Annotated in this window: 45 protein-coding genes and 2 pseudogenes (2 of these 47 running past the window's edge); 20 read left to right on the top strand and 27 right to left on the bottom strand. The window is 70.3% G+C overall.

Features of this window, described 5'->3' with window-relative positions; genetic code table 11:
- A protein-coding gene (gene ddaH, locus OH735_RS10245; protein WP_406381071.1) for a dimethylargininase crosses the window boundary here: on the bottom strand, positions 1-599 show its 5' portion. The gene continues 217 nt to the left of window position 1, outside the view; the window shows 599 of its 816 coding nt (coding positions 1-599); it begins with the start codon at positions 597-599; the stop codon falls past the left edge of the window.
- A 275-nt stretch (positions 600-874) separates the two neighbouring features.
- Between ddaH and OH735_RS10240 the strand changes: the two genes are divergently transcribed.
- Positions 875-1621 (top strand): bifunctional DNA primase/polymerase, encoded by a 747-nt coding sequence (locus OH735_RS10240; RefSeq protein WP_406381070.1) that lies wholly within the window; start codon positions 875-877, stop codon positions 1619-1621.
- Between the two features lie 52 nt (positions 1622-1673).
- On the opposite strand, the gene OH735_RS10235 is transcribed toward OH735_RS10240, so the two are convergent.
- The 6 genes from OH735_RS10235 to map all read right to left on the bottom strand — a co-directional run bounded on the left by OH735_RS10235 (position 1674) and on the right by map (position 8112).
- Complete coding sequence (locus tag OH735_RS10235) at positions 1674-2606, bottom strand: hypothetical protein (RefSeq protein WP_406381069.1); 933 nt, start codon at positions 2604-2606, stop codon at positions 1674-1676.
- Positions 2539-3513 (bottom strand): iron uptake transporter permease EfeU, encoded by a 975-nt coding sequence (gene efeU, locus OH735_RS10230; RefSeq protein ID WP_406381068.1) that lies wholly within the window; start codon positions 3511-3513, stop codon positions 2539-2541. The genes OH735_RS10235 and efeU overlap by 68 nt, the downstream gene beginning before the upstream one ends.
- Positions 3514-3543: 30 nt before the next feature.
- The gene (efeB, locus tag OH735_RS10225; protein WP_406381067.1) at positions 3544-4818 is read right to left on the bottom strand and encodes an iron uptake transporter deferrochelatase/peroxidase subunit; all 1275 of its coding nucleotides are present in this window, start codon (positions 4816-4818) and stop codon (positions 3544-3546) included.
- 20 nt (positions 4819-4838) lie between these two features.
- Positions 4839-5975, bottom strand: a complete 1137-nt coding sequence (gene efeO, locus OH735_RS10220) for an iron uptake system protein EfeO (protein ID WP_406381066.1) — start codon at positions 5973-5975, stop codon at positions 4839-4841.
- A 361-nt stretch (positions 5976-6336) separates the two neighbouring features.
- On the bottom strand, positions 6337-7002 hold the full coding sequence (locus OH735_RS10215) for a heme oxygenase (biliverdin-producing) (RefSeq protein WP_406381065.1): 666 nt from the start codon (positions 7000-7002) through the stop codon (positions 6337-6339).
- A gap of 252 nt (positions 7003-7254) precedes the next feature.
- Entirely contained in the window at positions 7255-8112 is an 858-nt protein-coding gene (gene map, locus OH735_RS10210) for a type I methionyl aminopeptidase (protein WP_406381064.1), read from the bottom strand.
- A gap of 58 nt (positions 8113-8170) precedes the next feature.
- Here map and OH735_RS10205 point away from each other — a divergent pair, with 58 nt between their 5' ends.
- Positions 8171-8401: a hypothetical protein gene (locus OH735_RS10205; RefSeq protein ID WP_266745821.1), complete on the top strand. Its 231-nt coding sequence runs from the start codon at positions 8171-8173 to the stop codon at positions 8399-8401.
- 43 nt (positions 8402-8444) lie between these two features.
- On the opposite strand, the gene OH735_RS10200 is transcribed toward OH735_RS10205, so the two are convergent.
- Positions 8445-9767: an MFS transporter gene (locus OH735_RS10200; RefSeq protein ID WP_406381063.1), complete on the bottom strand. Its 1323-nt coding sequence runs from the start codon at positions 9765-9767 to the stop codon at positions 8445-8447.
- A 120-nt stretch (positions 9768-9887) separates the two neighbouring features.
- A complete protein-coding gene (locus tag OH735_RS10195; protein ID WP_406381062.1) occupies positions 9888-10490 on the bottom strand; it encodes a hypothetical protein in 603 nt (200 codons plus the stop codon).
- A 141-nt stretch (positions 10491-10631) separates the two neighbouring features.
- Between OH735_RS10195 and npdG the strand changes: the two genes are divergently transcribed.
- Together npdG and OH735_RS10185 are read left to right on the top strand one after the other, a co-directional pair.
- Positions 10632-11342: an NADPH-dependent F420 reductase gene (gene npdG, locus OH735_RS10190; RefSeq protein ID WP_406381061.1), complete on the top strand. Its 711-nt coding sequence runs from the start codon at positions 10632-10634 to the stop codon at positions 11340-11342.
- 110 nt (positions 11343-11452) lie between these two features.
- The gene (locus tag OH735_RS10185; protein ID WP_406381060.1) at positions 11453-11629 is read left to right on the top strand and encodes a hypothetical protein; all 177 of its coding nucleotides are present in this window, start codon (positions 11453-11455) and stop codon (positions 11627-11629) included.
- 8 nt (positions 11630-11637) lie between these two features.
- On the opposite strand, the gene OH735_RS10180 is transcribed toward OH735_RS10185, so the two are convergent.
- Positions 11638-12435, bottom strand: a complete 798-nt coding sequence (locus tag OH735_RS10180) for a site-2 protease family protein (protein WP_406381059.1) — start codon at positions 12433-12435, stop codon at positions 11638-11640.
- A gap of 367 nt (positions 12436-12802) precedes the next feature.
- On the opposite strand from OH735_RS10180, the gene OH735_RS10175 reads away from it, so the two are divergent.
- Complete coding sequence (locus OH735_RS10175; RefSeq protein WP_406381058.1) at positions 12803-16198, top strand: AfsR/SARP family transcriptional regulator; 3396 nt, start codon at positions 12803-12805, stop codon at positions 16196-16198.
- A 128-nt stretch (positions 16199-16326) separates the two neighbouring features.
- On the opposite strand, the gene OH735_RS10170 is transcribed toward OH735_RS10175, so the two are convergent.
- The 3 genes from OH735_RS10170 to panB all read right to left on the bottom strand — a co-directional run bounded on the left by OH735_RS10170 (position 16327) and on the right by panB (position 19236).
- Positions 16327-17175: an ABC transporter permease gene (locus tag OH735_RS10170; RefSeq protein WP_406381057.1), complete on the bottom strand. Its 849-nt coding sequence runs from the start codon at positions 17173-17175 to the stop codon at positions 16327-16329.
- Positions 17172-18194, bottom strand: a complete 1023-nt coding sequence (locus OH735_RS10165) for an ATP-binding cassette domain-containing protein (RefSeq protein ID WP_406386497.1) — start codon at positions 18192-18194, stop codon at positions 17172-17174. Before OH735_RS10165 ends, OH735_RS10170 begins: the two co-directional genes overlap by 4 nt.
- 154 nt (positions 18195-18348) lie before the next feature.
- Entirely contained in the window at positions 18349-19236 is an 888-nt protein-coding gene (panB, locus tag OH735_RS10160) for a 3-methyl-2-oxobutanoate hydroxymethyltransferase (RefSeq protein ID WP_406381056.1), read from the bottom strand.
- A gap of 433 nt (positions 19237-19669) precedes the next feature.
- On the opposite strand from panB, the gene OH735_RS10155 reads away from it, so the two are divergent.
- The gene (locus OH735_RS10155; RefSeq protein ID WP_406381055.1) at positions 19670-20701 is read left to right on the top strand and encodes an endonuclease/exonuclease/phosphatase family protein; all 1032 of its coding nucleotides are present in this window, start codon (positions 19670-19672) and stop codon (positions 20699-20701) included.
- Positions 20702-21017: 316 nt separating this feature from the next.
- Here the strand turns inward: OH735_RS10155 and OH735_RS10150 are convergent, their stop codons facing one another.
- The 6 genes from OH735_RS10150 to OH735_RS10125 form a co-directional block, all read right to left on the bottom strand.
- Positions 21018-22772: an NAD+ synthase gene (locus OH735_RS10150; RefSeq protein ID WP_406381054.1), complete on the bottom strand. Its 1755-nt coding sequence runs from the start codon at positions 22770-22772 to the stop codon at positions 21018-21020.
- Between the two features lie 76 nt (positions 22773-22848).
- Entirely contained in the window at positions 22849-24546 is a 1698-nt protein-coding gene (locus OH735_RS10145; protein ID WP_406381053.1) for a multicopper oxidase family protein, read from the bottom strand.
- A gap of 64 nt (positions 24547-24610) precedes the next feature.
- Complete coding sequence (locus tag OH735_RS10140; protein WP_406381052.1) at positions 24611-24781, bottom strand: hypothetical protein; 171 nt, start codon at positions 24779-24781, stop codon at positions 24611-24613.
- Positions 24782-24928: 147 nt separating this feature from the next.
- Positions 24929-25357, bottom strand: coding sequence for a CBS domain-containing protein (locus OH735_RS10135; RefSeq protein ID WP_406381051.1), 429 nt, complete (start codon positions 25355-25357; stop codon positions 24929-24931).
- Between the two features lie 127 nt (positions 25358-25484).
- On the bottom strand, positions 25485-26201 hold the full coding sequence (locus OH735_RS10130) for a DUF305 domain-containing protein (RefSeq protein WP_406381050.1): 717 nt from the start codon (positions 26199-26201) through the stop codon (positions 25485-25487).
- A 5-nt stretch (positions 26202-26206) separates the two neighbouring features.
- A complete protein-coding gene (locus OH735_RS10125; RefSeq protein ID WP_406381049.1) occupies positions 26207-26884 on the bottom strand; it encodes a DUF3105 domain-containing protein in 678 nt (225 codons plus the stop codon).
- 244 nt (positions 26885-27128) lie between these two features.
- On the opposite strand from OH735_RS10125, the gene glnA reads away from it, so the two are divergent.
- On the top strand, positions 27129-28490 hold the full coding sequence (gene glnA / locus OH735_RS10120; protein WP_406381048.1) for a type I glutamate--ammonia ligase: 1362 nt from the start codon (positions 27129-27131) through the stop codon (positions 28488-28490).
- A 142-nt stretch (positions 28491-28632) separates the two neighbouring features.
- Here glnA and OH735_RS10115 read toward each other — a convergent pair whose 3' ends face one another.
- On the bottom strand, positions 28633-29223 hold the full coding sequence (locus OH735_RS10115; RefSeq protein ID WP_406381047.1) for a TetR/AcrR family transcriptional regulator: 591 nt from the start codon (positions 29221-29223) through the stop codon (positions 28633-28635).
- A 164-nt stretch (positions 29224-29387) separates the two neighbouring features.
- Here OH735_RS10115 and OH735_RS10110 point away from each other — a divergent pair, with 164 nt between their 5' ends.
- From OH735_RS10110 to OH735_RS10100, 3 genes are all read left to right on the top strand, one after another.
- Positions 29388-30887: an MDR family MFS transporter gene (locus OH735_RS10110; RefSeq protein ID WP_406386496.1), complete on the top strand. Its 1500-nt coding sequence runs from the start codon at positions 29388-29390 to the stop codon at positions 30885-30887.
- A 205-nt stretch (positions 30888-31092) separates the two neighbouring features.
- Positions 31093-31893 carry a putative protein N(5)-glutamine methyltransferase gene (locus OH735_RS10105; RefSeq protein WP_406381046.1) on the top strand — a complete coding sequence of 267 codons (801 nt, stop codon included), beginning with the start codon at positions 31093-31095 and terminating at the stop codon, positions 31891-31893.
- Between the two features lie 769 nt (positions 31894-32662).
- Positions 32663-35653, top strand: a complete 2991-nt coding sequence (locus OH735_RS10100) for a bifunctional [glutamine synthetase] adenylyltransferase/[glutamine synthetase]-adenylyl-L-tyrosine phosphorylase (RefSeq protein WP_406381045.1) — start codon at positions 32663-32665, stop codon at positions 35651-35653.
- 18 nt (positions 35654-35671) lie between these two features.
- Here the strand turns inward: OH735_RS10100 and OH735_RS10095 are convergent, their stop codons facing one another.
- Together OH735_RS10095 and OH735_RS10090 are read right to left on the bottom strand one after the other, a co-directional pair.
- Positions 35672-36613, bottom strand: a complete 942-nt coding sequence (locus tag OH735_RS10095) for a phosphatase PAP2 family protein (protein WP_406381044.1) — start codon at positions 36611-36613, stop codon at positions 35672-35674.
- A 95-nt stretch (positions 36614-36708) separates the two neighbouring features.
- Positions 36709-37776, bottom strand: a complete 1068-nt coding sequence (locus tag OH735_RS10090; protein WP_406381043.1) for a LacI family DNA-binding transcriptional regulator — start codon at positions 37774-37776, stop codon at positions 36709-36711.
- Positions 37777-38133: 357 nt separating this feature from the next.
- On the opposite strand from OH735_RS10090, the gene OH735_RS10085 reads away from it, so the two are divergent.
- The 8 genes from OH735_RS10085 to OH735_RS10050 all read left to right on the top strand — a co-directional run bounded on the left by OH735_RS10085 (position 38134) and on the right by OH735_RS10050 (position 52288).
- Positions 38134-39408: an extracellular solute-binding protein gene (locus OH735_RS10085; RefSeq protein ID WP_406381042.1), complete on the top strand. Its 1275-nt coding sequence runs from the start codon at positions 38134-38136 to the stop codon at positions 39406-39408.
- A gap of 19 nt (positions 39409-39427) precedes the next feature.
- The gene (locus OH735_RS10080; protein WP_406381041.1) at positions 39428-40444 is read left to right on the top strand and encodes a carbohydrate ABC transporter permease; all 1017 of its coding nucleotides are present in this window, start codon (positions 39428-39430) and stop codon (positions 40442-40444) included.
- Positions 40441-41334: a sugar ABC transporter permease gene (locus OH735_RS10075; protein ID WP_406381040.1), complete on the top strand. Its 894-nt coding sequence runs from the start codon at positions 40441-40443 to the stop codon at positions 41332-41334. Before OH735_RS10080 ends, OH735_RS10075 begins: the two co-directional genes overlap by 4 nt.
- A 101-nt stretch (positions 41335-41435) precedes the next feature.
- Positions 41436-43112 (top strand): glycoside hydrolase family 13 protein, encoded by a 1677-nt coding sequence (locus OH735_RS10070; RefSeq protein WP_406381039.1) that lies wholly within the window; start codon positions 41436-41438, stop codon positions 43110-43112.
- Positions 43097-44155, top strand: coding sequence for a LacI family DNA-binding transcriptional regulator (locus OH735_RS10065; protein WP_406381038.1), 1059 nt, complete (start codon positions 43097-43099; stop codon positions 44153-44155). Before OH735_RS10070 ends, OH735_RS10065 begins: the two co-directional genes overlap by 16 nt.
- 423 nt (positions 44156-44578) lie before the next feature.
- Positions 44579-46279 (top strand): carbohydrate-binding module family 20 domain-containing protein, encoded by a 1701-nt coding sequence (locus OH735_RS10060; RefSeq protein WP_406381037.1) that lies wholly within the window; start codon positions 44579-44581, stop codon positions 46277-46279.
- Positions 46280-46680: 401 nt separating this feature from the next.
- Positions 46681-51993 (top strand): pullulanase-type alpha-1,6-glucosidase, encoded by a 5313-nt coding sequence (gene pulA / locus OH735_RS10055; protein ID WP_406381036.1) that lies wholly within the window; start codon positions 46681-46683, stop codon positions 51991-51993.
- A gap of 94 nt (positions 51994-52087) precedes the next feature.
- Positions 52088-52288 carry a hypothetical protein gene (locus OH735_RS10050; protein ID WP_406381035.1) on the top strand — a complete coding sequence of 67 codons (201 nt, stop codon included), beginning with the start codon at positions 52088-52090 and terminating at the stop codon, positions 52286-52288.
- 13 nt (positions 52289-52301) lie between these two features.
- On the opposite strand, the pseudogene OH735_RS10045 reads toward OH735_RS10050, so the two are convergent.
- From OH735_RS10045 to OH735_RS10035, 3 genes and pseudogenes are all read right to left on the bottom strand, one after another.
- Positions 52302-52595, bottom strand: a pseudogene (locus tag OH735_RS10045) (TetR family transcriptional regulator); the annotation flags it as partial.
- A gap of 121 nt (positions 52596-52716) precedes the next feature.
- Positions 52717-54582, bottom strand: a complete 1866-nt coding sequence (locus OH735_RS10040) for a hypothetical protein (protein ID WP_406381034.1) — start codon at positions 54580-54582, stop codon at positions 52717-52719.
- A gap of 330 nt (positions 54583-54912) precedes the next feature.
- Complete coding sequence (locus OH735_RS10035) at positions 54913-55458, bottom strand: carboxymuconolactone decarboxylase family protein (RefSeq protein ID WP_406381033.1); 546 nt, start codon at positions 55456-55458, stop codon at positions 54913-54915.
- A gap of 83 nt (positions 55459-55541) precedes the next feature.
- On the opposite strand from OH735_RS10035, the gene OH735_RS10030 reads away from it, so the two are divergent.
- Together OH735_RS10030 and OH735_RS10025 are read left to right on the top strand one after the other, a co-directional pair.
- Positions 55542-56033 (top strand): MarR family winged helix-turn-helix transcriptional regulator, encoded by a 492-nt coding sequence (locus OH735_RS10030; RefSeq protein ID WP_406381032.1) that lies wholly within the window; start codon positions 55542-55544, stop codon positions 56031-56033.
- Positions 56034-56115: 82 nt separating this feature from the next.
- A pseudogene (locus OH735_RS10025) lies at positions 56116-56289 on the top strand (alpha-L-fucosidase); the annotation flags it as partial.
- Between the two features lie 173 nt (positions 56290-56462).
- Here the strand turns inward: OH735_RS10025 and OH735_RS10020 are convergent.
- Together OH735_RS10020 and OH735_RS10015 are read right to left on the bottom strand one after the other, a co-directional pair.
- A complete protein-coding gene (locus tag OH735_RS10020) occupies positions 56463-57110 on the bottom strand; it encodes a LuxR C-terminal-related transcriptional regulator (RefSeq protein ID WP_384454024.1) in 648 nt (215 codons plus the stop codon).
- Positions 57095-57671, bottom strand: partial view of a sensor histidine kinase gene (locus tag OH735_RS10015; RefSeq protein WP_406381031.1) — the 3' portion only. 692 nt of this gene lie beyond the right edge of the window; the window shows 577 of its 1269 coding nt (coding positions 693-1269); its start codon lies beyond the right edge, outside the window; it ends in the stop codon at positions 57095-57097. Before OH735_RS10015 ends, OH735_RS10020 begins: the two co-directional genes overlap by 16 nt.

Genomic DNA, 57671 nt, shown 5'->3' with positions numbered 1-57671 from the left:
CGCGCCAGCACCGACCGGCTCCCCGGCGAGAACGCCCCCGGGTAGTACATGATCTCGTCGCCCGCCTCGTCGAGCACGGCCAGGGCCGTGTCCAGGTGGTAGTAGCGCGGGTCGACCAGATCGAGCCCGATCACCGGGCGCCCGAAGAACTCCTGCGCCTCGGCGTGGGAGAGCGGGCTGGACCGGAAGCCCCGCCCGGCCAGGAGGTACGACGCGGTGACCGCGAAGTCGCCCTCTCCCTCGTTGACGTGGTCCGGTTCATGGATCTCGGTGAAGCCGTTGGCCCGGAACCACTCGAGATGGGCCCCGGCCTCCGCGTGCCGCTCCCGGTACGCGAACCGGGCACCCAGCACCCGGCCGTCGACGACGGTGGCGCCGTTGGCGGCGAAGACCATGTCGGGCAGCTCGGGCCGGGGCGTGAGCAGCTCCACGGTGTGCCCGAGGCCGCGGTAGCGGTCCCGCAGGTCCTCCCACTGGGTCTGGGCCAGGGGGAGATCCACGGGCTTGCTGGGGTCCATCCAGGGATTGATGGAGTACGTCACCCTGAAGTGGGCAGGAGCACACATCAGGTAACGGCGGGGTCTGGCTTCACGAGGCAATTAAGGCTCCTCACGAATGACGGGCAGGGGTGGCCTGCCGGGGACTTCGCACGGGTGTGTGCGTGAGCCCATGGTCCGCTCTCCGGGACCGGTTGCGCAGTGATCCGATCGGGTGGTTCCGAAGGGTGATGAGACGCACCCGTCATTTCATGACAGGACGAGGCATAGTGGCGAGCTCATGGCGCTGTCTCGCCCACCCCGCTTCGGGACTCCGGCCACCCGAGGCGCAGGATGGTGGGACGATGGGCAGGGGCAACGTAGAGGTAAGGGGATAGATGGGCGCCGATTTCGGCCGTTATCGCGGCTCAGAGAGCAAATTTTCCCAATGGCTTCGCCGCCGACCCAAACCGCAGCAGAGCGAGGTCGACGACACCGCCCGGGAGGCGCTGCTCCTGGCTGTCGCCGAAGCCGGAATGCCGATCGCGCCCGCCGCCCATCCGGTCGGCTACCGATGTTCGTGCGAACGCATCGGCTGTCCCACCCCCGCCCGGCACCCCATCTCCTTCGCCTGGCAGACGCAGTCCACCACCGACCGCGCCCAGATCGAGCGCTGGGCCCGCAGCCAGCCGCAGGCCAACTTCATCACCGCGACCGGCATGATCCACGACGTTCTCGACGTGCCGCTGTCCGCGGGCGACCAGGCACTGGAGCGGCTCCTCGCCGCGGGCATCGACGTCGGTCCCGTCGCCCGGTCCGGCGACGACCGGATGCTCTTCTTCACCGCCACCCGCGGTACGCCCGAGGACGAGGACGAGTGGTGGCCGTGCGAGCTGGACTGCCACCCCGAGACCATGGACGAGCATCCAGGGCTGCGGTGGCACTGCCGCGGCAGCTACGTACTCCTGCCGCCGGCCAGGCTTCCCGGTGAGCTGGACGTGCGGTGGCTGCGGGGGCCGGAGAACCCGCTGCCCGATCCGCTGACACTGCTGGAGACGCTCACCGACGCGTGCGCGCAGTATGCGGACGCGGCGGACCAGAGCGATCTCGACCACGACTCGGTGGCGTGGCCGTTGAGCCGGTGACGGGAGACGTGTGACGTGTGACGGGGCAGCTCGGTGAGGCCGGCCGCCCCGGTCACGAGCCCTTGGCCGCCGTCAGGCCCGGCAGCCGGTTCAGCATGACCACCTTGTCGTTCTTCGCGCCCTTCTTCGGGACGTACACCAGCTGGCTGGAGATCCGCTCCTTGGTGAGGGTGGACTTCATCTCACCGGTCATCAGCGCCTCCACATCCGGGTTGAGCGGCGGACGCAGCCCCGCCGCCGCCGTCTGCCGTTCGAAGTGCTTGCTGCTGAAGAAGACCAGCGCCCCGCCGTCCTCCGTCGCCAGGCCGAGCGGCGCGAACGTACCGCTGTCCAGCGGCCGGTCGATGTACTGGTACGAGAACCCCACCCGCCGGGTCGTACGCCGCGCCTCCCGCCAGCCCGATGTGGCGCTGCTGGGAGCGAAGACGTCCGGGGCGCCCTTCTCCAGGTAGTCCGTGTACTGAGTGCTCAAGTCCTGCGGTGCCACGGCCAGTTCCGCGCTGTCCGCGGCGATTGGTTCGGCGCTGCCGTCGCCGTCCTTCGCGAGGGCGGGCAGCCTGGACGGCGCGACGACCGACAGATAGGCGGTCTGCCACCCCGCGCCGGGCCCGGACTTGACGAAGACGAGCAGCCAGCGGGTGTCCAGCTTCCCGCCGTCCTCGTCGCGGTTGGAGTCGGTGTCCGCGAGGAACCAGCGCGGCCAGCCGGCCTTCTTCGGGATGACGTACTGGGCGTCGGTCAGCTCCAGCGGCAGGTGATTCGCGTTGCCGTCCGGATTGTTCTTCTGCCGTGCCTTCAGCCCGGCCTGGTTGATCGCGCCGAGCGGGCCGGTGACCCGGTCCGCGTCCAGAGCCGGGTCGTAGGCCTTGTCCGCCGCGTTGTACGCGGTGGTGAAGTCCTTCAGGGCCTGTGCGGCCTCAGACCTGGTTGCCGCCGGCACCACTTCCAGCTCGCCGTGCACCGTCACGCACCCGCTCGCCGTCATGGCCAGCACCGTCGCCGTCGCGAGCACCGTCGCCGGCCGAATCGGCCTCAGACTTCTCATCCGCTGCTTTCCGCGCCTTCTGATCCGTCGTCTTCCCCTCTGACCGTCCGAACCCTACCGGGGCGAGGAACAGCGCGAGAGTGGGGATCAGGTACAGCGCCCACACCGTGATCTGGAGAACGGTCGGGTCGGGCTGGAAGTTGAACGTGCCCTTCAGCAGCGTGCCGTACCAGCTGTCCGGCGGAATCGTGGCGCTGATGTCGAACGCCTGGTTGTGGATGCCGCCCAGGAACTCGGCCTCCTGCAGGTCGTGGACGCCGTACGCGAGCACACCCGCGGCGACGATCACCAGCATCCCGCCGGTCCAGGTGAAGAACTTCGACAGGTTGATCTTCAGCGCACCCCGGTAGAACAGCCAGCCCAGGACGATGGCGGTCGCGATCCCGAGGAACGCGCCGATCATCGGGTGCCAGCCGTCGTCCGCCGCGTGCACCGCACGCCATACGAACAGTGAGGTCTCCAGGCCCTCCCGGCCCACCGCGAGGAGGGCCGTGGCGACCAGCGCGCCGGTCCCCATCGCGAGTGCCGCGTCGAGCTTCCCGTGCAGCTCCGTCTTCAGATGCCGCGCGGTGCGCCGCATCCAGAACACCATCCAGGTGACCAGGCCGACCGAGACGATCGACAGCGAACCGCCGAGCGCCTCCTGGGCCTTGAACGTCATCTCCTGCGAACCGAATTCGAGGCCGGCGCCGAACGCCAGGCTGACGACGATCGCGATACCGACACCGATCCAGATCGGCACCAGTTTGTTCTTGTTGCCCGTCTTCACCAGATAGGCGATGAGGATACAGACGACCAGGCTGGCCTCAAGGCCCTCGCGCAGGCCGATCAGGAAGTTGCTGAACACGTTTCGGTTCTCCTTTTCTGCTTCGGCCCGTTACGAGAACAGCGCCCGGCCCCACCAGTCGTCCTTGTCGCGGACGCCCGGCGGGACGGCGAAGTGCGCCGAACCCACGTGCTGGATGTACTCGTTGAGCGCGTCGTGCGCCGCGAGGCGCCGCTGCAGAGGAATGAACCCCTTGCGGGCGTCGCGCTGGTAGGCGAGGAAGAACAGCCCGGCGTCGAGCCGGCCGAGACCGTCCGTACCGTCGGTGAAGGAGTAGCCGCGGCGCAGGATCGTCGCACCGTCGTTGCTGTCCGGGTGGGCGAGCCGCACATGGGCGGTCGGCAGCATCGCCTTCAGGAACGGCTCGTCGTGCTCCTTGGACTTGCCGACCGCAGCTCCCTCGCCCTTGTCGCGGCCGAAGATGTCCTCCTGCTCCTGGAGCGGGGCGCGGTCCCAGGTCTCGATGTGCATCCGGATGCGCCGGGCCACCAGGTACGAACCCCCGGTCATCCAGCCGTCGTCCTTCTCGCCCACCCACACGTGCTTGTCCAGGGCGGCGGTGTCGGTGCCGGAGATGTTCCGGGTGCCGTCCTTGAAGCCGAACATGTTGCGCGGGGTCTGGGCGTCGGGCGTCGTCGAGGACGTCTTGCCGAAGCCCAGCTGGGACCAGCGGATCGCGGTGCGGCCCATGCCGATCCTGGCCAGGTTACGGATGGCGTGCACCGCGACCTGCGGGTCGTCCGCGCACGCCTGGACGCAGAGGTCGCCGCCGCTGCGGGCCGCGTCGAGGTTGTCGCCGGGGAACTTCGGCAGATCGACGAGCGCCTCGGGACGCTTGTCCTCCAGGCCGAAGCGGCCCTTGGCGAAGAGCGAGGGGCCGAAGCCGATGGTGAGCGTGAGCCGGGACGGTTTGAGCCCCAGCGCCTCGCCCGTGTCGTCCGGCGGAGCCTCGGGGAGACCGCCGTACGCGCCCTCGCCGACCGCGTGACCGGCCGTCATCCGCTCGGCCGCCCGGGTCCACTCCTTGAGCAGCGCGACCAGTTCGGCGCGGTCCTTCGTCGTCACGTCGAACGCGGCGAAGTGCAGTCTGTCCTGTACGGCGGTGGCGATACCGGCCTGGTGCGCACCGTGGAACGGCACGGCCGCCCCGCTGTCCGCGGCCGGCACCGGGTCGCTCCCCGGACGCACCGCGGCGACCGCGCCTCCGGCCGCGACGGCGCCCAGCGCCAGCCCGGCGCCGCCCCAGCCGAGCAGCGCCCGGCGGGACGGGGCGGGGCCGCCGGAGGCCGCCGCGGGTTCGGAGGTGTCCTGCTTCTGATCGGACATGACCGGTTCCTCCCCGCCTGTTACTTCGTCACCGCGGCGGCGAGCCGGGACAGCGGCTCGGCCAGCGCGTTGACCGCGTCCGACAGCTCCTTGCGGTCGGCCTTGCCGACCTTCTCGTACGAGGTGAACTCGTAGGAGCTCTTGTCCTTGCGGTACTTGTCCAGCAGCGTGTTCAGCGCCGCGAACTGCTTGTCCAGGGACGCCGTCAGCGCCGGGTCGTTCTTCGACGCGACCGGCTTCAGCAGCTCGTAGGACTTCTCCGCGCCCTCGACGTTGCCCTTGAAGTCGATCAGGTCGGTGTGGCTGTAGCGCTCCTCCTCGCCGGTGACCTTGCCGGTCGCGACCTCGTCGAGGAGTTCCTTGGCACCGTTGGCCATCGACGTCGGGGTGATGTCGGCCGTGCCGACCCGCTTCTGCCAGTCGAGCAGGTCCTTGTAGAGGACCGGCGCGAGGGCCTTCTCCTCGGCGCCGAGCTTCTTGTCGTGCCACAGCGCCTTTTCGAGACGGTGCCAGCCGGTCCACTTCTGGCCTGCCTCCAGGCCGTCCTCGCGGAGGTCGACCTTCGGGTCGATGTCACCGAACGACTCGGCGACCGGCTCCGTGCGCTCCCAGCCGAGCCGGGAGTCCGCGTAGATCTTCTTCGCGGCCTCGATGTCCCCGGCCGCGACCGCGTCCGTGAACTTCTTGGCCTTCGGCAGCGTTTCGTCGGCCTGAGCCTGGACGTAGGTGCGGTACTCGGCGACGGCCTTGTCCATCTCGGGACTGCGCTTGGCCGCGACGGCGCCGGTGACCTCGATCTTCTGCCGGATGCCGTGGCCCTTCATGCCGGGCTTGCAGGCGATCTCGTACGAACCGGCCTTGATCTCGGCCGTGATGGTGGCCTTGGTGCCGGGCCCGATGTTCTCGCGCTCGGCGACGATGCGGTCGTCCGGGAACAGGACGTAGACCTCGGTGACCTTCGAGCCCTTGTTCTGCACGGCCATTTCGACGTGACCGGCGGGCAGCTTCTTCTTCGAGACCTCGCAGGAGTCGTCCTTCGCGACGATCTGCAGGGCCCCTTCGCCCTTGCCGTCGCTCTTCTGCGCACAGCCGGTGACGGCGGTCAGGGCTGCCACCGTGGCGGCAGCGGTGACGACGGAGAAACGAACGGCTCGCATACGGGCTCCACAGAAGATGAAGAAGAAGCAGGAGAACTGGACAAAGACGGCCGGACAAAGGTAGGTGAGGCAGACCTAACTTAACCGAGGCTTACCTGACCGGTGCCCACTCGTGCAGTGATTCACCTCTCATCCGGGCGGTACGGGAACGGGCTGATCACGACTGCCTCATGAAGGCATCACGGAAAGGTCAAGCAGAAGTCAAGTCCCTCGTGTCGGTGCGACGAGGGGCGCCCCGGCCTGAAATCAACCTCGCCCGGCGGAAGAATCAAGCCCGTCCGGCGATTGAGGACAAAGCGGCGCGGCGGACCGGGCCGACCGGAGGACCTGGTCAACCCGCCCTGTCGCGCACTCCGAGGCGCTACGCGCTGAGCGGGAACACGTCGCCCAACTCCCGGAACACCGCCGTGTTCAGCGCGAACGCGCGCTTGCACTCGTCGACGATGCGCTGCTTCTCCAGGTCGTCCGCGTTCACCGCGTCCAGCAGCTCGCGGTAACCCCGCTTGAACGAGGCGGGGTTGGAGATCCCGTCGAAGACGTAGAACCGGACCCCGTCACCCTTGCGCGCGAAGCCCCAGGTCTTCTCCGCCTTGTCGCGGATGATCTGGCCGCCCGAGAGGTCGCCGAGATAGCGCGTGTAGTGGTGCGCGACGTAACCGGCGGGCCAGGTACGGGCGCACTCGGCGACCCGGGCGGCGTACGCGGCCGTGGCGGGCAGCGGCTCCAGACCCTCCTGCCAGTCCGCACCCCGCAGATGGGCGAGATCACGCTCCAGCTCGGCGGTGCGCAGCAGTTCGGACTGTATGAACGGACCGGCGACCGGGTCGCTCCGCAGCGCCTGCGCCCCCTCTTCCAGTGCCCGGTACACGAACCACAGCTGCTCGGTGTAGCGCGTGTACGCGTCGACACCCAGGCGTCCGCCCAGCAGATCGCTCATGAAGGTCGAGGTCTCCGCCTCGGTGTGCTGTTCGTGCGACGCGGTGCGGATGAGCGTCGAGAAGGGGGTGGCGGCGGCGGTTGCGTCCAAGGCGGGCCTCCGGGGACCGAGGGGACGGGAAACATCCGGGAAAAGACGGAAAAAAAGCGGCAGCTACCGCGTAAGGCGGCTGCTGTCGACAACTCCGATCTTCCTGCTTAGGCTTACCTAAGTCAATAACTTCCCGACGGTCTGTCGGTAAAAACGATACGCCTGATTCCGCGGCCGCGCGGGAGCACGCGAAAGCGGCCACCCGGAGATGGCCGCTTTTGAAGGGAACCGAAGGATCCGTGTGTCGGGTGGTTACGGGAGCGTCAGGATCTCGGCGCCCGTCTCCGTCACCACCAGCGTGTGCTCGAACTGGGCGGTGCGCCTGCGGTCCTTCGTCACCACGGTCCAGCCGTCGTCCCACATGTCGTACTCATGGGTGCCCAGCGTCAGCATCGGCTCGATGGTGAACGTCATGCCCGGCTGCATCACGGTGGTCGCGTGCGGGCTGTCGTAGTGCGGAATGATCAGTCCGGAGTGGAACGAGGAACTGATCCCGTGCCCGGTGAAGTCCCGCACCACCCCGTACCCGAAGCGCTTCGCGTACGACTCGATGACCCGACCGATCACATTGACCTGCCGCCCGGGCCGGACCGCCTTGATGGCCCGGTTCAGCGCCTCCTCGGTGCGCTCCACGAGCAGCCGGGACTCCTCGTCCACGTCGCCGCAGAGATACGTGGCGTTGTTGTCACCGTGCACTCCGTTGATGTACGCGGTGACGTCGAGGTTCACGATGTCGCCGTCGCGCAGCACGGTGGAGTCGGGGATGCCGTGGCAGATCACCTCGTTGAGCGAGGAGCAGAGCGATTTGGGGAATCCGCGGTAGCCGAGCGTCGACGGGTAGGCGCCGTGGTCGCACATGAACTCATGGGCGACCCGGTCGAGTTCGTCCGTCGTGACGCCGGGGGCGATGTGCTTGGCGGCCTCCGCCATCGCCTGCGCGGCGATTCGCCCCGCGATGCGCATGCGCTCGACGGTGTCGGCGTCCTGGATCTCCGGACCGGTGTACGGGGTGGGGGCCGGCTTGCCCACGTATTCGGGGCGCCGGATGTTTCCGGGCACGGAACGGACGGGAGTGATCTCCCCGGGTACGAGCAGCGACTGGCCAGACATGTCAGCGAGTCTAACCAGCGTGCGTGGGGCAGCATGGCCCCGAGGGAAGGAGCCGGAAATGGCCCTGTTCAAGAAGCGCACGGTCGGCAAACCGGGCGAGTGGTACTACTGCCTGCAGCACCAGAAGGTCGAGGAGGGCCCCGAGTGCCCGGCCAAGGACCGCTTCGGACCGTATGCCTCCCCGGAGGAGGCGCGGCACGCGATGGAGACCGCGCAGGAGCGGAATCTCGAATGGGAGACGGACCCCAAGTGGCACGACCGGGACACACCGCCCGACCCGGAGGCGTGAGCGGAGCGGATGTCCGGGGGCAGGGCCCCCGGACATCCGCTCCTCAGGCGCCTGAGGGGCTGGATTCCGCAGCCTTCTCCGCGGTGCGCTGTGCGCGCCTGCGTACCGCGTCCTCGTCCGTCTCGGAGTCGTACGTCAGCAGCTTCGGCAGCGCCGCGGTGAGCAGCGCGACCGAGGCGACGCACGCCACACCGCCGCTCCAGATCGCGGAGCGGGTCCCCGTCCAGCCCGCCATCGCGCCGGCCCGCACCTGACCCAGTTGCGGGCCGACGCTGTACGAGAGCACCTCGATGCCCGCGAGCCGGCCCCGCAACTCCTCCGGGATGGTCTGGTTCCAGATCGTGGAGCGGCCGAGACCGCTGAGCATGTCGCCCGCGCCCGCCACCGCCAGGCAGACCAGAACCAGCCACACATCGCCGAACCACCCGGCAGCCGCGATCGCCAGCCCCCAGGCCGCCGCCCCGAACACCACGAACAGCCCGTGCCGCCGCACCCGTGACGTCCAGCCGCTGGTCAGGCCCAGGACCAGCGAGCCGACGGACCCTGCCGCATACATCAGCCCCAGCGACCACCGGGCATCCAGCTCGTCCGCGAGGAACGGGAAGATCGTGTTCGGGAAGGCGAAGAACATCGCCGCCAGGTCGACCGCGTACGTTCCCAGCAGCACCGGCCGGCTCCAGGCATACCTCGCCCCCTCGGCTATGCCGCGCAGCGACGGCTTCGGGCTGTTCCGGGCGGGCGGCGCGGGTGTCAGCCGCAGGCACAGCAGCACGGACACGGTGAACGTGACCACCGTGACCGTGTACGCCGTGGCGTGCCCGGCGTAGGCCACCACGAGCCCCGCCACCGCCGGGCCGGTGATCGCGCCGAACTGCCAGCGCAGCGAGTTCAGCGCGGCAGCGGCGGTCAGCTGGTCGTGCGGCACGATCCGGGCCATCAGGGAGTCCAGCGCGGGCCGCTGGAGCCCGGCGAGCGCGGAGACCCCGCCCGCCACCAGATAGAGCGGCCAGAGCATCGGGTCGGGCAGTGCGGCGTTCACCAGGAGGACGAGGGCCAGCACCCCCAGCCCCGCCTCGGTGCCCAGGATCACCTTGCGGCGGTCCGCACAGTCCGCGAGGGCCCCGCCGTACAGACCGAAGACCACCAGCGGCACCAGCTCGACCGCGCCCATCGCACCGACGGCCAGCGGTGAACCCGTCAGCTCCTTGATCTGGAGCGGCAGCGCGATCAGTGCCATGAAGCTGCCGAAGTAGGTCACCAGACCCTGGATCCAGAGCAGCCGGAAGTCGGCCGACGAACGCAGGGGGGAGAGGTCGGGCAGCAGGGCGGAGAGCCGGCCCGCCGCCGGGGAGGGAGCTGAGGTCACGAGGGGTCATGGTCCGGCGCCGTAGATGCTCTTTGCAACAGATTTTCCTGGCGGCGGGGAGCCCCGGAGAAGCCGGTGGCCGGGGAGCGCGACGGCTCCCGTCGTGGCCACCCGGGACGCTCACCAGCGGGCGGGTGGCGGGGCCGTCAGCTGGTCGGCGAGCCGGGACAGGCGGTCCCGGAAGCGGCGGTTCCCGCGCGGCGCCGGGGCGCTGTTCTCGCCGGCCGCCGCGCTCACCAGATGCTGCACGGTGTCCAGGTCGACGTCGTCGGTGCCGGTCACCGCGAGCGTCTCGTGGGCGAGCCCCCGCACCTCCGGATCGCCGCCGTCCAGCGAGAGGACCGTCGCCCCGGCCCGGCGGGCGTCGTGGACCCGCTCCAGCAGCCCGGCGCCGGGCTGCTCGGGGGCCACCAGCAGCAGCGTCTCGCCCCGCCCGGCCGCCTCGATCCGGCCCAGACCGACGGCCAGATGCGCCGGATCGCCCGGCTCCACCCGGTGGCGCACCAGGGTGGGCGTCAGCTCGGGCAGCCCGGACCAGGTGGACTCGTCGACCAGATGGGCCGCCAGATGCCACGGCTCGTACGCCGCCGTCCCCACCAGCAGCAGCCCGCCGCCGTGCGGGACGACGGCCGACCTGAGCGCCCCGGCGAACCGCCGGGCCGCGGCGGGCCACTCGGTCCCGGCGAGCACTTCACGCAGCAGGGCGACGCGTACGGCATCCATGGCCCGGCATCATGCCGCAGGAGCACCGCCCGGCATCGGAGAACGGCTCCGAACCAGCCGAACGGGACCGTCACGGAGCGACGGACCTCTCAGTGGGAGTGGACCTGCTCCCCGTCCGTGGCGGGCACTAATGTCGCAGCCATGACTACGAATGACAGTGGCAGCGCAGCCAAGCCCCCCGCCAAGGACCCCTGGGACCTCCCCGACGTATCCGGGCTGACCGTCGGCGTACTCGGCGGCACCGGGCCGCAGGGCCGCGGGCTCGCCTACCGGTTCGCCCGCGCCGGGCAGAAGGTGATCATCGGCTCCCGTGCCGCCGACCGAGCACAGACCGCCGCCGACGAGCTGGGCCACGGCATCGAGGGCGCCGACAACGCGGAGTGCGCGCGGCGCAGCGACGTCGTGATCGTCGCCGTGCCGTGGGACGGCCACGCCAAGACCCTGGAGTCGCTGCGCGACGAACTCACGGGCAAGCTCGTCATCGACTGCGTCAACCCGCTCGGCTTCGACAAGAAGGGCGCCTATGCCCTGAAGCCCGAGGAGGGCAGCGCCGCCGAGCAGGCTGCCGCCCTGCTGCCGGAGTCCCGGGTCACCGCGGCCTTCCACCACCTCTCCGCGGTGCTGTTGCAGGACGAGGCCATCGAGGAGATCGACACCGATGTGCTGGTGCTCGGCGAGGCCCGCGCCGACACCGACCTCGTACAGGCACTGGCGGGCCGGATTCCCGGCATGCGCGGCATCTTCGCCGGGCGGCTGCGCAATGCCCACCAGGTCGAGTCCCTGGTCGCCAACCTGATCTCCGTCAACCGCCGCTACAAGGCGCACGCCGGTCTGCGTACCACCGACGTCTGAGGGGCCCTCCGGCGCCGAGGGCTGTTCCGGGCGCACCCTGCGCAGAGCGGAAAGGGGCATGAGGGACACTGGACGGGACCACGCATCACTCCGGACAGGAGCCGCTCCTCATGCCCCGCCTCGCTCTCTACGCCATCGCCGTCTGCGTCCTGGCCGTCGTCGCGGCCGTGATCTCGTTCGTCCAGGGCAGCGGCCTGCTCGGGATCGTCTGGGTGCTGCTGGTCGGGCTCTCGTCCAACACGGCGTGGTTCTACCTGCGTCGGCAGCGTGCACGGTCCGCCGGCTGAGCGGTGGATCAGAGGCCGACCGCGCAGTACGGGTCGGCCGACCGCCAGAAGCGGTAGATGTCGAAGCCGCAGTACGTCGTGAAGTCGCTGACGCCCAGGGCCCGCAGCAGGGAATGGATCGCGTCGAAGAACACGTGGTTGACCTCGGGAATCCACAGGATGCCGAAGACCGCGATCAGCCCGAACGGGGCGAACGGCTCGACCTGCCGTCGGATCCGGTACGAGAGCCAGGGCTCGATCACGCCGTAGCCGTCCAGCCCCGGCACCGGGACGAAGTTGAGGATCGCCGCGGTGACCTGGAGCAGTGCCAGGAAACCCAGTGCGTACTGGAAGGCGACCGGGACGCCGTCCAGCGCGTGCAGCCAGAACGGCGCCGTGCAGACGAACGCGAACAGCACGTTCATCAGCGGGCCCGCCGCGGAGACCAGGCTGTGCTTCCAGCGCCCCCTGATCCGGCCCCGCTCGATGAAGACCGCGCCACCGGGCAGACCGATACCGCCCATGATCACGAACAGCACCGGCAGCACGATGCTCAGCAGAGCATGGGTATAAGCGAACGGATTGAGCGTCAAATAGCCCTTCGATCCGATGGAGATGTCCCCGCTGTGCAGCGCGGTACGGGCATGCGCGTACTCGTGCAGACAGAGCGACACCACCCAGGCCGCCGTCACGAAGAGGAAGACCGCGACCCCGGGCTGCTGCGCGAAATCCGTCCACACCGCCCAGCCCGACACCGCCATCACGGCGAGGATCCCGAGGAAGACCGGGCTGATCCGCCGGTCGCTGCGGGCGCTTGCGGTGGTCATCGGCGAACTCCTGGTGGCTGGCCGGAAGGGGGACGGGGAGGTGCGCGGCGAGAGCGACCGTACAGGCGACACGCCATAAACGTCTCGCGTCGGGGCGGTGGTTCCGTAAAGGGTGGGGCCATGACGAACGACCCCGGCACACGGCGCGGACGGCGCACACAGCGCGCACCGCGCACATGGCGTGCACCACGTACACGGCAGGCACCACGCGCACCACGCGCACCGCGCGCACGGCAGGCTCCGCGCGCTCCGCGCGCACGGCACGCACCGCGCACGCCACGCGCACTCCGTAATTCGCGCGCATGGCGCCCACGGGTGCGGACGTACGTATGTCCACTTCCCGATCCCGGTCGCGGAGAATAGGCGCGTGCGCTACTGCATCCTCGGCACCACCCAGGTACTCCGCGACGACGGCACGGCCGTCGCGCTCGGCGGGGCGCGGCTGCGCGCCCTGCTCACCGTCCTCGCCCTGCGCCCCGGCCGCACCGTCCCGGCCGCCGTGCTCGTCGACGAGGTGTGGGACGGCGATCCGCCGGCCGACGCGGTGGGCGCCCTGCAGGCGCTCGTCGGACGGCTGCGGCGGACCCTCGGCCACGCGGCGGTCGCCTCGGCGGAGAGCGGCTACAGGCTCGTCGCCGAGCCGGACGCGGTCGACCTGTACCGCTTCGAGCGGCTCGCGGGGGAGGGGGCGCGGGCGCTGGAGGAGGGCGACGCGGCGAAGGCCCAGGCCATGCTCGACGACGCGCTCGCCCTGTGGCGCGGACCTGCCCTGGCCGATCTGCCCGACCGCGGCGCCCTCGCGGCCCGCTGGGCGACCCGGCGCCTGGACGCCCGCCGCGGCAGGCTGGCCGCGGCCCTCGCGCTCGGCCGCGCGGACGAGGCCCTGCCCGAACTGGCCGCCCTCTGCGCCGAGCACCCGATCGACGAACCGCTCCAGGCGCTGCGGCTGCGGGCGTTGCGCGATGCCGGGCGTACGGCGCAGGCGCTGGCCGCGTACGACGAGGTGCGCACCGTGCTCGCCGACCGGCTCGGTGCCGACCCCGGACCCGAACTGCGCGCCCTGCACGCCGAGTTGCTCAGCCAGGAACCGGCGGGCCCGGCGGGTGGAGCGGCCCCGGTTGTGGTGGCCGCCGAGGTCACGGGGACCGAGCCTGCCACCCCCGCAGCCCCGCCACCGTCCGCCGCGACTGCCCAGCCGCACCGGGCCCCCACGACCCCGCCGCAGGGAAACCTCCGGGCCAGGCTCACCAGCTTCGTCGGGCGCGAGGGAGACATCGACGCCCTGCGCGAGGACCTCGCGCACGCCCGGCTCGTCACCCTCCTGGGCCCCGGCGGCGCGGGCAAGACCCGGCTCTCCCAGGAGGCCGCCGAATCCGTCGCCCCCGCCTGGCCGGACGGCGTCTGGCTGGCCGAACTCGCCCCCGTCGAGGACCCCGACGCCGTACCGGAGGCCGTGCTGACCGCCGTCGGCGCCCGCGAGACCGTACTGCGCGGAGCGGGCGCCGAGGAGCTCCGGGTCGCCGAAGGGAACGGGGGTGACCCCCTCGTACGCCTCACCGAGCACTGCTCCCGGCGCCGCATGCTGCTCCTCCTGGACAACTGTGAGCACCTCGTCGATGCCGCCGCCACCCTCGCGGACCATCTGCTCGCCCGCTGTCCGGAACTCACCGTGCTCGCGACCAGCCGTGAACCCCTGGGCGTGCCGGGCGAGTTCGTCCGCCCCGTCGACCCGCTGCCCGACCCGATGGCGCTCCGGCTGCTCGCCGACCGCGGCACCGCCGCGCGGCCCGGCTTCCGGATCGACGCCGACGAGGAGACCGCGGCCGCCGCCACCGAGATCTGCCGCCGCCTCGACGGACTGCCGCTCGCCATCGAACTCGCCGCCGCCCGGTTGCGGATGCTCACCCCGCGCCAGATCGCCGACCGGCTCGACGACCGGTTCCGCCTGCTGGCCAGCGGGGCCCGTACCGTACTGCCCCGACAGCAGACACTGCGCGCCGTCGTCGACTGGTCCTGGGACCTTCTCGACGATGCCGAACGCGCCGTCCTGCGCCGCCTTTCGGTCTTCACGGGCGGCTGCACCCTGGCCGCCGCCGAGGCCGTCTGCGCCGACGGGCCGCAGGACGCGCGCGAGGTCGCCGGGCTGCTCGGCTCGCTCGTCGACAAGTCCCTCGTCGTCGCCGCGCCCGCCGACGACGGCGAAATGCGCTACCGGCTGCTGGAGACCGTCGGTGAATACGCCGCCGAACGGCTCGACGGGGCCGGGGAGCGGGACACCGTGGAGCGCCACCACCTCGTGTACTTCCGGGAGTTGGCCCGTACCACGGACCCCGAACTCCGCGGCGCCAAGCAGCGGTCCGCCATCGACCTCCTCCAGCGCGAGTACGAGAACATCCGCACCGCCCTGCGCCGCGCCGTCGCCGCCCGCGACGAGCAGGAGGCGCTCTGCATGGTGCTGTCGCTCTGCTGGTACTGGCAGATGCGCGATCTGCGCACCGACGCCCTGCAGTGGGCCGACGCGACCGCCGCGCTGGGCCCCGACCCCTTCGCACCGCCCGCCGAGCCAGTGCCGTCCCTCCACGAACGCTGCACCGACGCGCCGCCGCCCATGTCGCCCGAACTGCTCCAGGAGGCGCGGCGCCAGGTGGCCCTCGTCCAGCTGGTCAGCATGGACCACTCCAAGGACGTGTGGGCCGACGTGAAGGGCATGGCCCGGCTGCGCGTCATCGCGGACACCTACCGGGCGGGCCAGCCCCAGACCTGCCGCACCCCCGCGTCGCTCTGGTTCTTCGCGGTCATGCTCACCGGGGAGCCCGGTGATCTGCGGGAACTGCTGGACGAAACGGTTCGCGCCAGTCGCGAGTACGGCTACGAGTGGGAGCTGGCCGGGGCCCTCCAGATGCGGGCGAACGTGCTGGCCAACCGGGCCGAATGGGCGGGCGACGCGCGGACGGACGCGGACGAGAGCCTGGAGATCTACAGCCGGCTCGGCGACGACTGGGGCGCCGCCGAAGCGCTCTCCTCCCGGGGCGAGGCCAACGAGAGACGGGGCGAATACGCCCGTGCGGCCGAGGACTTCCGGGCCGCCTTCGGCCACGCGGAGCGGCTCGGCGCCCCGTCCCAGGTGTCGGTCCTGCGCGCCAGATACGCGTTCGTCCTCACCGAAATCGGCCGTGGCGACGAGGGCGAGAAGATCCTCCGCGAGGTGATCGCCCAGGAGCACGGGACGGGGCACGAGGCGAGGCCCGTCGCGCGGCTCCATCTCGCCCTGTGGCTGGGCCGCAGTGGCCGTACGGGCGAGGCGCGTGAGCAACTTGCCTTGCTGCGCGAGGAGTTCCGCTCCGACACCATGGCGATCTTCGAGGGGTTCGTGCTGGGAGGGCTGGCCTGGCTGGACAACGAGGACGGACTGTACGCAGAGGCGCTGTCCCGGGGCCTGGAAGCGCTGGCGCGGTCCCACGACCGGCTGTCGCAGATGGTGGCACCCCAGATGTCCGTCATCCATCTCGTCACCCTGGCACGGGCGTTGGCCGGAATCGGCGGCGAGCAACGGGCCACGGTCGCGGCCCGGCTGCTGGGGGCCCGCCGGAAGCTGCTGTACCGGGGGCATGTGCCGACATCGGTGGAGCGGCACGACTACGCCCGGACGGAGGAACTGGCCGTCGCCGTCCTCGGCCGGGCCGCCTACGACGCCGCGTACGCCGAGGGCGGCGGCCTCACCCTGGAGGAGGCCACCGCCCTCGTCGACGCGTACCGGGAGTGAACCGCGGCCCGGACCGCCGGCCGGCCGCGTACGTACCGGCGCCGACCACCGGCCGACCGCGCACCGACGCCGACGCCGGCACCGGCACCGGCACGGGCACCTGGCACCGACCGGCATCGGACCGCGGCTCAGGACTTCTTGCGGAACTTGGCGACCGCGAGCGGCGCCGCCACCGCGGTGATCACCGCGGCCCAGCCGAGCGTCACCCACACCGAGTGGGCGATCGGGCCGCCCATCATCAGACCGCGCGCCGCGTCCGCCAGATTGGACAGCGGGTTGTAGTCGGTGAACGTCTGGAGCCAGCCGGGCATCGTCTTGGTAGGGGCGAAGATCGAGGAGCCGAACTGGAGCGGCATCAGCACGAGGATCCCCATCCCCTGCACCGCCTGGGCCGTCTTCATGGCCAGCCCCAGCAGGATGAAGATCCACATGATGGCGGCACCGAACACCGCCGACAGCGCGATCGCCTCGATCAGTCCGAACACCGAGGTCTGCAGCTCCATGCCGAGCGCGAAGCCCATACCCAGCAGGATCAGGGTGGCGACCATCATCCGGCCGAGCTCGACCACGATCTTGGCGATGAGCACCGAGGAGCGGGCGATCGGCATCGTCCGGAACCGGTCCATGACGCCCTTGCGGAAGTCGTCGTTGACACCGGTGCCGACCGCCATGGCGATGTTCATGCCCATCATCGCCATCAGGCCGGGGATCAGATAGTTCAGGTACTCCTGCCGGCCGCCGCCCATGCTGCCGCCGACGGAACCGCCGAAGACGTACACGAACAGCAGGGTGAAGACGACCGGCATCAGGAGCGCGTCGAACATCGACTCCGGATCCTTCTTGATCTGGAGCAGATTGCGCCGAACCAGCGCACCGATGTGGCGCAGATTGCTGCGCAGCCCGATCCGGCCCTCGTCGTGGAGCGGCTTCGCCGGCGCGGTCCCGGCGGGGGTGGGCGTCAGAGTCGCTGTGCTCATGCCGCGACCTCCTCGGGGATCGATGCGGCGGCGGAAGCGGACTTCTCACCGGTGATGGCCAGGAAGACCTCGTCCAGGCTGGGCAGTGCGGTGGCGACATGCGCCAGCGAGAAGCCCCGGGTGCCCAGCAGGCCGATGACGGCGGTCAGCTGCTCGTCGCTGAGGATCGGTACGTACAGCAGTCCCTCGTCCGGGACGGCCTGCGCGCCCGAGACCCCGTCCAGACCGGCGTCGCGGATCGCCTGCGCCATCGCGGGCAGCTGTGCCGGGTCCGACGGCCGGATCTGCAGGGTGCGGCCGCCGACCTTGGCCTTCAGCTCGTTCACCCCGCCGCGGGCGATGATTTTGCCCCTGTCGATGACGGTCAGCTCGTTGGCGAGCTGCTCGGCCTCTTCCATGTACTGGGTGGTGAGCAGCACGGTCGCCCCCTCCGCGACCATCCGCTGCACCTCGTCCCAGACCTCGTTACGGGTCCGGGGGTCGAGCCCCGTCGTCGGCTCGTCCAGATAGAGGACGGCCGGGCTGCCGATCATCGAGGCGGCCAGGTCGAGCCGGCGCCGCATGCCGCCGGAGTAGTCCATCGCGGCCTTCCTGGCCGCGTCGGTGAGCGAGAACCGCTCCAGGAGCTCGTCTGCCCGGGACCGGGCGGTCCTGCGCGGCAGATCGAGCAGCCGCCCGATCATGTAGAGGTTCTCCCAGCCGGAGAGCTTCTCGTCGACCGAGGCGTACTGCCCGGTCAGACCGATGGTGCGGCGCAGCTGCCGGGGCTGCTTCACCACGTCGTAGCCCGCCACGGTGGCGTGGCCGGCGTCGGGGAGGATCAGGGTGGACAGGCAGCGTACGAGCGTGGTCTTGCCGGCGCCGTTGGGGCCGAGCACACCGAGCACGGTGCCCTCGCGGACATCGAGGTCCACACCGTCCAGAGCCTTGGTCGAGCCGTAGTGCTTGACCAGCCCCCGGACCTCGACGGCGAACGCGTCGCTCCTGGGGTTCTTGTCGATTCGCGTCATGCCCACCATCTGACCAGGCGCCACCGACAGTCCACCTACAACCGGCCGACAACAGGCCGACAAACGGGCCGACAGCCCGCCGATGGGGGGTGTCGGCGGGCTGTCGGTGGTGCGGGCGGTGGTCCGTGCCGGGGCCGGTACGACCGACCGGGCCCGGGGAGGATCAGTGGAAGGTGTGCTCGGGGGCCGGGAAGCTGCCGCCCACGACCTCCTGCGCGAACTCCTTTGCCGCGTCACCCAGCACCTGGCGCAGGTTCGCGTACTGCTTCGTGAAGCGCGGCACCTTGCCGCCGGTCAGCCCGACCATGTCGGTGTAGACCAGCACCTGGGCGTCCGTGTCGGGACCGGCGCCGATGCCGACGGTCGGGATGTGCAGGGTGCGGGTGACCTCGGCGGCCAGCTCGGCCGGTACGAGCTCCAGGACGACGGCGAACGCGCCCGCGTCCTGCACGGCCTTGGCGTCGCGCAGCAACTGCTGGGCGGCCTCCTCGCCGCGGCCCTGCACCCGGTAGCCCATCGCGTTGACGGACTGCGGGGTCAGACCGATGTGGGCCATGACCGGAATACCGGCGTCGACCAGCAGCCGGATCTGCTCGTGGCTGCGCTCACCGCCCTCCAGCTTGACCGCGCCGACACCGGACTCCTTGACCAGCCGGGTGGCGTTGCGCAGGGCCTGGACGGGCCCCTCCTGGTACGCCCCGAAGGGCAGGTCCCCGACGATCAGGGCGCGCTTGGTGCCCCGTACGACAGCGGCGGAGAGGATGGCGATCTCGTCCATCGTGACGGGCACGGTGGTCTCGTAACCGAGGTGGCAGTTGCCCATGGAGTCGCCGACGAGCATGACCGGGATACCGGCCTCGTCGAAGACGGACGCGGTCATCGCGTCATAGGCGGTGAGCATGGGCCACTTCTCGCCGCGCTCGGTGGCGGCGGCGATGTCATGGATGGAGATTCGGCGGGTGCTCTTGCCTCCGTACAGCGCCTTGCTGCTGTCGGTGGGGGCACCCGCGGGGGATGCGGCGGACTTGCTCTGCGCAGCCTGCAGCGACATTGCCAACGGCTCCTTCGTCATCTCGAGGCGCCCTGTCGGCGTCCCCGGACCGGTTCCATGTTGGCATCCCGCGGCCGTCCACGGGAAGTGGGCCCGCGCACGTAGGTGACGTCGGTATTGCGGACAAGCTGGACCCGGCGGGCGCCCCGCCACGGACGGCTGATCCGCCGGCCTCACCGCGAACGGCTGACCTGGCCGGCGCACCGCGAACGGCTGACCGACCGGGCTCACCGCGACGGCCGAACCGCCCGGACCCGCCCGAGTGTGATCGTTCTGTCACAAGCCTCCGCAGATCCCCCGCGGCCGGAACTCGCCGTACCCCGCCCGTCGTCCTCGTGGCAGTACAGCCGTCGTGGAAGGCGGGAATCGCGCCGCCCATCGCCTAGGGTCGAGGGCGCGGCGACACGCAAGGCAAGGCAGTGAGGACAGCGCGATGGTGCAGGCGTACGGACCGGACACCGGCAACGACCGTGCGGAGCCGCAGAACGCCGGGTCCGGATCCCGCTTCCGGAGCCTGCTCGACAGACGGATCCGCGACAAGGGCATCTGGCGGCGCGGAATCGTCCTCGCCGTCTGCGCGGTCCTCCTCACCCTCGTGATGGTCTTCCACGCGGAGATCCCGAACACCATCGGCAACCTGGGCAGCCTCACCGAGACGTTCCTGCCGTGGATCGGCGTATTCGTCCCGCTGCTGCTGATCCTGGGCCTGGTACGCCGCTCGGCGACCGCACTGATCGCCCTGCTGCTGTTGGTCGCGGTCTGGCTCAACCTTTTCGGCGGGCTGATGTTCTCCGACAAGTCGGGCAGCGGCGGGGACCTGACCGTGGCCACCCACAACGTCAACGCGGACAACCCCGACCCCACGGGCACCGCCCGGCAGGTCGCGGGCTCCGGCGCCGACATCGTCGCCCTGGAGGAACTGCCGAGCGACCAGGTGCCGACGTACGAGGCGGCCCTCGCCGACCGCTTCCCGTACCACTCGGTGCAGGGGACCGTCGGCCTGTGGAGCAAGTACCCGATGAGCAGCACCCGGCCGGTCGACATCAAGATGGGCTGGACCCGGGCGATGCGCGCCACGGTGCGGACGCCCCAGGGCGAGGTCGCCGTCTACGTGGCCCACCTGCCGTCCGTACGCGTCAAACTGCACGCCGGATTCACCGCCAACCAGCGCGACGACAGCGCCGACGCCCTGGGCGAGGCCATCGCCGACGAACGGCTCGGCAAGGTGATCCTGCTCGGTGACCTCAACGGCACGATGAACGACCGCTCGCTCAACGCGGTCACCTCGCAGATGCGGTCCACCCAGGGCGCGGCCGGCGACGGCTTCGGCTTCAGCTGGCCGGCCTCGTTCCCGATGGCACGGATCGACCAGATCCTGGTGAAGGGCGTCGAACCGATGTCGTCGTGGACCCTCCCGGCGACGGACAGCGACCACCTTCCGATCGCCGCGCGCCTGGAACTCTGACGCAACGGTCCGGCTCCAGCGGGCTCGGACCGTCTACGGAATCAGACCAAAAAAGTATGTCCCTGGTGGTGCGTTCGGAGCGTGACACAGGTACGCCAGGAGCGTTCGTGACGGGTGGGAACGGGCTCCACCGCCGTCCCGGGGAAACGAACCGTGGCTCGCGCGCGGGCGGCCGACGGTGGGTGTGGTGGAAAGCGGGCGGCCGACGGATCAGGCGCCGGCCGGCCGCGGGGCCGACCGATGCAGGGGCCCGCCGACCGCCACCGGGCCGACCGGCCACCGCTTCGACCGGCCGCCGGGTCCGCCACCCCGACGCTCAGCCCGACTCGCGCCACCGATTGGTGATCGGCAGCCGGCGGTCCTTGCCGAAGCCCTTCGGGGAGATCTTCGTGCCCGGCGGGTACTGCCGCCGCTTGTACTCCGCCGTGTCCACCATCCGCAGCGTCTTCGTCACCAGCGCCGCGTCGAACCCGGCCGCGACGATCTCGTCCAGCCCCTGGTCCCGGTCGACGTACAGCTCCAGGATCCGGTCCAGTACGTCGTAGTCGGGCAGGGAGTCCGTGTCGACCTGTCCCGGGCGCAGCTCGGCGCTGGGCGGCTTGGTGATGGACGCCTCCGGGATCGGCGGGGTCTGCCCGCGCTCCTCGGCGGCCCGGTTGCGCCACTTCGCGAGGCGGAAGATCGACGTCTTGTAGACGTCCTTGATCGGCCCGTACGCCCCGACCGAGTCGCCGTACAGCGTCGAGTAGCCGACCGCCAGCTCGGACTTGTTGCCCGGGGCGAGGACGATCTGGCCCTCCTGGTTGGAGACGGCCATCAGCGTCGTGCCGCGCAGCCGCGACTGGAGGTTCTCCTCGGCAAGGCCGGCGAGCCCCAGCGAGCCCATGTACGCGTCGAACATCGGCTCGATCGGTACCGTGCGGAAGTTCAGCCCGGTACGGCGGGCCAGCTCGGCCGCGTCGCCCTTGGAGTGGTCCGAGGAGTACTTGGACGGCATCGAGATGCCGTACACGTATTGAGCTCCCAGCGCGTCGCAGGCGATGGCCGCGACCAGCGCCGAGTCGATCCCGCCGGAGAGCCCGATCAGCACACTGCTGAAGCCGTTCTTGGCGGCGTACGCGCGCAGGCCCACGACCAGCGCCGAGTACAGTTCCTCGTCGTCGTCGAGCCGCTCCGCGTAACCGCCGGCCAGCTCGGCCTCGTACGCCGGCAGGGGCTCCTCGGAGAGCACCACGCGGTCGATCCGCAGCCCGTCGTTCACGACACCGGACGGGGCCGCGGCCGAGGCGGCCGGCAGGTCCAGGTCGAGCACGACGCAGCCCTCGGCGAACTGCGGGGCGCGGGCGATCACTTCGCCGTCCCGGTCGACGACGATCGAGTCGCCGTCGAAGACCAGCTCGTCCTGGCCGCCGATCATCGCCAGGTACGCGGTGGTGCAGCCGGCCTCCTGGGCCCGCTTGCGGACCAGCTCCAGCCGGGTGTCGTCCTTGTCCCGCTCGTACGGCGAGGCGTTGATCGACAGCAGCAGCCCCGCACCGGCCGCCCGCGCGGCCGGCACCCGGCCGCCGTCCTGCCAGAGGTCCTCGCAGATCGCGAGCGCCACGTCGACGCCGTGGACCCGGATCACCGGCATCGAGTCGCCCGGTACGAAGTACCGGAACTCGTCGAACACGCCGTAGTTGGGGAGGTGGTGCTTGGCGAAGGTCAGCGCGACCTGCCCGCGGTGCAGCACCGCGGCTGCGTTCTGCGGGGCGCCGGCGGGCTGTCCGTAGCGCGGCTGGGCCGTCTCGGAACGGTCGAGGAAGCCGACGACGACCGGAAGCTCCCCGAAGCCCTCCGCGTCGAGGCGGGCGGCGAGCGCGCGCAGCGCCTGACGCGAGGCCTCGACGAAGGACGACCGCAGGGCCAGGTCCTCGACGGGGTAGCCGGTCAGCATCATCTCGGGGAACGCCACCAGATGGGCGCCCTGTTCGGCGGAGTGCCGGGTCCAGTGGACGATCGCCTCGGCGTTGCCGGGGAGATCACCGACGGTCGAGTCGATCTGATTCAGTGCGAGGCGTAGTTGAGGCACGCGCCCAGTGTAATCGTCTGACTGACGCAATGTCCTGGCGGGCCGCGCGATCGTCCGGCCGCCCGCCAGGGAGGGGTCAGCGGCGGTAGCCGAGGACCGTCATCATGCCCACGTCCGAGTGGTAGATGTTGTGGCAGTGGAGCATCCACAGGCCCGGGTTGTCCGCGTCGAACTCGACGGCCACTGAGCTGTGCGGCCGGACGATCACGGTGTCCTTGCGCGCCCACGCGGCCTGACCCCGCCGGGAGGCCCGGTGCTTCGGCCCGGCCGGTCCCACCAGACCGAACGAGTGCCCGTGCAGATGGATGGGGTGCCACATCGACGTGACGTTGTAGAACTCCATCCTGACCCGCTCGCCCGCCTTGACCGGATGGCGCTGTCCCGGTTCGTACGGCTTGCGGTCGAAGGCCCAGTCGTACGCGCTCATGCTGCCGGTCAGCTTGAACCGCATGGTCCGGTCGGCCTTGCGGACGGACAGCGCCACGGAGTCGTCCGGCGACAGGTCGAACGCCTCCACCAGCTTTCCTTCCAGTTCCTTCGGCCGTACGGAGGCGGTGGGCGCCGTGCCCTTTCCGGTACGGAGCAGAGCCAGCGCCGACGCCCGCTTGCCCTCGGCGAGCGCGGTCAGCGGGAACACCCCGTCCCCGGCGGTCACCACCACGTCGTACCGCTCGCCCATGCCCAGCAGCAGGGCGTCCGTCGTGGTGTGCCGGACGGGGTAGCCGTCGGTGTGCGTGATCGTCATCCGGTGACCGCCGAGCGCGACACGGAAAGCGGTGTCGCCGCCTGCGTTGATGATGCGAATCCGGATCCGGTCGCCGGGTTTGGCGGCGAAGGAGGTGGGGGCCTTCGGGATACGGCCGTTGATCAGGTAGTACGGGTAGTCGACATTGCCTCCGTGGCTGTCGAGCAGTTCGCTGAACGAATTCTTCATGATCCGAGAGGGGCCCAAGCGGCGTTTCGCGGACTTGGGGGACTTGGGGGAACCTCCGTGCCCGGCGTTGCCCGAATCGCTCTTGTCGCCCATGCCGTCATGGCCCATCCCGCCATGGTCCATGCCGCCCCGGCCCCCGCTGAGTTCGTCGAGCACCCCGTCCGGCGTGGAGCCGTCCACTCCGTCGACCCAGTCGTCGAGGACGACGACCCACTCCTTGTCGTACTTGAGGGGCTCCTTGGGGTCGTCGACGATCAGTGGCGCGTACAGACCGCGGTCCTGCTGGACGCCCGTGTGCGGATGGAACCAGTACGTACCCGGGTGCGGCACCTTGAAGCGGTACGCGTATTCGGCGCCCGCCTTGATGGGTGGCTGAGTCAGGTCGGGTACGCCGTCCATGTTGTTGCGCACATTGAGCCCGTGCCAGTGCAGGCTGGTCGTCGCCGGAAGGTGGTTGGCGAGGGTGAGCGCCACGGTGTCGCCGACCGCGACCCGGAGTTCCTTGCCGGGCAGCCGGGCGTCGTAGGCCCAGGAGCCGACGACGAGCCCGCCGCCCAGATCGAGGCGGGACGGGGTGGCCGTGAGGTCGATCTTCCGTACGGGGCCGGAGGCCCGCCTGGTCTCGGCCGCGGCGACCTCCTCCCCGTCGGGGGAGACGTACTCGCCCCTGGATTTCCCGCGGGGAGCCGTCCCGCGGCCCGCGCCGCCGGCGTTCGGGCCGCCGGAGTTCGTACCGCCGCGGCCTGTGTCGGAACCGCCGGAGCAGGATGCCAGCACCGCCGTACCGGCAGTGGCGACAGCGGCGCCGAGCACGGCGCGCCGAGTGGGTGGAGTGCGCATGACGGGGAGCACCTCGGGGTGTTGTCGGTATTTCGGTCTGCTGGGGGAGGGGGAGGCGCCCCTCCTATATGCGCAGCACCGACAACAGGGCCTGGCCGGCCCGGCCCGGCCGGAGACCCGGCACCGGCACCGGCGACACCCGCGCCGCGCCACCCCCGAGGAGGTGGACGATCCCGATGAGCAGCGCCACGAACAGGAATAACTGTCCGTACGTCGCGCATCTACTCAGGGTCATGTCGAGCACCATACCTCCGCTGGGTATGGGGCGCGCGCGGAAACGTATCTCCGTAGCTCCACCGGGGTCTACGGGACGCACGGGACGGCGGCCCGGTACCCCTCGCGAAGAGGTACCGGGCCACCGAACCGGGTGTTCGCGAGCCGGTCAGCTGCTGGGGGCGTAGACCTTCTCCACCCAACAGGCGATCTGCTCGTCGGTGAGGTGCTGCGCCAGGTCGGCTTCGCTGATCATGCCGACCAGCTTCTTGTTCTCGACCACCGGAAGCCGACGGATCCGATGGGTCTGCATCTCCTCCAGAACCATCTCCACGTCCGCGCCCGAGTCGATCCAGCGAGGGGTGCCGTGGGCGAGGTCGCCCGCGGTCGTCTTCGACGGGTCGTGCCCCCTGGCCACACAGCCGATCACGATGTCGCGGTCCGTGAGGATGCCGATCATCCGGTCCTGCTCGCCTTCGGCGGAGATGGGCAGCGCGCCCACCTTGTGGTCGCGCATCAGCTGTGCGGCGCGGTCGAGTGTCTCGTGTGCGGGGATCCAGGTGGCCCCGGTGTGCATGATGTCCTTGGCGGTGGTCATGAGGGATTCCTCCTGCGTGCCGGTGGGCATGCTGTACGACCCCGAGCGAACCCATCGTCATGGGCCCGTTCGGGGTACGCGACCGCTATCGCCCGTTCGGGTGCATGTGCGGCTCGGCGGGAATCTTTCAGGGCCGGGGCTTCGCCCCGCGTGCCGCCAGCATGTCGGCCATCACGTCCAGCTCGGAGCGCTGGGCCTCGACCATTGACTGGGCGAGGCGCTTCTCCACCTTCACCGTGCACAGCCGGGCGCAGCCGTTGGCCATGCCGATGCCGCCCTTGTGGTGGTCGGTCATCAGCTGGAGGTACAGGACCTCGGCCTTCCTGCCGCTCGCCGAGCGGAGCCGGTCCAGTTCGGTCCTGGTGGCCATGCCGGGCATCAGGGAGCCGTCATGGGCCCGGTACCGGGACGCCGGCCCCGCCGTGCCGTCCATGCCCGCCATGCCGTGGCCCTCGTGCCCGTCCGCCATCCAGGCCATCGGCTCCTGCCCGGCGGCGGCCTTCGGCAGCTCCCACAGGTCCAGCCAGCCGAGCATCATGCCCCGCTGGTTGGCCTGCGTATTGGCGATGTCGTACGCGAGGCGGCGTACCTCCTCGTCCCCCGTACGGTCACGCACGAGGAACGACATCTCCACGGCCTGCTGATGGTGGACCGCCATGTCGCGGGCGAAACCGGCGTCGGCGGAATCCACCGCGGGCGTGCGCGGGGCGGGCGCGGCGACACGGCCCGTGCCGTCGCCCCGGCCGTCGCCTCGCGCGGAGGCGACCGTCGCCACCCCCCCGAACAGCAGCGCGAGCGCGACGGCGGAGCCCGCCACCCACGGGACGCGCCGGGCGCGTGTCACCGACGTCACTGGGCCCCCAGTCCGCCCGTGCACGCCGCACCCGGCTCGGGCGTCTGCGGTCCCTGCACGAACTTGGCGAAGAACCGGTCGACCCGCGGGTCGTCGGCGCCGTCCACCGTCACCTGATTGCCCCAGGCGCTCAGCATGATCGTCCCGGCCTGGTCCTCGTACGGGCTCATCAGCGTGTACGGCGTCCTGCCGACGCGCTCGGCGAGCTTCGCGACATCGGCGTCCGCGGCCTTGTCCGTGTACGTCACCCACACCGATCCGTGCTCCAGCGAGTGCACGGCGTTCATGTCGGGGATCGCCTTCTTGTACACCTCGCCGTCGCAGTTCATCCACACGGGGTTGTGGTCACCGCCGACCGGGGGCTTCATCGGGTACGTGACCGGCGTGGTGACGTGGTTGCGGGTCAGCTTCTTCGCGTCCCACGTCTTCAGCCCGGCGATCGGCCCGTCCGCCGACTTCTCCGGGTCCGTCCCGGGCGCCTTGGCGTCCTGCGCCTGGGCGTCCCGCTTCTTCTCCGAGGCCTCGGACTTGTCCAGCACCAGGTACGAGCCGAAACCGACCAGACCCGCGACGACGAGGACGCTCAGGCTTATGGCCAGGACACGGTTGCGGCGCTCACGCGCGCGGTCGGCGTTGCGCATGTGCTCTATGCGAGTCCTGCGGTCGAAGCTCATGTCGTCAGGTCCTTCTGCGAAGGGGAGAGGATGGACAAGAAGCGATCGGAAGAACAGGTGCGCACCGGGCCGTCGGAAACCGCTCCGCCCCCTGCGCACCATGGGCGCCGATCGTAGTGGGTGGCCGGGTGCTCCATCCCATGTCGTGTGCGTAATCTGGGTGAAATCCGGGGTCGTGATACTGGAGTGCCTCCCTTACCCCGGGCGGTGGTGCACGAACCGTCTGAACTGCAAGGATGTGGCTATGGACAAGCAGCAGGAATTCGTCCTCAGAACGCTTGAGGAGCGCGACATCCGCTTCGTACGGCTGTGGTTCACCGATGTCCTCGGCTACCTCAAGTCCGTCGCCGTGGCCCCCGCCGAGCTGGAACAGGCGTTTGACGAGGGCATCGGCTTCGACGGCTCCGCCATCGAGGGCTTCGCCCGGGTGTACGAGTCCGACATGATCGCCAAGCCGGACCCGGGTACGTTCCAGATCCTGCCGTGGCGCGCGGAGGCCCCCGGCACGGCCCGGATGTTCTGCGACATCCTGATGCCCGACGGCTCGCCGTCCTTCGCCGACCCGCGCTATGTCCTCAAGCGCATCCTCGCCAAGACCTCCGACCTGGGTTTCACCTTCTACACCCACCCGGAGATCGAGTTCTTCCTGCTGAAGGACAAGCCGGTCGACGGCAGCCGCCCCACCCCCGCCGACAGCTCCGGTTACTTCGACCACACCCCGCAGAACGTCGGCATGGACTTCCGCCGCCAGGCGATCACCATGCTCGAATCCATGGGCATCTCGGTCGAGTTCAGCCACCACGAGGGCGCCCCCGGCCAGCAGGAGATCGACCTGCGGTACGCGGACGCGCTCTCCACCGCCGACAACATCATGACCTTCCGCCTGGTGATGAAGCAGGTCGCGCTGGAGCAGGGCGTGCAGGCGACGTTCATGCCGAAGCCGTTCTCCGAGTACCCCGGTTCCGGCATGCACACCCACCTCTCCCTCTTCGAGGGCGACCGCAACGCCTTCTACGAATCGGGCGCCGAGTACCAGCTGTCCAAGGTCGGCCGGTCCTTCATCGCCGGCCTGCTCACCCACGCCGCGGAGATCTCCGCGGTGACCAACCAGTGGGTCAACTCCTACAAGCGCATCTGGGGCGGCTCATCCCGCGCCGCGGGCGCCGGCGGCGAGGCCCCCTCGTACATCTGCTGGGGCCACAACAACCGCTCCGCGCTCATCCGCGTACCCATGTACAAGCCCGGCAAGACCGGCTCCGCCCGCGTCGAGGTCCGCTCCATCGACTCCGGCGCCAACCCCTACCTGACGTACGCGGTGCTGCTCGCCGCGGGCCTCAAGGGCATTGAGGAGGGCTACGAACTCCCGGCCGGCGCCGACGACGACGTCTGGGCCCTGTCCGACGCGGAACGCCGCGCGATGGGCATCGAGCCGCTGCCGCAGAACCTGGGCGAGGCGATCGCCCTGATGGAGAAGAGTGAAATGGTCGCCGAGACGCTCGGCGAGCACGTCTTCGACTTCTTCCTGCGCAACAAGAAGCAGGAATGGGAGGAGTACCGCTCCGAGGTCACGGCCTTCGAGCTGAAGGCTCTGCTGCCGGTGCTGTAGGCGCGGTTCGAAAGCGAACGGCTTCGGGCCGACGGTGCCACACCGTCGGCCCGAAGCCGTTCTTCCCGCCCTGGGCCGTCGGTGGGCCCTCCGCCGTACCTGTGCCCGTGCCCGTGCCTGTGCCCGTGCCCCGCTCGCGGATTCAGTCGAACCGGCAGGCCATCTCGTCCAGGATCTCGTCGATCACCTCGGAGGGTTCGCGGGCCAGGTCCTCCTCGATCCACATGCGCATGGCGATCCGCAACGAGGAGAGGAACGCCGCGGCCAGGACCAGCGGGCGGACCGGTTTCTCCGTCGGGGCCCGGTGGACCGCCACGGCTTCGGCCAAGTCCCGTTCCAGGGTGGCGTGGTTGGCGAGTTGCCGGGCCAGCAGTGAAGGGTGCCGCATCGCCAGCCTGGTCCGTAGGGCCCACTCGCGCTCCGGGGGCGCGACCCGTTCGGCGAACTGCGCCATGGCCGCCCGCAGCGCCGACCACGCGGTCTCCTCGGCGGGCCGGTCGCGCACGGCGCGGACGAGTTCTCTGATCTGCCGCTCCTCCCCGTAGAGGAGGGCGTCCTCCTTGCCCGTGAAGTAGTTGGAGAACGTTCTGCGGGAGATCCCGGCGGCGTCCGCGACGGCCTCCACCGTGACGTGGTCGAAGCCGTGCTCGACAGTCAGCCGCAAGGTCGCCTCGTGTACGGCCTGCCTCGTGGCTTCCTTCTTGCGTTCCCGCAGTCCCACAGAGCTCTCCATGGAAGTCAGTATCTCCCCGCCGGTTCTCTTCGTCCGGGCATAATTGCACAGTGCGCAAAATTGCCCATTGAGCATGTATGGTGAAACCTTTCCTTCCCCCTGCTCGAACCCTCCGGAGGTTGCGCGTGAGCGCACAAACGGCCGCACCGACCGAAGTCGCGCCGATGGATCACCGTCATGTGCTGCGGGCGCTGAGCGGTCTGCTGATCGTGCTGTTCGTGGCGATGATCAGCAGCACCGTGGTCTCGGTGGCGCTGCCGAAGATCATCGGCTCGCTGGACGGCACCCAGTCGCAGTACACCTGGGTCGTCACCGCGTCCCTGCTGGCCTCCACGGCCTCCACCCCGATCTGGGGCAAGCTCGCCGACCTGTTCAGCAAGAAGCTGCTGCTCCAGATATCCATCGGCATCTTCGTCGTCTCGTCGATCGCCTGCGGATTCGCCCAGTCCACCGGGCAGTTGATCACCTTCCGCGCCGTGCAGGGCCTCGGTATGGGTGCTCTGCAGGTGCTCGTCCAGGTCATCATCGCGGCGATGATCAGCCCCAAGGAGCGCGGCCGCTACAACGGTTACCTGGGCGGCGTCATGGCCGTCGCCACCGTGGGCGGACCGCTGCTGGGCGGCTTCATCACCGACACGTCGTGGCTCGGCTGGCGCTGGTGCTTCTTCATCGCTGTACCGTTCACGCTGCTCGCCCTCGTGATGCTCACCCGCACCCTGCACCTCACCGAGGTCCGCCGTCCGGAGACGAAGGTCGACTACCTGGGCGCCTCGCTGATTGCCGCGGGAGTCAGCCTGCTGCTGCTCTGGGTCACCTTCGTCGGCAACGACTTCGACTGGCTGTCCTGGCAGACCCTTGTCATGGTCGTCGTCAGTGCCCTGATCCTGATCGCCGCCGTCGTGGTCGAGAGCCGCGTCAAGGAGCCGGTCGTCCCGCTCCACGTCGTACGCCGCCGCGACCCCGCGCTCGCCATCGTCGCGAGTCTCGCGGTCGGCATGGCGATGTTCGGCGGCGCGGTCTTCCTCGGCCAGTACTTCCAGATCGGCCGCGGCTACTCACCGACCGAGGCCGGACTCCTCACCATCCCGCTGATGTTCGGCGTGCTGGTCTCCTCCACCGTCGCCGGACGCATGGTCTCCAGGACCGGCAAGGTGAAGCCGTACATCATCACCGGCGTCGTCGTCCTCACGCTGGGCTTCCTGGGCCTGTCCACCATCGACCACGAGACCTCGCTGGTCCTCGTCTCCCTCGGCATGCTCGCGGTCGGTGCCGGTGTCGGCATGTCGATGCAGAACCTGGTCCTCGTCCTCCAGAACACGGTCCCGCTCGGCGAACTCGGCGCGGCCAGCGGCGCGATCACCTTCTTCCGCTCGCTCGGCGGCACCATCGGGGTCTCCGTGCTCGGGGCGGTGCTCGCCAACCAGGTCGCCACGAAGATCACCCACGGCCTGGCGAAGCTCGGCATCGACCCGGCGGCCTCGTCCTCGGGCGGCGCCACCCTGAACATCGACGCGATGCCGCCGCAGATCCAGGACGTGGTGCGCGCCGCGTACGGCGACGCGACCGGCACCATCTTCCTGATCTCGGCCGCCATCGCGGTGGTCGGCGTGATCGCTGCCCTGTTCCTGACACCGACGAAGCTGCGCGACAGCGTGGACCTGTAGACCGACCGGCGAACGGGCGGCGCCCGGAGGGCACCGCCCGACGTCGCGACTGAGGTATTGTGACGCATCCCCACCCGGGACCTACCAAGGAGGTGAGACCCATTACCGCTGTATCAGGCTGGGTGCTCACCCCACACGATCGCGTGGTCGACCCGACATAATCGACCGCGGAGCGCCCATCGGCTTTCCCGAGAGGCTCCGCTTCATGTCGGTTCCCGCGTCACCGCTCACCGTTTCCACCATCGTCACCACACTCCGCGCCGCCGGCTGCGTATTCGCCGAGGACGAAGCGGAGTTGATCGTCTCCACGGCCACCGGCCCCGTCGAACTCGCCGCCATGGTCGAACGGCGGGCCGCCGGTCTGCCCCTGGAACACGTCCTCGGCTGGGCCGAGTTCAGCGGTCTGCGGATCGCCGTGGACCCAGGCGTCTTCGTACCCCGGCGCCGCACCGAGTTCCTGGTCCGGCAGGCTGCCGCCCTCGCCGGACCCGGGGTGGTCGTCGTCGACCTCTGCTGCGGCTCGGGCGCACTCGGTACCGCGCTCGCCGCGACGCTGGAGCGCATCGAACTGCACGCCACCGACGTCGAACCCGCGGCCGTACGGTGCGCCCGCCGCAACATCGCCGACATCGGCCGGGTGTACGAGGGCGACCTCTTCGAGCCGCTCCCCGGATCGTTGCGCGGCCGGGTGGAGATACTGCTCGCCAATGTGCCGTACGTACCGACGCAGGACGTCGAACTGCTGCCCCCGGAAGCCCGTATCCACGAACCGCGCGTCGCACTCGACGGGGGAAGGGACGGCCTCGACGTCCTGCGGCGGGTCACCGCCGACGCCCCGCGGTGGCTGGCACCGGGCGGGCATCTGCTGGTCGAGACGAGCGAACGGCAGGCGGCCCGGGCCGAGGAGACCATCGCCCGCAGCGGCCTGATCCCGCGCGTCGTCACCTCCGACGAGCTGTACGCGACCGTCGTCGTCGCGACCCGGCCGAAGCCGTCCGGGAACTGAGCGCGGACGGACGCCGGTCCGGCCCGGTCCGGTCCGGTCCGGGCCCAGGATTCCGGCTTCCGCCGAACCACCGGCGCCCCGCCTGAGCGTCCAGGCCGACGCTCACGCGGGGCGCCGGCCCGGCGCCGTCGTTCCGCAGACCGTCGGCCGCGTTGCGCCGGGCCCCGCCTTCCGGACCTCAGGGGTTCCAGCCGGAGCGCGTCTTCGCGGCGGGCGAACCGGTCCCGGTCGCACCGGGAGGGGGCTGGCTGCTGTCGGTCGCTCGGGTCCCTCTTCCCGCTGACCGGACCGAGTCGACCGGACCGAATCGACCGGACCGAGTCGACCGGACTGGATCGACCGGACCGTCCTCGGCCGCGCGGCGGCCGAGGACGGTGTCGTCCGCTCGGCGTGTCTGGTCGGCGCGTCCGCTCGACGCGCCCGGTCGACGTCCGAGGGAGAGCGCCGCCGTACGGAGAGCCGGGCCGCGCTGCCCCGCCGCTCAGCCGAACCGCCACCGCGTCTGGCTGAACAGGGCGCCCTTGCCGAAACCGAAGACCGTGCGCGGCGACACTCCACCGCCGGCCACGAGCCCGCTGTCGCGCGCTCGGCGCTGTAGCGGGCGTCCAGCTCGGCGACGGGTGCGAATCGGGACGTGCGAGCCCCCGGCCGGGTCCTCGAAGTGATCCTGCCTGCGAAGTGTGGACCGCGCACCCGCGCCGAATTCATCGGCGCCGGGCTAGGCTCGGAACGCTGGATGGTGTGTGGGCGGCGAGCAGGAGAGCACGGAATGACGACGGTGCCGGGGCGCAGGAGCAGCACGTTCACCCGACTGCTGCGGCACGGTTTCACCGACCCGTCCGCCGCGGAGCGGCTCCTCGACCTGCCCGAGCTGTCGTCCGTACGCTCCGATCCGGTGCTTCTCGACGCCCTCGGGGCCACCGCCGACCCCGATCTGGCACTGCGCGGGGTCGTCCGCCTCGTGGAGGCGGAGGTGCCGGACGAGCGGCAGATCCTGCTGGACACCCTCGTCACCGCCAAACCGCTGCGGGACCGGCTGCTCGGGGTGCTCGGGGCGTCGGAGGCACTCGGTGACCATCTGGCCCGCCACCCCCGCGACTGGCAGGCGCTCGTCACCTACGAGGCCACGGATCTGCACCCCGGGGTGCCCGAATTCGAGCAGGGGCTCGCCGGGGCCGACGACCCCGACTCGCTGCGCGTCGCCTACCGCCGGTGCCTGCTGGCCATAGCGGCCCGCGACGTGTGCGGTACGACGGACGTCGCCGAGGCCGCCGCCGAACTGGCCGATCTGGCCACGGCGACCCTGCGCGCGGCGCTCGCCATCGCCCGTACGACCGCACCCGCCGACGCCGCGCAGTGCCGGCTCGCCGTCATCGCGATGGGCAAGTGCGGCGGCCACGAGCTGAACTACGTCTCCGACGTCGACGTCATCTTCGTCGCCGAACCGGTCGACGGCGTCGAGGAGAGCGCGGGCGTGCAGGCCGCCACCCGGCTGTCCGCGCACATGATGCGGATCTGCTCCGACACGACCGTCGAGGGCACCATCTGGCCCGTCGACGCCAACCTCCGCCCCGAGGGCCGCAACGGACCCCTCGTACGGACGTTGTCCTCGCATCTCGCGTACTACCAGCGCTGGGCCAAGACCTGGGAGTTCCAGGCGCTCCTCAAGGCCCGGCCGGTGGCCGGCGATCCCGAGCTGGGCGCGGAGTACGTCGAGGCCGTCTCGCCGCTCGTGTGGCAGGCCGCGGACCGCGAGAACTTCGTCGCCGACGTGCAGAAGATGCGCCGCCGCGTCGTCGACAACATCCCCGCCGACCGCGTCGACCGTGAGATCAAGCTCGGCCCCGGCGGGCTGCGGGACGTCGAATTCGCCGTACAGCTGCTCCAGCTGGTGCACGGCCGCAACGACACGACCCTGCACAGCGGCTCCACGCTGGACGCCCTGCGGGCGCTCGCCGCGGGCGGCTACGTGGGACGGGTGGACGCCGCCCAACTGGACGACGCCTACCGCTTCCTGCGCGCCATGGAACACCGCATCCAGCTCTACCGGCTGCGCCGCACCCATCTGGTCCCCGAGGGCGAGGCGGATCTGCGGCGCATCGGACGCTCCCTCGGGATGCGCACGGACCCGATCACCGAACTCAACCAGGCGTGGAAGCGGCACGCCTCCGTGGTGCGGCGGCTGCACGAGAAGCTGTTCTACCGGCCGCTGCTCGACGCCGTCGCCCAGCTCGCGCCCGGCGAGTCCCGGCTCAGCGCGAAGGCGGCCGAGCACCGGCTCGAAGCCCTCGGATACGCCGACCCGGCCGCCGCGCTGCGGCACCTGGAGGCGCTGTCGTCCGGCGTGACCCGCAAGGCCGCCATCCAGCGCACCCTGCTGCCGGTGCTGCTCGGCTGGTTCGCGGACTCCGCCGACCCCGACGCCGGGCTGCTCGGCTTCCGCAAGGTGTCCGACGCACTCGGCAAGACCCCCTGGTACCTGCGGCTGCTGCGGGACGAGGGCGCCGCCGCGGAGAACCTGGCCCGGGTCCTCTCGGCCGGCCGGCTCGCCCCCGACCTGCTGCTCCGGGCGCCCGAGGCCGTGGCGATACTCGGCGACCCGCAGGGCCTGAAGCCGCGCGGCCGGGAGCACCTGGAGCAGGAGGTGCTGGCCGCGGTGGGACGGGCGAAGGGCGCCGAATCCGCCGTCTCCGTGGTGCGCGGGGTGCGGCGGCGCGAGCTGTTCCGGACCACGGCCGCGGACATCATCGGCTCGTACGGTACGGAGGAGCGCCCCGCCGAGCAGGACCCCGGGGCCCTCGTCGACCGGGTCGGCAACGCGGTCACCGATCTGAACGCCGTCACGATCGCGGGCGCCCTGCGCGCCGTCGTACGCGAACAGTGGGGGGACACCCTGCCCACCCGGTTCACGGTCATCGGCATGGGCCGGTTCGGTGGACACGAGCTCGGCTACGGTTCCGACGCCGATGTGCTGTTCGTCCACTCACCGCGCGAGGGCGTCGACGACCACGAGGCGGCGCGGGCCGCGAACCAGGTGGTCTCCGAGATGCGGAAACTGCTGCAACTGCCCACTGCCGACCCGCCGTTGGTGATCGACGCGGATCTGCGGCCGGAGGGCAAGAGCGGGCCGCTGGTGCGTACGCTGAAGTCGTACGAGGCCTACTACCGGCGCTGGTCGCTGGTCTGGGAGAGCCAGGCGCTGCTGCGCGCCGAGCCGATGGCGGGCGACGAGGAACTCGGCCGTGAATTCATCGATCTGATCGATCCGCTGCGGTACCCGATGGAGGGACTCGGGGAGGACGCGGTCCGCGAGATCCGCCGTCTGAAGGCCCGTATGGAGTCCGAACGGCTGCCGCGCGGCGCGGACCCGACGCTCCACACCAAGCTGGGGCGCGGCGGGCTGAGCGATGTCGAGTGGACGGTCCAGCTGATGCAGATGCAGCACGGCTGGGCGGAGCCGGGGCTGCGGACGACCCGTACCCGCGAGGCGCTGGCCGCGGCATGTGCCGCGGAGCTGATCCCGGGGGAGGACGCGCAGACCCTGGACGAGGCATGGGTACTGGCGACACGGGTCCGCAACGCGGTGATGCTGGTACGGGGGCGGCCGGGCGACACGTTCCCGTCGGGGCCGCGCGAACTCACCGCGGTGGGCCGGTACCTGGGGTACGAGCCGGGGCACGTCGGGGACATGCTGGACGACTACCGGCGGATCACGCGGCGGGCGCGGGCGGTGGTGGAGGAGCGGTTCTACGGGGCGTGAGGGGCGCGCCCATCACGCTCAGTTGCGTCCCGTCGCGCCCGCGGACAGGCCGGCCGACCGCGGCCTCTCCAGCGGCAGCGGCACCCGCTTCGCGAGGTGGTGCGGCAGCGAGCCGTACCAGGCGTAGGAGGTCGCGTAACCGACGGCCAGACACAGCATGCCGCCCAGCGCGTCCAGCCAGAAGTGGTTGGCGGTCGCCACGATCACGAGCAGGGTGACCGCCGGGTAGAGCAGGCCCAGGACGCGGATCCAGGGCACGGCGGCCAGTGCGTAGAGCGTCAGGCCGCACCAGAGCGACCAGCCGATGTGCATCGAGGGCATGGCCGCGTACTGGTTCGACAAGTTCTTGAAGTTGCCCGACGCCATCGAACCCCAGGTCTGATGGACCACAACGGTGTCGATGAAGTGGCCGCCGCTCATCAGCCGGGGCGGTGCCAGCGGATACAGGTAGTAGCCGAGCAGTGCCACGGCCGTGGTGGCGAACAGGGCCAGACGGGCCGCTGCGTAACGGCCGGGATGACGGTGGAACAGCCACACCAGCACGCAGACGGTGACGACGAAGTGCAGTGTCGCGTAGTAGTAGTTCATCGACACGATCAGCCATGTCACGGAGTTCACCGCGTGGTTGACCGTCTGTTCGACGGCGATGCTCAGGTAGCTCTCGACCGACCAGATCCAGTCGGCGTTGCGCAGCGCCTCGGCCCGCTGTTCCGGGACGGCGTTGCGCACCAGGGAGTACACCCAGTAACTGGCCGCGAGCAGCAGGATTTCGAACCAGACGCGTGGCCGGCGCGGGGACCGCAGGGAGCGCGGGGAACGTGGGGAACGAAGTCTCGCCGGGCCGCTGTCGCGCCGCCCGGCGTTCAGCTCCGCGTCCGCCTTCGGGGCCGCCTCGTCCACGATGGGTGACGGGGTGGCCCCCAACCGGGCTTCCTGTGATGTCCCACTCAATTCACCCATAGGCGCAGAGTCTGCCAGAAACGTCCTTCCCGCCCGATCATCCTCCGGTCGGGTCCGGACCGCACATCTGTCTGCCGGGCTGCGGGCGAGAGGCCCTAGGGGCGGGCGTGCGAACCTGGGAGGGGTCCGGGCGCGGAGGCGGGAGCGGGCCCGGGGCCCGCGGCCGTTGAACCGCGAACGACCAGCTCGGGCATGAAGACGAACTCGCTGTGCGGGGCGGGTGTGCCGCCGATCTCTTCGAGGAGGGTGCGCACGGCGGCCTGGCCCATCGCCGTCACCGGCTGCCGGATCGTCGTCAGCGGCGGATCGGTGAACGCTATGAGCGGCGAGTCGTCGAAACCCACCACCGACAGATCGCGCGGCACTTCCAGCGACAGCCGGCGGGCGGCCCTGATCGCACCGAGCGCCATCATGTCGCTCGCGCACACGACCGCCGTGCACCCCCGCTCCATCAGCGCCGACGCGGCGGCCTGCCCGCCCTCCAGGGTGAACAGCGAGTGCTGGATCAGCTCCTCCACCTCGTCCGGAGCGAGGTTCAACTGCTCCTGCACGGTGGAACGGAAGCCCTCGATCTTGCGCAGGACCGGCACGAACCGCTTGGGTCCAACCGCCAGACCGATCCGCTGATGCCCGAGCGACACCAGGTGCGTCACGGCGAGCCGCATCGCGGCCCGGTCGTCCGGCGAGATGAACGGCGCCTGGACCTTGGGCGAGAAACCGTTGACCAGGACGAACGGGACGCCCTGGGCGCGCAGTTGCTCGTATCGCTGCATGTCGGCCGAGGTGTCGGCGTGCAGCCCGGAGACGAAGATGATGCCCGAGACGCCGCGGTCGACCAGCATCTCGGTCAGTTCGTCCTCGGTGGAGCCGCCGGGGGTCTGGGTCGCCAGCACCGGGGTGTAGCCCTGTCGGGTCAGCGCCTGGCCGATGACCTGTGCCAGCGCCGGGAAGATGGGGTTCTCCAGCTCGGGCGTGATCAGCCCGACCAGTCCCGCGCTGCGCCTGCGCAGCCGAACGGGACGTTCGTAGCCCAGGACGTCGAGCGCGGCGAGGACGGATTCACGGGTGGCCGCTGCAACACCGGGCTTGCCGTTCAGTACACGGCTGACCGTCGCTTCGCTGACCCCCGCCTGAGTTGCGATATCGGCAAGCCGTGCGGTCATGGAAGTGGACTGTACCGGGCGTATGTCGGATTGCCCACCATCCGCAGGAATCGGGCGACCGCGCCCGTGACGTGGTCCGGGGCGCCGTCGCGGCAACATCTTGCAAAGACTTGCGAGCCCGGTCCATGGGCTGCGGTCAGATCGTCGCACTACGGAATTACGGGCTGTGGCCTGCCGCTGCCAGGGATCGACACCTCCCGTCAAGAGGCTTGACGGCAACCTTGAGGACACGCGAATGTAACGATCGTCGGGGCTTGCAGAAATCTTCCGCAAACTCTTTCGGCGTTCTTTCATCCTTGTTACGTTCACGTCGACCCGGCGCCGCGACGGAGCGGTACGGCAGTTGAAGGAGTTCAGATGCGACGTGGCATAACGGCCACCGCCCTGGTCGCGGCCCTGGCGCTCGCGGCGACCGCCTGCGGCAGCGACAGCGATTCCGAGGGCACGAGCAAGAGCTCGGGCGAGCTCTCCGGCACGGTGACGTGGTGGGACACCTCCACCGTGGGCAGCGAGGACAAGGTCTTCAAGAAGATCGCCGAGGACTTCACCAAGCAGCACCCGAAGGTCCATATCAAGTACGTCAACGTGCCCTTCGGTGACGCGCAGAACAAGTTCAAGAACGCGGCCCAGTCCGGCTCCGACGCGCCCGACGTCATCCGCTCCGAGGTCGCCTGGACCCCCGAGTTCGCGGACCTCGACTACCTCGCCCCGCTGGACGGCACCGCCGCGCTGAAGAACCCGGACGACTTCCTGAAGCAGGCCGCCGCGTCCACCAAGTACAACGGCAAGACGTACGCGGTGCCGCAGGTCATCGACTCCATGGGCATCTTCTACAACAAGAAGATCTTCAAGGAGGCCGGCGTCGAGGTCCCCAAGACCGTCGACGAGCTGAAGACCGTCTCCAAGAAGATCAAGGACAAGACCGGCAAGACCGGCATGTACCTGCGCGGTGACGACGCGTACTGGTTCCTCTCTTTCCTGTACGGCGAGGGCGGCGACATGGTCGACGCCTCCACCAAGTCCGTCACCATTGACAACCCCGCGGGCGTCAAGGCGATGAAGGTCGTCAAGGACCTCGTGGACTCCGGTGCCGCCAAGACCGATGCCTCGGACGGCTGGGAGAACATGCAGACGTCCTTCAAGGACGGCAAGGTCGCCATGATCATCAACGGCCCGTGGGCCGTCGCCGACACCTACGCCGGCAAGGAGTTCAAGGACAAGGCCAACCTGGGCATCGCCCCGGTCCCGGCCGGCTCCGCCGCGCAGGGCGCCCCGCAGGGCGGTCACAACCTGGCCGTCTACGCGGGCTCCAAGAACCTCGACGCCTCCTACGCGTTCGTCGACTACATGACGTCCGCGGACACCCAGGCCAAGGTCACCAAGGAGCTGAGCCTCCTGCCGACCCGTACCTCCGCCTACGCCAAGCAGGACGTCGTCGACAACGAGATCGTCGGCTTCTTCAAGCCCGTCGTCGAGACCGCCGTCGAGCGCCCCTGGATCCCGGAGACCGGCAGCCTCTTCGCGCCGCTCGTCACCGAGTACACCAAGGTCCTCACCGGCCAGACCACGCCGGAGAAGGGCGCCAAGACGACCGGCGACTCCTACCGCAAGCTCCTCAAGGGCTGGAAGTAACAGGAAGGCAGGCCGGCTGATGGCTGTCCACACCAGCCAGTCGGTGGCGAAGGCCGCGGGCGACGACGTCGCCCGCGGCCGGAGCCGCGGTACTGGCACCCCCCCGCCGCCGAGCAGGCTCCGGCGGGCCCTGTCGACCCACTGGTACGCCTGGACCATGGTCGCCCCGGTCGTCGTCGTGATCGGCGTGATCATCGGCTATCCGCTGGTCCGCGGCATCTACCTGTCGATGACAGACGCCACCGAGCGCAACGTCGCCCGCTCCATCGGTGTCAACCACTCGCCCGCCACGTACAAGTTCGTGGGCCTGGACAACTACACCGAGGCGCTCACGGGCGACCAGTTCCTCGGCACGCTCGGCTGGACCCTGGTGTGGACGGTCTCCTGCGTGACCATCACCTTCTCCCTCGGCATGGCCCTCGCCAACATCCTCAACCGCAAGATCGCCGGCCGCTCCGCGTACCGGATGGCACTCATCCTGCCCTGGGCCATCCCCGGCTTCGTCTCCGTCTTCGCCTGGCGCTTCCTCTACAACGAGGACCGCGGGCTGCTCAACAAGATCCTCTCCGGCGGCGGAATCGACGCCGTGCCCTGGCTGAACGACCCCACCTGGGCGAAGTTCGCCGTCATCGCCGTCAACGTCTGGCTCGGCGTGCCGTTCATGATGGTCGCCCTGCTCGGCGGGCTGCAGTCGATCCCCAGCGAGCAGTACGAGGCCGCGGAGATGGACGGCGCCACCGCCTGGCAGCGGTTCCGCCACATCACGCTGCCCGGACTGCGGCCGGTCTCCACCACGGTGATCCTGCTCTCCACCATCTGGACCTTCAACATGTTCCCGGTGATCTACCTGCTGACCCGCGGCGGACCCGGCGAGGCCACCCAGATCCTGGTCACCCAGGCGTACAAGTTCTCCTTCGAGATCAGCCCGCGCGACTTCGCGCAGTCCTCCACCTGGGGCGTACTGATCCTCGTACTCCTGCTGATCTTCGCCGCCGTCTACCGGCGAGTCCTGCGCACCCAGGGAGACGACTGGTGACCACCGCCCCCGCAACCACCGCCCCGGCGACGCCCGCACGGCACTCTGTGCGCAAGGTCCGGCTGCGCGGCGAGCGTTCGCCGATCGCCTCCGTCGGACTGCACGTCACACTCATCATCGCGTCCGTGATCGCCGTCTTCCCCGTGCTGTGGGTCCTGCTCACCTCGCTGAAGCCCGCCGCGTACGCGACGACCACGGACTTCTTCAAAGAGACCACGACTCAGAACTACACGAGCCTGATCCAGAACACGAAGTTCCTGACCTGGTTCGGCAACTCCCTGCTCATCGCGGGGCTCACCACACTTCTCGGCGTCATCATCTCCGCCTCCACCGGCTACGCCGTCAGCCGCTTCCGCTTCCCCGGCAAGCGCGGGCTGATGTGGACGCTGCTGATCACCCAGATGTTCCCGGTCGCCGTCCTCATCGTGCCGATCTACAACATCATGGCGGGCATGGGGCTGCTGAATCAGCCCGCCGGCCTCGTCATCACCTACCTCACCATCTCGGTGCCGTTCTGCGCCTGGATGATGAAGGGCTTCTTCGACACCATCCCGCGCGAGATCGACGAGTCGGGCCAGGTCGACGGCCTCACCCCGTTCGGCACGTTCCGGCGGCTCATCCTGCCGCTCGCCAAGCCCGGCCTTGCCGTCACCGCGTTCTACTCCTTCATCACCGCGTGGGGCGAAGTGGCGTACGCCTCCGCCTTCATGGTCGGCGAGGACAACCTCACCCTCGCGGGCGGACTCCAGCTCTTCGTCAACAAGTACGGAGCCCAGTGGGGAGCGATGACCGCCGCGTCCGTGCTCATCGCGATACCCGCGGCCCTGGTCTTCCTCTTCGCCCAGCGCCACCTGGTCACCGGCATGTCCGCCGGAGCCGTCAAGGGCTGACGCGCCCCGCCCCGTACGACCCGCACGCACCAAGTCACGGCGTCGCCGGTATCCCGACCCGGCCCGGTGACGCTCCCCACCCCAGACACCCCAGGGACGACATGACCCAGCACCTCGCTGCCCCCTCCACCGGCACGTCCGCCGACGCTCCGGCCCACCAGACCGGCTGGTGGCAGGACGCGGTGATCTACCAGGTCTATCCACGGAGCTTCGCCGACGGCAACGGCGACGGCATGGGCGACCTCGCAGGCGTACGCGGCAGACTCCCGTACCTCAAGGACCTCGGTGTCGACGCGGTCTGGCTCAGCCCGTTCTACGCGTCCCCGCAGGCCGACGCCGGCTACGACGTCGCCGACTACCGCGCCATCGACCCCATGTTCGGCACCCTGCTGGACGCCGACGCGCTGATCCGGGACGCCCACGACCTGGGCCTGCGGATCATCGTGGACCTGGTGCCCAACCACTCCTCCGACCAGCACGAGTGGTTCAAGCGCGCCCTCACCGAGGGCCCCGGCTCCGCGCTGCGCGAGCGCTACCACTTCCGCCCCGGCAAGGGCGCGGACGGCGAACTCCCGCCCAACGACTGGGAGTCCATCTTCGGCGGCCCCGCCTGGACCCGGACCACCGACCCGGACGGCACCCCCGGCGACTGGTACCTCCACCTCTTCGCACCCGAGCAGCCCGACTTCAACTGGGAACACCCGGCCGTCGCCGACGAGTTCCGCTCGATCCTGCGCTTCTGGCTCGACATGGGCGTCGACGGCTTCCGGGTCGACGTCGCCCACGGCCTCGTCAAGGCCGCCGGCCTGCCCGACCTCGGCACCCACGACCAGCTCAAGCTGCTCGGCAACGACGTCATGCCGTTCTTCGACCAGGACGGGGTCCACGCGATCTACCGCTCCTGGCGCACCATCCTCGACGAGTACCCCGGCGACCGCATCGCCGTCGCCGAGGCCTGGACCCCGACCGTCGAGCGCACCGCCAACTACGTGCGCCCCGACGAGATGCACCAGGCGTTCAACTTCCAGTACCTCTCCACCGCCTGGGACGCCGCCGAGCTGCGCGAGGTCATCGACACCTCGCTCGACGCGATGCGACCGGTCGGCGCCCCCGCCACCTGGGTGCTCTCCAACCACGACGTCACGCGGCACGCCACCCGGTTCGCCAACCCGCCCGGCCTCGGCACCCAGATCCGCACGGCCGGAGACCGCGAACTGGGCCTGCGCCGCGCCCGCGCCGCCACCCTGCTGATGCTGGCGCTGCCCGGTTCCGCGTACGTCTACCAGGGCGAGGAGCTCGGCCTGCCCGACGTCACCGACCTGCCCGACGAGGCCCGCCAGGACCCGTCGTTCTTCCGCGCGGAGGGCCAGGACGGCTTCCGCGACGGCTGCCGGGTGCCGATCCCGTGGACCCGCGAGGGCAGCTCGTACGGCTTCGGCAGCGGTGGCAGCTGGTTGCCCCAGCCCGACAGCTGGGGCGCGCTGAGCGTCGAGGCGCAGGCCGGCGACGCGAACTCCACGCTGGAGCTGTACCGGGCCGCGATCGCCGCCCGCCGGGTGCACCCGGGACTCGGCGCGGGGACCGCGGTGGAGTGGCTCCAGGGCCCCGAGGGGCTGCTGATCTTCGCCCGCCCCGGCTTCGTCTGCACCGTCAACACGACGGGCCGTCCGGTACGCATTCCCGTGCGCGGCACCGTCCTGCTGTCCAGCACCCCGGTCGTCACCGACGGCGCCGAGATCGAGCTCCCCGCGGACACCACGGTGTGGTGGACGGTGTGACGGTTCCTCTGCCCAGGGCCGGTGGTGGGCCGAGGCTCTCGGACATCGCCGGCCAGGCAGCGGTCAGCGAGGCGACCGTCAGCCGGGTGCTCAACGGGAAACCGGGCGTCGCGGACACCACGCGGCAGCGGGTGCTCGCGGCGCTGGACATCCTGGGCTACGAACGGCCCGTGCGGCTGCGGCAGCGCAGCGCCGGGCTGATCGGACTGGTGACGCCCGAGCTCACCAACCCGATCTTCCCGGCGTTCGCGCAGGCCGTCGAACAGGCCCTGGCCGGGCATGGCTACACCCCGGTGCTCTGCACCCAGACACCCGGCGGCGCCACCGAGGACGAACTCGTCGAGCAGCTCGTCGAGCGGGGCGTCGGCGGGATCGTCTTCCTGTCCGGGCTGCACGCCGACCTGTCGGCCGACCCGGCCCGGTACGCCGCACTCACCGAGCGCGGCGTGCCCTTCGTCCTGATCAACGGCTACAACGAACGGATCAACGCCCCGTTCGTCTCGCCCGACGACTCCGCCGCCGTGCGGATGGCCGTCGGCCACCTCGCCGAACTCGGCCACCGCAGGGTCGGTCTGGCCATCGGGCCGCAGCGCTACGTGCCGTCCCGCCGCAAACGCGAGAGTTTCCTCGATGCCGCCGTGAACCTCCTCGGTCTGGGCCGGACCGAGGCCGAACTCCTGGTCTGCTCCGCGCTGTTCGGCGTCGAGGGCGGCCAGGTCGCGGCCGGTGCGCTGCTCGACCAGGGGTGCACGGGCATCGTCTGCGGCAGCGACCAGATGGCGCTCGGCGTGGTGCGTGCGGCCCGGGGCCGCGGACTCGGCGTGCCGCGCGACGTGTCGGTGGTGGGCTTCGACGACTCGCAGCTCATCGCGTTCACCGACCCGCCGCTGACGACGGTGCGTCAGCCCGTGCAGGCGATGGCGGCGGCCGCGGTGAGCGCCCTGCTGGAGGAGATCGGCGGCAGTCCGGTGCAGCGTACGGAGTACGTGTTCCAGCCGGAGCTGGTGGTACGGGGGTCCACGGCCGCGGTCCGGGGCGCCTGAGGCCCGGCCGCGACTTCCGGGCGAGTGGCCCGGGCGCACAGGAGAGGCACCCGGGAGTCGGCCCTGACGGGCCCGCGGGGAGTGGGTGACTCCGGGTGCCTCTCTTGTCCGTGACCGGCCCGGCCGGCCGGGCGCGTGGGGTCCGGGATCACCGAACCCCCGGCCGACCGGACCGGAGTCGGGAGAAACGTAACAGCGCTGCAATGTTTTGCGTAAGACCTTGCAGATGGAAAACCGCTGGATTTCGTGGATGTGAGCGGGTGGTGTCCAAGGGGTTGACCGAGGCCGGACGGGATCGTACGGTCTCCACCGCGGCAAGGTTTGCATTCTTGCAGCAAGAACCTTCAGGAGCCTTGAGGGCAGGGCGCGTTGCCACGTGAGGCTGCACCGTCACCCGCATTTCCCCCCACAGCAGGAGGAAACATGGCACGCAGACCACTGTCTGCAGCGCTCGCCCTGATAGCAGGCGCCGCCGCTCTCGTCGCCCCCACCACGACCGCCCAGGCGTCCACGCCGGGCGACAAGGACGTCACCGCGGTCCTCTTCGAGTGGAAGTTCGACTCCGTGGCCAAGGCCTGCACGGACTCCCTCGGCCCGGCCGGCTACGGCTACGTACAGGTCTCGCCGCCCCAGGAACACATTCAGGGCAGCCAGTGGTGGACCTCGTACCAGCCGGTCAGCTACAAGATCGCCGGACGGCTCGGCGACCGCGCCTCCTTCGCCGCCATGGTCAGCACCTGCCACAGCGCGGGCGTCAAGGTCGTCGCAGACTCCGTCATCAACCACATGTCGGCGGGATCGGGCACCGGCACCGGCGGCTCCTCGTACACCAAGTACAACTACCCCGGCGTGTACTCCGCGGCCGACATGGACGACTGCACCGCGCAGATCAGCAACTACCAGGACCGGGCCAACGTCCAGAACTGCGAACTCGTCGGCCTCGCCGACCTGGACACCGGGGAGGACTACGTCCGCGGCAGGATCGCCGCCTACCTCGGCGACCTGCTCTCCCTCGGCGTCGACGGCTTCCGCATCGACGCCGCCAAACACATGCCCGCCGCCGACCTTGCCAACATCAAGTCGCGGCTGAGCAAACCCGGCGTCTACTGGAAGCAGGAGGCGATCTACGGCGCGGGCGAGGCAGTCCGGCCCGACGAGTACACCGGCACCGGGGACGTCCAGGAATTCCGCTACGCCCGCAGCCTCAAGCAGGTCTTCAACAACGAGAACCTCGCCTACCTGAAGAACTTCGGCGAGGGCTGGGGCTTCATGCCGTCGTCGAAGGCCGCGGTCTTCGTCGACAACCACGACACCGAGCGCGGCGGCGACACACTCAACTACAAGGACGGCGCCAACTACATCCTCGCCAGTGTCTTCATGCTGGCCTGGCCGTACGGCTCGCCCGACGTCCACTCCGGCTACGAGTGGACCGACAAGGACGCGGGTCCGCCGGGCGGCGGTACGGTGAACGCCTGTTACAGCAATGGGTGGAAGTGCCAGCACGCCTGGCGCGAGATCTCCTCCATGGTCGGCTTCCGCAACACGGCACGCGGCGAGTCCGTCACCGACTGGTGGGACAACGGCGGCGACCGGATCGCGTTCGGCCGCGGGTCGAAGGCGTATGTCGCGATCAACCACGAGGGCTCCTCGCTGACCCGTACGTTCCAGACGTCGCTGCCCGCCGGTGACTACTGCGACATCCAGTCCGGCAACGGCGTCACCGTCGACGGCTCCGGCCGGTTCACCGCGACGCTGGGAGCCAACACGGCCCTCGCGCTCCAGGTGGGCGCCCGCACCTGCTCCGGCGGCGGCACCACGGATCCCGGCACCTCCGGCGCCTCCTTCGGAGTCGACGCCACCACCCAGCTCGGCCAGAACATCTACGTCACCGGCAACCAGACCGCCCTCGGCAACTGGAACACCGGCAGCGCGCTGAAGCTCGACCCGGCGACGTACCCGGTCTGGAAGCTCGATGTGAACATGCCTGCAGGTACGTCGTTCGAGTACAAGTACCTCCGCAAGGACGCGAGCGGCAACGTCACCTGGGAGAGCGGCGCGAACCGCACTGCCACCGTGCCGGCGCCGGGGAAGGTCACGCTGACGAGCGACGTCTGGCGCAGCTGAACCCGGTGGCCGGGCCGGGGCGGCTCACCACAGCATCCCGGTCCGGGCGCCGACCCGAGGTCCGGGGACGCATCGGGGCGTCTCCTCGGGTGACGCGGACTCGTCCGCCACCGTGAGCGAAGCGCCTCATTACCGCGCCACCCTGCGGGGATCACCCCGAAACGTCCCCTGGCGCGCCGCCGCCGCGTGGGTGTCCCGCCCTTTGGCGTGCGGCGACCGGGGTCGGGGGCGTACCAGGGCGATCCCCGCAGGACGTCGCAGTGACAGGACGCCTTGCCTGCGGTGTCGGACGAGTCTGCGACGTCCGAGGAGACGCCCTGGTACGCCCCCGACCCCACCCCGCCACCCAACCAGTCTGCCCGCCCCGAGAACCACACCCCGCACACAAGGAGACCCCGCCCGTGTCCCGTTCCATCCTCAGACGGGGAGCCGTCGCCGCACTCTGCGCGGCGCTCCTCCCCGTCGTTCCGGCGGCATCCGCGTCCGCCGCGCCGAGACCGCCGGCCCCGCCCTCGGACGCCCGGCTGGCCGCCGAACCCGCACGCCACGACCTGACGCGTGAACAGTTCTACTTCGTCATGCCCGACCGGTTCGCCAACGGCGACACCTCCAACGACCTCGGCGGACTCACCGGTTCACGCCTGGAGACCGGCTACGACCCCACGGACAAGGGCTTCTACCAGGGCGGCGACCTCAAGGGCCTGACCCGGCGGCTCAACTACATCAAGGGCCTCGGCACCACCGCCATCTGGCTCGCCCCGATCTTCAAGAACCGCCCCGTCCAGGGCACCGGCAAGGACGCATCGGCCGGCTACCACGGCTACTGGATCACCGACTTCACCCAGGTCGACCCGCACTTCGGCAGCAACGCCGACCTGTCCGAGCTGATCGACAAGGCCCACGACAAGGGCATGAAGGTCTTCTTCGACGTCATCACCAACCACACCGCGGACACCGTCGACTACGCCGAGAAGCAGTACGGCTACCGCCCCAAGGGCGCCTACCCGTACCTCGACAGGGACGGCCGCCCGTTCGACGACAGCAAGGGCCTGGCGAAGGTCGACGCGGACTCGTTCCCGTACACCCCGAAGAACACCGGCAACAAGGTTCCCGCCTGGCTCAACGACCCGACGATGTACCACAACCGCGGCGACTCGACCTACGCCGGCGAGTCCACCACGTACGGCGACTTCTCCGGGCTCGACGACCTGTGGACCGAGAGGCCCGAGGTCGTCTCCGGCATGGAGAAGATCTACGAGAAGTGGGTCCGGGACTTCGACATCGACGGTTTCCGGATCGACACCGTCAAACACGTCGACCTGGACTTCTGGACCCAGTGGGCGACAGCGCTGGACACCTACGCGGCCAGGCACGGGCGCAAGGACTTCTTCATGTTCGGCGAGGTCTACTCCGCCGACACCGCCGTCACCTCGCCCTACGTCACCCGGGGCCGGCTCGACGCGACGCTCGACTTCCCCTTCCAGGAAGCGGCACGGCAGTACGCCTCGCAGGGCACCCCGGCCGCGAAACTCGCGGCGGTGTTCGCCGACGACTACCGCTACACCACCGACAAGGCCAACGCCTACGAGCAGGTCACCTTTCTCGGCAACCACGACATGGGACGCATCGGGTCGTTCATCAAGCAGGACAACCCGAAGGCCGATGGCGCGGAACTCGTCCAACGTGTCCGGCTCGCCAACGAGTTGATGTTCCTCAGCCGGGGCAATCCGGTCGTCTACTACGGTGACGAACAGGGCTTCACCGGCTCGGGCGGCGACAAGGACGCGCGCCAGACCATGTTCGCGTCCAGGACCGCCGACTACCTCGACGACGACGAACTGGGCACCGACCGCACCCACGCCTCGGACGCGTACGACACGAGCCACCCCCTGTACCGGAACATCGCCGCGCTCTCCGAGCTCACCCGGAAGAACCCGGCCCTGCGCGACGGCGTCCAGACCGAGCGGTACGCCGAAGGGTCCGTGTACGCCTTCTCCCGTACGGACCCGAAGAAGCCGACCGAGTACGTCGTCGCCACCAACAACGGCACCGGACCGAGGACCGTCGAGCTGCCCACCGCGAGCGCCGGCATGAACTTCCTTGCGCTGTACGGTGGTTCCACTGACGTCCGTAGTGGGGCCGACAAGAAGATCAACGTCACCGTGCCCGCCCTCTCCACCGTCGTGCTGCGCGCCGAAAGGCCCCTGGACGCCCCCGCCGCCAAGCCCTCGATCACCCTGAAGGCGCCCGCCGCCGGAGCCATCGGCACCGTCGAGATCGCCGCGGACGTCGATGGCGGACCGCTCGACCGCGTCGTGTTCGCCGCCCAGGCCGGCAACGGGAAGTGGGTCAAGCTCGGTTCCGCCGACCACGCCCCGTACAAGGTCACCCAGCACCTGGACGGCAAGGTGCCCGCCGGAACACCCCTGCGGTACAAGGCGGTTGTCGTCGACCGCACCGGACGTACCGCGAGTGCCCTCGCCTCGTCCACCGCGGGGCAGGCACCCGCCGCCGAGAAGCCCGTAGCCGTCGAGCGCGACTACGCCGTCGTCCACTACAAGCGTGCCGACGGCGATTACGACGGCTGGCAGCTCAAATCCGGTGACGCGACAGCCGGCTTCACCGGACGGGACGCCTACGGCGCCTTCGCCTGGATCAAGCCCGCCGAAGGCGCCGCCGCCGTCCCGTACACCGTCGAGAAGGACGGCGCCGTCGACGGCCCGCAGCGCACCGTGGAGCTCGGGAAGACCGGGCAGGTCTGGATCGAGCAGGGCAAGGACTACCAGGCCGAAGCGGCCCCCGACGGCGTCTACCCACCGCAGGACACCACCAAGGCCGTCCTGCACTACTACCGGGCCGACGGCGACTACGACGGCTGGGGGCTGCACACCTGGGCCGGCGCCAAGGACCCCACCGACTGGGCCAAGCCGCTCCAGCCGGTGAAGAAGGACGCCTCCGGTCTCACCTTCGAGGTCCCGCTCACCGACGGCGCGACGGCACTCAGCTACATCCTGCACCGCGGCGACGAGAAGGACCTGCCCAGCGACCAGTCGCTCGACATCGCGACCTACGGGCACGAGGTCTGGATGCTCGGCTCCACGCCCGGCTACCTGCTGCCGCAGACCGGCGGCGTCCCCGCCCCCGACCTCACCAAGGCCGAGGCGCAGTGGATCGACGCCGACACCGTCGTATGGAAGGTGAAGGCCACCGCGGCCACCAGCCAGCAACTCGTCCACGCATCGAGCGGCGGCATCTCCGTCGTCGACGGAGCACTCTCCGACGAGGGGCAGTGGCTGCGGCTCACACCGTCCGCGCTGAGCGACGCGCAGAAGGCGAAGTACCCCCACCTCAAGGACTACCCGGCGTTCACCGTCGACGCCCGGGACCGGGACCGGGTGCGCGAGGCGCTGCGCGGCCAGCTGATCGCCACCCAGCGCGCCGCCAACGGCGCGCTGCTCGCCGCCACCGGCGTACAGAGCGCGGGGGTGCTCGACGACCTCTACGGAAAGAACGCAGCCACCGCCTCCCTCGGCCCGGTCTTCGACCACGGCCGCCCCACCCTGTCCGTCTGGGCGCCCACCGCCCGTACCGTCGCCCTCGAACTCGACGGCAGGACCGTCCCCATGCGCCGCGACGACCGCACGGGCGTCTGGTCGGTCACCGGACCGAAGAGCTGGCACGGCAAGCCCTACCGGTACGCCGTGAACGTCTGGGCGCCCACCGTCCGGAAGATGGTCACCAACAAGGTCACGGACCCGTACTCCACCGCCCTGACCACCGACTCCGCCCGCAGCCTCGTCGTCGACCTCGACGACCCGAAGCTGGCGCCGCCCGGCTGGTCCGGCCTGCGCAAGCCCGCCGCCGAACCGCTGCGTGACGCGCAGATCCAGGAGCTGCACATTCGCGACTTCTCGATCGCGGACCGCACCTCGAAACACCCCGGCGAATACCTCGCCTTCACCGACACCCGCTCCGACGGGATGAAACACCTCAAGCAGCTCGCGGACTCCGGCACCAGCTACGTCCACCTGCTGCCCGCCTTCGACATCGGCACCATTCCCGAGAAGAAGTCGGCCCGGCAGAAGCCGGCCTGCGATCTGTCCGTGTACGCCCCCGACTCCGAGGAGCAGCAGGACTGCGTCGCGAAGACCGCCGCCAAGGACGGCTTCAACTGGGGCTACGACCCGCTGCACTACACCGTCCCGGAAGGTTCGTACGCCTCCGACCCGAACGGCACCCGGCGCACCATCGAGTTCCGGCAGATGGTGCAGGGGCTGAACGGCGCCGGACTGCGGACCGTCATGGACGTCGTCTACAACCACACCGTCGCCTCCGGCCAGGACGACAAGTCCGTGCTCGACCGGATCGTGCCCGGCTACTACCAGCGACTGCTGGACGACGGCACCGTCGCCACCTCCACCTGCTGTGCCAACACCGCGCCCGAGAACACCATGATGGGCAAGCTCGTCGTGGACTCGGTCGTCACCTGGGCCAAGGAGTACAAGGTCGACGGCTTCCGCTTCGACCTGATGGGCCACCACCCCAAGGCCAACATCCTCGCCGTCCGCAAGGCCCTGGACGGGCTGACCCCGGCGAAGGACGGCGTCGACGGGAAGAAGATCATCCTGTACGGGGAGGGCTGGAACTTCGGCGAGATCGCCGACGACGCCCGCTTCGTCCAGGCCACCCAGAAGAACATGGCCGGCACCGGCATCGCCACCTTCTCCGACCGGGCCCGCGACGCCGTCCGCGGCGGCGGCCCGTTCGACGAGGACCCCGGTGTCCAGGGATTCGCCAGCGGCCTCTACACCGACCCCAACTCCTCGACCGCCAACGGCACCCCGGCTGAACAGAAGGCCCGGCTGCTCCACTACCAGGACCTGATCAAGGTCGGCCTCACCGGCAACCTGGCCGACTACACCTTCACCGACTCCTCCGGCCGCACGGTCGAGGGCTCCGGCGTCGACTACAACGGCGCCCCCGCCGGGTACGCCGCGGCCCCCGGTGACGCCCTCGCCTACGCGGACGCCCACGACAACGAGTCGCTGTACGACGCGCTCGCCTTCAAGCTCCCGGCGCGCACCTCGGCGGCGGACCGGGCCCGCATGCAGGTCCTGGCGATGGCGACGGCCACCCTCTCGCAGGGCCCCTCGCTCTCCCAGGCCGGCAGCGACCTGCTGCGCTCCAAGTCCCTGGACCGCAACTCCTACGACAGCGGCGACTGGTTCAACGCGCTGCACTGGGACTGCCGCGACGGCAACGGCTTCGGCCGCGGACTCCCGCCGGCCGCCGACAACCGGTCCAAGTGGTCCTACGCGAAGCCGCTGTTGGCCGACGCCGCGCTCAGCCCCGGCTGCGCCGAGATCGACGGCGCCGCCGCCGCGTACCGGGACCTGCTCACCATCCGGTCCACGGAGAAGGACTTCGACCTCGCCACCACCGGGCAGGTGCAGTCCGCCCTGTCCTTCCCGCTCTCCGGGAAGGACGAGACACCGGGGGTGATCACCATGCGGCTCGGAAAGCTGGTGGTCGTCCTCAACGCGACCCCCGCCGCCACAACCCAGCAGATCGCCCAACTGGCGGGGAAGCGGTACGCCCTGCATCCCGTTCAGGCTGCGGGCGCGGATCTCGCCGTCAAGAAGGCGACGTACGAGAGGAGCTCGGGAAGCTTCACCGTTCCGGGACGCACGGTGGCGGTGTTTACCCTGAACTGAGTGCCGACAGGGCTACGTCGAGAGACAGCAAGCCGCCGGGGGTGCCGCAGTAAGGCACCCCCGGCGGACCCGCTTCCGCCGCGTCGAGGAATTCGTGGCGGGGGACGCGGCCACCGGCGACGCGATCCTGCACATATCGATCGCCCTGCTGCCCGGCCGCAGCGAAGAGGTCGAGGGACAACTGTCCTCATCCGTACTTGAGTTGCTGACAGCACACCTCAAGCCGGCCGCCCAGGTCACCGTCCACGTGTCGGCGGAGACCCGCGATCTGGACCCGCCCTACCGCAAGCGCTGATCCGTACCGCCGCTCACGGCAGCCGCTGTTCCACAACGGCCGGAACAGCGGGCACCAGTGCGGAGAGCCGACTCACCAGCTCCCCGAACGGCCCGTCCGCCGGCTCCTGCGCGAGGACCCGCAGCGCGATGCCCGCCATTTCCTTGTTATACGCGGCACTCACCGCGGTCAGCGCCGCGAAGTCGTGCACCAGCTGCGTCTCCAGCTCCTCGCGCTCAATCCGCCGCCCGTCCAGCCAGATCAGCGCCGTCGACTCGGCCAGCGAGACCCACGACCGCACGACCAACTCCAGCCGCGCCGGTAGGTCCTGCGCGACGACGGTCACCCGGTCGCCCTTTGCACCCAGCTTCTCGACCTCGTCGAGGAACGGCATCGAGGCCCGCGAACGTCCGCCGTACAGCAGTTCCCAGCCCCCAGGACGCCGGGCGTCAGCGGAGGGCGCCCGCTCGACTGCCGTCCGTCAGCGTCCCGTTCAGCCGTGCCCGGTCGCCCGCCCTGGCCGGTACGGCGAGGAGACGGCTCTCGGACCGGCCCTCCACCCCGCCCGACGTGGTCAGCGAGGCGAACTGCTCGCTGCCCGCCGCCAGTACGTACCAGCGTCCGCCGTGCGACTTCCACAGCACCCCGGCCAGTACCCGCGGGTCGCGCATCCCGCAGGCCGGGGAGTCCTCGGCCCGGGCCGCGACCGCCCCGGGCGGGCCGCCGGTCGCCACGGACGGCGCCGACGGGGCCTGGAACTGGGCGAGGACCCGGCTGCCGGCGCCCCGCCAGGTCTCCGCCCGGGTGCAGAGCCAGTGCGCCGAGCCGTTGTCCTCGGGCAGCGGCTGCTCGGCGTACTGCCAGGAGTTCACCGACCGCACGCCGTGTGAACGGACCGCGGGCAGCAGGCAGGCGGTCCGCGCCCAACTGTCCCGCTCCGCCCGCCCGGAGACGTCGTGCGGCGTGGCCGGCGGGCCCGAAGTCAGCCGGGCAGGGGTCAGCTCGCCGAGGTCGATCATCAGCCGGGCAGCCTTGCCGTCGTGCAGCTCGATCGCGTCCCAGGATCGGCAACTTTGTTCCGTCGCCGGGCTGTTCAGTGCGGCGGTCACCCCGTCGGCGGTGCGGTGCAGCGGCCGTGGGGCGCCGCCCGGGGCGAGCAGATCCCGTATGGACACGGCACGCACCCAGGGCGCGGTGAGGTAGCGGACCCGGCCGCCCGTGCGGCCCACGACCAGGGCACCGGACGAGGCCCTGTCGGCACTGTCGACCCGGGCGAAGTCGAGCGCCACGCCCCGGTCCGGTGCGGCCTCCCGGGGCTCCGCGTACCGCACGACGCGCAGCCCGTCGTAGAACAGCACCACCGTCGCCCGGTCCACCCCGCCCGCGTACAGCAGTTGCGGCGCGCCCATCGGCGGCCCGGCCGGCGTCCCGGGCGTCGCCGACAGGCGCACCGAGCCGTCCGGGTGTGCCCACGCGGTGAGCGCGCGGCGCAGCAGCCGGAGGTCCCCGGCGCGGTCGCCGCGGGTGGGCCAGGAGGTGAAGTCGGTACGGGGCGAGCGTCGCCAGAACGCCGTCGGAACGCGGCTCAACCCGCCAGGATCCAGGGCCTGTTCGACGGTGGCGTTGTGGGTGTACGGCACCACGGCCGGAGCTCCCCGCCCCCAGCCGTGGCCCGGCAGCCCCAGTAGTGCCCCGCACACCAGCAGCGCCGCGACGGCTGCCACCGCCGCCTTCGCGTACCGGCGGCGGCGCAGCAGATCCGGCGGCCGGGCCTGGAGCGAACAGGGATCGAACTCCGGTGATCCGAGGAGCTCGTAGGGCGCCGACACGCCCTCTGCCGCCGCGAGCGCCGCATGCGGATCCGCCACCCCGGCAGCGGCGAGCACCTGCCGCACCTCCGCATCGGTCAGCCGCTCCAGACCGCGCAGGACGTATGCGGCGCGCCCGGGCCCGGAGAGCGCCGACAGGGTCTGCTCCAGAGCGAGTTCCTGCGCTCCGCCGGAGTGCGGAAACAGCCGCAGCCCCCACACCAGCGGGAGGTGGGGCGGCAGCCGGCGAAGCCGTGGACGGTCCGTCTCCAGCGCCGCACACAGCAACCGCTCGCGGACGTACGCATATCCTGCCCGGTGCCCCGACAGCAGGGACCGCTGGGCCAGGGCGTGCGCCGCCAGAACGCGGCGGTGGCTGCCGAGGGACGGCGGCAGGACGAGATAGCCGAGGCGGACCAGGCGCGGGTAGTGCTCGACGAGCGCGGCCCCGGCCTGCTTTCCATCGGTCGGGGCGGCTGCGGAAGGTACCTCTGGCAGTGGTCGCACGTTCAGCAGAACGAGCGAATGGTGCGATGGTCACCCCGGCGCACCCGTGTCGTGCGATGCGCCGCAGTGCCATCCGTGCGCCCCTCACGCCGACTGCCACCCGCTGAACTCGACCGTGCCGCGCAGCCCGCTCCCGCCGTTCGTCGCACTCATGGCCGGGCAGGTGACAACAGGTGTTTGTGGTGCGCACGTCAATGACGGGGAGGGGTGGACATTGGGGCGTGCGTCGGTTTGCTCCGATCCATCCGTTCGGCCGCCGCGGCCGGGTGGCAGGTGTTGGCCGCGCCTTCCGTGCGGGCGCCCCTCCTGACCGAGGGGGACGGTCAAGTGTCAGGCGAAGGCGGCCATTTGGGGGTCCATCGGCGCCCCGGTCATCCGGTTGCCCAGCGTCGACATCGTGTACGCGCCGATGCCCAGGACCACTTCGAGCGCGTTGCGGGGGGTGTACCCATGGCCCAGGAACGCCTGGAGCGTCGCGTCGTCCACGGCTCCTGATCTCGCGATCACGGACAGGGTGAACTGCCGTACCGCCTCCAGTCGTTCGTCCGGAACGGCCCTTTGCTCGCGCAGGGCGCCGATCAGCTCGGGGTCCGCGCCGAGTGCGGTGAGTCTCGCGGTGTGCATCGCGACGCAGATGTGGCACTCGTTGCGGGTCGCCATCGTCAGGATCAGGACCTCGCGGGAGAGCGGGTCCAGGGTGGTCGACTCGAAGATCGCGCTGATCTTCAGGAAGCCGTCGAGCAGTTCCGGCGACGTGGCGAGCCGGGCGACGGCCGCGGGCAGATGACCCTGCTTCTTCGTCACCGCCTCCATGGTGCGGCGTGCGGCGGGAGGGGCAGTTTCGAGGGTGTGGTCGGGGAATGCGGACGCGGACATGGTGACCTCTCGTGGTGGATGCTCACGGTCTAAACTCGACAACGTGATTGACGAAAAGGTAAACGTGGTTGTCGAGTTCTGCAATGGCTGAGCCGGGAGCGAAGTCGTCCGGGAGTGCCGTGGCGGGCTTTGAGCTGCCCATGCTGTTGTTCGCCGGTTTCCGGTCGATCATCGACGAGTTGCACCGTGAGCTGGCCGAACGCGGCTACCCCGACACGCGTCCCGCGTACGGCTACGCGCTCCAGGCCATCGGTCGTGACGGCGCGACCGCCAGCGAGATCGGCCGCCGGCTCGGGGTCTCCAAGCAGGCCGCCGGGAAGACCGTCGAGAAGCTGGAGGGGCTCGGATACGTGGAGCGCGTCGACGACCCGGAGGACGGCCGGCGCAAGCTCGTACGGCTGACCGCGCGGGGCGTCGACATCCTGGTCAAGTCGGCCGAGGGTTTCGACCGGCTGCGTGCCGAGTGGGTTCGGGTTCTCGGCGCGGATCGGGTGCGCGCCATGGAGGAGGACCTGCGCATGATGGTGCCGGCGAGTGCGTTCCGGCTCGATGCGGCGGGGTGGTTCAACGGCTGAGCCGACTTCGCGTGCCTGGGCTCCGCTCCTGGACTTTACGAGCGAGCGATGGGATGTATGGCGTGCGCACCCTTCCCGTGGGCCGGCCGAGGCCGACGTCTCGATCAGGCCCGGCTGGTTCCACCACCCGGACGAAAAGCCCAAGACCCCGAGCCAGTTGATGAACCTGTACGAGAAGAGCGCCGGCCGCAACGCCTTCCTGCTGCTCAACGTCCCGCCGAACAGGGACGGCCGGATCGACGACGCCGACGTCGCGTCCTGCCCCTGGCCGCGCCGGTCACGGCCACCTCGGTACGGGTGAAGGTGCTGGAGTCACGGGCCACTTTCCACCTGGGGGCGACGACGCTGCACCTGAGCACGGCTCCGTGACCCCGTGACCCTGTGGCCGCGCGACCCGTCGGGGCCGCGTGGCCACGACGAAGTCCCGGCTCAGCCGCGGTCCAGGTAGGCGAGGACCGCGAGAACGCGGCGATTGTCGTCGTCGGACGGCGGCAGGCCGAGCTTCCCGAAGATGTTCGAGGTGTGCTTGGCCACCGCCCGCTCCGTGATCACCATCTGCGAGGCGATCGCCGCGTTCGAACGGCCCTGCGCCATCAGCTCCATGACCTCCCGCTCCCGCGGCGTCAGCCCGCCCATCGGCTTGTCCTGCGAGCGCCGCGACAGCAACTGCGAGATCACCTGCGGGTCCATCGCCGTGCCGCCCGCGGCGACCCTGCGCACCGCGTCGATGAACTGCTCGGCGTCGAAGACCCGGTCCTTGAGCAGATAGCCGATGCCGCCGTTGCCGTCCGCCAGCAGCTCGCGCGCGTACAACTGCTCCACGTGCTGCGAGAGCACGAGCACCGGAAGCCCCGGCCTGGCCTGCCGGGCCGCCAGCGCGCACTGCAGGCCCTCGTCCGTGTGGGACGGCGGCAGCCGGACGTCGACGACTGCGACGTCCGGCGCCAACTCGGCCAGCGCACGCGTCAGTTCCGGTCCCGTCTCGACGGCCGCCGCGATCTCGAAGTCGTACGCCTCCAGCAGCCGGACCAGGCCGTCACGCAGCAGGAAGAGATCTTCGGCTAGGACAACTCGCAAGGGATCTCCATGGTCACCATGGTGGGACCGCCCGCAGGACTGCTGACGGCCATGATGCCGTCGAATGTACCGAGTCGGCGTTCGATTCCGCTCAGCCCCGAGCCGGATCCGACCGCCGCACCTCCCCGGCCGTTGTCCGTGACGGAGACCCGCAGCATGGCGCCCGCGTGGTGGATGTCCACCCAGACGCGGTCGGCCCCCGAATGCTTGGCGGCGTTCGTCAGCGTCTCGCTCACCGCGAAGTACGCGGCCGACTCGACCGCCGCGTCCGCCCGCCCGCCCAGCTCCACCCGGACCTCCGACTCGAAGGGCAGCCGCAGCGCCAACGCCCGGACCGCGTCCCCGAGTCCGCGTTCGGCGAGGACCGGCGGGTGGATGCCCCGGACCAGATCGCGCAGCTCCGTGAGCGCCTCCGCCGAGGACTCGCGGGCCATGGCGAGGAGCTTCTTCGCCTGCGCCGGGTCCTTCTCGATGAGCGCCTCCACGGTGCCCAGATTCATGCCCATGGCGACCAGCCGGGCCTGCGCGCCGTCGTGCAGATCGCGCTCGATGCGCCGCAGT

The sequence above is a fragment of the Streptomyces sp. NBC_01618 genome (assembly GCF_045209435.1).
GTDB lineage: Bacteria > Actinomycetota > Actinomycetes > Streptomycetales > Streptomycetaceae > Streptomyces.
This window is presented reverse-complemented; position numbering and strand designations above follow the sequence as displayed.

What these genes read in the sequence shown, in the direction of transcription:
- OH735_RS10030 (WP_406381032.1), top strand. Translation starts at nt 55,542, where the DNA reads ATGGCTGAGCCGGGAGCGAAGTCGTCCGGGAGTGCCGTGGCGGGCTTT.
- OH735_RS10145 (WP_406381053.1), bottom strand. Translation starts at nt 24,546, where the DNA reads ATGCGCACTCCACCCACTCGGCGCGCCGTGCTCGGCGCCGCTGTCGCC.
- OH735_RS10035 (WP_406381033.1), bottom strand. Translation starts at nt 55,458, where the DNA reads ATGTCCGCGTCCGCATTCCCCGACCACACCCTCGAAACTGCCCCTCCC.
- OH735_RS10185 (WP_406381060.1), top strand. Translation starts at nt 11,453, where the DNA reads ATGCCCCGCCTCGCTCTCTACGCCATCGCCGTCTGCGTCCTGGCCGTC.
- efeO (WP_406381066.1), bottom strand. Translation starts at nt 5,975, where the DNA reads ATGCGAGCCGTTCGTTTCTCCGTCGTCACCGCTGCCGCCACGGTGGCA.
- OH735_RS10080 (WP_406381041.1), top strand. Translation starts at nt 39,428, where the DNA reads ATGGCTGTCCACACCAGCCAGTCGGTGGCGAAGGCCGCGGGCGACGAC.
- glnA (WP_406381048.1), top strand. Translation starts at nt 27,129, where the DNA reads ATGGACAAGCAGCAGGAATTCGTCCTCAGAACGCTTGAGGAGCGCGAC.
- OH735_RS10060 (WP_406381037.1), top strand. Translation starts at nt 44,579, where the DNA reads ATGGCACGCAGACCACTGTCTGCAGCGCTCGCCCTGATAGCAGGCGCC.
- OH735_RS10205 (WP_266745821.1), top strand. Translation starts at nt 8,171, where the DNA reads ATGGCCCTGTTCAAGAAGCGCACGGTCGGCAAACCGGGCGAGTGGTAC.
- OH735_RS10235 (WP_406381069.1), bottom strand. Translation starts at nt 2,606, where the DNA reads ATGACGGCGAGCGGGTGCGTGACGGTGCACGGCGAGCTGGAAGTGGTG.
- OH735_RS10100 (WP_406381045.1), top strand. Translation starts at nt 32,663, where the DNA reads ATGACGACGGTGCCGGGGCGCAGGAGCAGCACGTTCACCCGACTGCTG.
- OH735_RS10105 (WP_406381046.1), top strand. Translation starts at nt 31,093, where the DNA reads ATGTCGGTTCCCGCGTCACCGCTCACCGTTTCCACCATCGTCACCACA.
- map (WP_406381064.1), bottom strand. Translation starts at nt 8,112, where the DNA reads ATGTCTGGCCAGTCGCTGCTCGTACCCGGGGAGATCACTCCCGTCCGT.
- OH735_RS10240 (WP_406381070.1), top strand. Translation starts at nt 875, where the DNA reads ATGGGCGCCGATTTCGGCCGTTATCGCGGCTCAGAGAGCAAATTTTCC.
- OH735_RS10090 (WP_406381043.1), bottom strand. Translation starts at nt 37,776, where the DNA reads ATGACCGCACGGCTTGCCGATATCGCAACTCAGGCGGGGGTCAGCGAA.
- OH735_RS10125 (WP_406381049.1), bottom strand. Translation starts at nt 26,884, where the DNA reads ATGAGCTTCGACCGCAGGACTCGCATAGAGCACATGCGCAACGCCGAC.
- npdG (WP_406381061.1), top strand. Translation starts at nt 10,632, where the DNA reads ATGACTACGAATGACAGTGGCAGCGCAGCCAAGCCCCCCGCCAAGGAC.
- OH735_RS10110 (WP_406386496.1), top strand. Translation starts at nt 29,388, where the DNA reads ATGGATCACCGTCATGTGCTGCGGGCGCTGAGCGGTCTGCTGATCGTG.
- OH735_RS10115 (WP_406381047.1), bottom strand. Translation starts at nt 29,223, where the DNA reads ATGGAGAGCTCTGTGGGACTGCGGGAACGCAAGAAGGAAGCCACGAGG.
- efeB (WP_406381067.1), bottom strand. Translation starts at nt 4,818, where the DNA reads ATGTCCGATCAGAAGCAGGACACCTCCGAACCCGCGGCGGCCTCCGGC.
- OH735_RS10095 (WP_406381044.1), bottom strand. Translation starts at nt 36,613, where the DNA reads ATGGGTGAATTGAGTGGGACATCACAGGAAGCCCGGTTGGGGGCCACC.
- OH735_RS10180 (WP_406381059.1), bottom strand. Translation starts at nt 12,435, where the DNA reads ATGACCACCGCAAGCGCCCGCAGCGACCGGCGGATCAGCCCGGTCTTC.
- OH735_RS10155 (WP_406381055.1), top strand. Translation starts at nt 19,670, where the DNA reads ATGGTGCAGGCGTACGGACCGGACACCGGCAACGACCGTGCGGAGCCG.
- OH735_RS10195 (WP_406381062.1), bottom strand. Translation starts at nt 10,490, where the DNA reads ATGGATGCCGTACGCGTCGCCCTGCTGCGTGAAGTGCTCGCCGGGACC.
- panB (WP_406381056.1), bottom strand. Translation starts at nt 19,236, where the DNA reads ATGTCGCTGCAGGCTGCGCAGAGCAAGTCCGCCGCATCCCCCGCGGGT.
- OH735_RS10135 (WP_406381051.1), bottom strand. Translation starts at nt 25,357, where the DNA reads ATGACCACCGCCAAGGACATCATGCACACCGGGGCCACCTGGATCCCC.
- OH735_RS10170 (WP_406381057.1), bottom strand. Translation starts at nt 17,175, where the DNA reads ATGAGCACAGCGACTCTGACGCCCACCCCCGCCGGGACCGCGCCGGCG.
- OH735_RS10140 (WP_406381052.1), bottom strand. Translation starts at nt 24,781, where the DNA reads ATGACCCTGAGTAGATGCGCGACGTACGGACAGTTATTCCTGTTCGTG.
- OH735_RS10085 (WP_406381042.1), top strand. Translation starts at nt 38,134, where the DNA reads ATGCGACGTGGCATAACGGCCACCGCCCTGGTCGCGGCCCTGGCGCTC.
- OH735_RS10070 (WP_406381039.1), top strand. Translation starts at nt 41,436, where the DNA reads ATGACCCAGCACCTCGCTGCCCCCTCCACCGGCACGTCCGCCGACGCT.
- OH735_RS10165 (WP_406386497.1), bottom strand. Translation starts at nt 18,194, where the DNA reads ATGGTGGGCATGACGCGAATCGACAAGAACCCCAGGAGCGACGCGTTC.